This is a genomic window from Burkholderia cepacia ATCC 25416 (assembly GCF_001411495.1).
Classification (GTDB): Bacteria; Pseudomonadota; Gammaproteobacteria; order Burkholderiales; family Burkholderiaceae; genus Burkholderia; species Burkholderia cepacia.
In genome coordinates this window covers 228,101-285,204 of record NZ_CP012983.1, presented here as the reverse complement: position 1 = coordinate 285,204, position 57,104 = coordinate 228,101, and the positions used below count along the sequence as shown (strand labels likewise).

Here is a 57,104-nt window from a genome sequence, read left to right as displayed (position 1 = left end):
GATCACGGCATGCAGCATGGGATCTACCGGTGCCGCCAGGATCGGTGGCTGGCTTGTCGTCGTGACGTGTTGCATGGGAAACGGATGCGGATTCAACGGTTCGTCGGGAAAAGCGCTCGGCGGCGCAATATTACGAATCGTTACAAGAAACGATGAGGGGGGATGATCAGATTTGTGTGCTTTTGTCGCCCGACGTGAACATGCACCGGTCAGCCGGCGGCGGCAGATCGTGGGGCGCAACGCGTCGGACGGACGAGCGGCGACGCCGCGGTTGGGGATTGGCTTGGCTTGGCTTGGCTCGACGCGGCTCGACGCGGCTCGGCTCGGCTCGGCTCGGCTCGGCTCGGCTCGGCACCGGCACCGGCACCGGCACCGGCACCGGCACCGGCGCTTGAGGCTTGAGGCTTGAGGCTTGAGGCTTGAGGCTCGGCGCTCGCGGCTCACAGCTCACGGCTCGCCGACGGGATAGTGCGATGGAATGGATGAAGGTGGGACCGCGCGTCGGCGCCGTGTCGACAGCCCATCGTCATTCATGACGACGGGCAACCCTGACCGTCAACGAATGCAGCGGCCCCGCCGCGACAGGTACCCTTGCCGCCCTCGACAGCATAGAAACGCCCGATGGATTCGCCGGGCCATACGTTGGGGCCGAGCACGCGCCGGGTTCACATCATCGGCGATCGCGGATACGCCACCAACACCGCTTGTCGCGACGCGTACACAACGCAACGCATCGCGACAAACCGGCCGTGCTTGCAGCCACCGTGCGCCTCCCGACGCCCCCACGCGCGAGCATCCGCCTGCACGGCACGCGATGCCGTCGCGCACCGCAGAACACGGACGGCACACCACGCGCCCTATTGCGCAGCGATCCGACGACGGAAATGCTCGGTGCCGGCCACGATCTTGTCGAGCACCGCATCGAGTGCCCAGAATCGTTCACGCACGTCGTAGTCGATCGCACGGCAGCGGATCGACGCGAAGGTGCCGATCCGCTGGTGATAGAGCTTCGCGAGCGCCGGGTACCCGAGTGCCTCCGACACCGCCGAGACGACCAGGAACGTCGAAAGCTCGTCGGCCAGTTCGGGATGCGCATCCCCTTGCGTGCGCAACCACCGGTACAGATCCGGATGAAAGTTGGTGAACACGCCGTTGAAGCCGGCGGAACCCGCCTTCATCGCATCCCGCGCAATCGCGGCATTCGCGTTGAGGATCTTCAGCGGCGAGCCCTCGGCGAGCGCGACCCGCCGCTTCACCGTTTCCAGGTCGCAGCTCACGTCCTTGAGCATCACGAACCGGCCCGTGTCGATGCACGCGCGCAGTTCGTCATCCGACAGCAGCCGCCGGTAAGGCGCCGGACATTCGTACAGCCCGAGCGGCAGGTCCGACGGCAATCGCGCAAGCAGCCGGTGAAGGTGGTCGAGCAACGCGGCACTGCCCTGGCGCTGCGGATCGAGGCGGTTGGTCACGAGCACGACGCCCTGCGCGCCCGATTCGGCCGCCGCGCACAGCTCCGCGGCCTGCGCGTCGAGATCGTCGCTGATGTGCCCGGACGCGACGACGGGCACGCGCCCGGCCACCCGCTCGACCACGAAGCGCGCGAGCTCCGCGCGTTCGGCCAGACTCAGGAACTGCATCTCGCTCGATTGCGCGACCGCGAACAACGCATCCGCGCCGTGCGCGAGATACCACTCGATCAGCCGCTCGAGCCCTGCGTAGTCGATCGCGCCGGCATCGTCGAACGGCGTCAGCATCACCGGGACGATCCCTTCGATGGTCACGTTCGCTTGCTGCTGTTGCATCTGTTTCTCCTTGCTTCAGTGAATGCGGGGGGTAGGCTCACGCGGGCAACGGCCCGGGCGCGGCGTTCGCGGCCTGCTCGGGAATCGGCTTGCGCACCAGCAGCAGATAGGCGATCGCACCCGCGAACGCGATCGCCGCGGCGGTCAGCAGCGCCGGCACGAACGACCATTTCTGCGCAATGATGCCCGTCAGGATCGGCGCAAGCGCACCGCCGACGAAGCCGCCGAAATTCTGGATCGCGCCGAGCGACGCGACGCGGCTCGGCGGCGCGGCCGCCGTCGCGAGCGCCCACGAGCAGGCCGACGCCGCGTTCGCGAGAAAGATCACGACCGAGATGCAGGCGAGCGCCACCGTGTTGCTCTGCACGAGCGCGGCCGGGATCGTGAAGACGACCATCCCGAGCATCGCGACCACCACCGCATTGCGCCGGCTCACGACCGGCGAGCGGCTGCGGCGCGTGATCAGGTCCGACACCCAGCCGGCCACCAGCGAGCCGACGAACCCGCACAGGAACGGCACCGACGCGGCGAAGCCCGTCCGGATCAGGCTCATGTGGCGTTCCATCGTCAGGTAGCCCGGCAGCCAGGTCAGGTAGACCCAGTTCAGGTACACGGATCCGAAGTAACCGATCAGCATCCCCCAGGTCGTGCCGTGCGAGAACAGGCTGCGCCATTCGACGAACGTCAGTTTCGGTGTCGCGGCCACGCTTTGCGCGTCGGCATCGAGGTAGTTGCGCTCGGCGGCGGACAGTTGCGCGCGCACCGGATCGCGATACAGCGCGAACCAGACGACGGCGACGACGAGGCCGAGCGCCCCCGTCGCGATGAACGCCCAGCGCCAGTGGAACGACGCGACGAGGATCGACAGCAGCAACGGCGCGAGCGCGGTGCCGAGCGGCGACGCGGCGTTGAAGATCCCGGTCGGCGTGCCGCGCGCGCGCAGCGGAAACCAGTTGCTCACCACCCGCGCGGCCGACGGGAATTGCGGCGCCTCGCCGATGCCGAGCACGATGCGCGCGACGATGAACCAGCCGAAAGTCGACACGATGCCGCCCGCCGCCTGCGCGAACGACCAGACGATCAACCCGACGCCGAGCAGCCGGCGCGGCCCGATGCGGTCGACGAGCCCGCCGACCGGAAACTGGCACAGCGCATAGCTCCACGAGAAGGCCGACAGCAGCAGCCCCATCTGCGCGAGCGACAAGCCGAGATCGCCGCGGATCGCCGCGCTCGCGACGGCCAGCGTGCCGCGATCGAGGTAGTTGACGATGCCGCTCGCCATCAACAGCGCGAGCGCGATGCGTTGCCCGCGCCGGATACGCGGCGGTGCGGGCGGGACGGTCGGGGTTTCGTTCATTGCGGTTGTCTCCATGTCACTGGTATCGGCCGGTTCCGGCCTGTCCGTCTGATGCGGCATTCAGGGTTCGAGGCGCGCCACTTCCTCGCGCGTCGGAATCGAGGTCTGCGCGCCGTGGCGCGTCACGCTGATCGCGGCGGCGCGCTGGCCGAAGCCGATCGCGTCGTCCATCGACGCGCCGCCCGCGCGGGCGGCCGCGAATCCGCCGACGAACGTGTCGCCGGCCGCGGTCGTATCGACGGCGGCCACCGTCATCGCCCGCAAGCGGCCGTTACCGGCGCCGCCGCGCCAGCAGACGCCGCGCGCGCCGAGCGTCACCAGCACGTTGCCGACGCCCTTCGCGCACAGCGCATCGGCGGCGCGCACGGCCGATGCGTCATCGCCGACGGCGATGCCGGTCAGCGACTCGGCTTCGGTTTCGTTGACGACGAGGTAGTCGACCCGTGCCAGCAGCGCGTCGAACAGCGGCTGCGCGGGCGCGGGGTTGAGCAGCACCGGCGTGTGGTGCGCGGATGCACAGGCGATGGCGCGCGCGACGGCGGCAACCGGCACTTCGAGCTGGCACACGAGCAGCGCGGCCTCGGCGATCGCATCGCGCGCCGCGTCGATCCGGTCGGCGTCGAGGCGCGCATTCGCGCCGGGCACGACGACGATGCTGTTCGCGCCGCCCGCGTCGACCGTGATCGTGGCCACCCCGGTCGCCGTGCCGCCGATCCGGCCCAGGTGCGTCACGTCGATGCGTTCGGCCGCCAGCGCATCGTGCAGGCGCGCACCGAACGCGTCGTCGCCGACGCAGCCGATCATCGCGACCGACGCGCCCAGCCGCGCGGCCGCGACCGCCTGGTTCGCCCCCTTGCCGCCATGAACGGTCTGGAAATCCGTGCCGAGCAGCGTCTCGCCCGGCACCGGCAGGCGCGGCGCGCGCGTCACGAGGTCGATGTTCACGCTGCCGACGACGGCGATGCGCGGTGAAAGGATATCGCTCATTTTGCAATGTAACCGCTTACATTCGCGGCGGACAAAATGGCCGAATCGGCCGTCGTCGATGAAAATCTCACGATATGGATAGAATATGTGTCTGACATAATGCGGAAGCACGCCAAGATAGCGCTTACATTCTCACAGGGTCGAGCGGGAATGCAAGCGGCGCCACCACGAATCGAGGGTAAACAATGACGCATTTGACAACGCGGGGCGCCGTCACTGCCGCCCCGCCGGGAGCCGGCCGATGAGCACGCCTCCGTCCCGCGCCGGCGCGCCCCGGGCGCGCCGCGGCAGCGGCCGCTCGGTGCTCGGCGATGTCGCGAAGCTGGCCGGCGTATCGACCGCGACCGTCTCGCGTGTGTACAACGATCCCGGCAAGGTATCGGCCGACGTGCAGCAGCGCGTGCGCGACGCGGCGCGCGCGCTGAACTGGATTCCGAATGCGGCGGGCCGCGCGCTCGCGTCCACGCGCACCCACATCACGGGCGCGATCATTCCGACACTCGACGACCAGGTGTTCGCGTCGCAGGTCGCGGGCATGCAGACGGTCATGGCCGAGCACGGCATCACGCTGTTCCTCGGCTGCTCGAATTACGATCCCGCGCAGGCGCTGGCCCAGGTGCGCGCGATGCTGTCGCGCGGCGTGGAGGCCGTGTCGCTGGTCGGCGAAGCGTATCCGCCGGAACTGTTCGAACTCCTTGCGATGCACCGCGTGCCGTACGTCGTCACTTATGCGTATCGCGACGACAGCCCGCACTGCTGCATCGGCTTCGACAACCGCGCGGCATTCGCGCGGCTCACCACCCACCTGCTCGACCTCGGCCACCGCGATTTCGCGATCATCATGCAGCCGTCGGCCGACAACGACCGCGTGCAGGCCCGCCTGCGCGGCATTCACGACACGCTCGCCGCGCGCGGGCTCGCGGTACGCCCCGTCCATCAGCACGAGGGCGCGGCCACGATCGCCTTCGGGCGGGCGAGCCTGCGCGCGATCGCGAACAGCGATGCGGCGACGCGGCCGACAGCCGTGATCTGCGGGAACGACGCGCTCGCGCTGGGCGCGCTGCTCGAGGCGCAGGCGCTCGGCATCGACGTGCCCGCGCAATTGTCGATCACCGGGTTCGACGACGTCGCGCTCGCGCGCGAAATCCAGCCGCCGCTGACAACGATGTGGGTCGACACCGACGCGATCGGGCGCCAGGCCGCACAGGCCTTGCTCGACGCGCTCGAGAACGGCGCGACGGGGCCCGGTCATGCCGTCCTGCCCGAATTGCGTACGCGGGGATCGGCTGCGCCACCGGCGCACGCGCGCGCAGCGGGAAAGAAATGAAGCCGCACCGGGCGGCTTCGGCTGCCCGGCCCGCTCGTCACTGCATCACGTCGACCGGCAGTGTCTTGTCGAGATTGTCGTGCCACGCCTGGATCGTCTTCGGCACGGTTTTCTTCCACGCGGGCACGTTCGAGTAATAGCGCATCCGGACGTTGCTCTGCGCGTCGAACACGAGCAGCCCGATCCATAGATCATTGCCGCGGCGCATCACGATCGCGGCGTTCGTCGTCGCGATGCCGCGCACCCAGTACGACGTCACGTGCGCGTTCAGCCCGTCGAGATCCCTTGCTTCGGCGCCGTAATTGACGATGTCGACGAGCGTCTGGTAATCGGCACCGAGCAGCTTGTGCGCGGTCGCGTTCTGCTGCGCATTCGCGAGCACATCCAGGCTCACGAGATCCGCCGGCGGCTTCGCCTGCATCTGCGACGCCGTCACATAATCGCCCGAGTAGACGACGCCCGCACCGGCGCCGCATTCGCCGTCGGCGCCGTGCTGCGCGACCTGAACGCGTGCACCCTTGAGGCTGAAGTCGAGACGGCATTGATCGTGACTGAACGTGCCACTATTGCCGTGCAGTTCGATATCGCCACCAAGTTCGCCGGTATTCGCGCCGTTGTTGCCGCTCAGCTCGAAATGCAAACGTGGCGCCGTGCCGGTGAACGTCAGCACACCACCGAACGACGGATTACCACTGTCGAGATACCACGTCTGCTGCCAGCGATCGGCGGCCAGCGGCCTGCCGTTCAGGCTCGCGAGCCGTTCGCGGTAGCGGTCGCCGAGGCACAATTCGTCGGCGCCGCACCGGTCGCGCTGCTTGAGCCACTTCAGCTGCGCCGCCTTCAGCGCGGCCGTGTCGCCGCCTTTCGCGAGCGCCTGCTTCCACGCCGCCGCGAGGTCGCCGTCGAGCTTCGACAGCGCGGCATCCGCGCAGATCGTCTTCTCGGTTGACGAAGCGGCCTTCGCGCAGTCGAAGCCGGCCGCGTGCGCGGCGGCCGGCAACAGCGTCAGCAGCACGGCCGCCGCGACGGATCGCACGCGCATGTGCAATGCGCCGTCGGCGGAAATCGCGGTTTTCCCGCGAGCATTCGATCGGTTCTGGAGGATCATCGGCTTGGATCGTCGCTGGATCGCGAGCCTGTAGAAGCTACCTGCACGCGGTATTCGAGGTAAAAACGCCCGGCCCGGCATGGGGCGCATGCCGTTGCTCGCCGAAGCCTAACCCGAATGCGCGACGCCGATCAATCGACGTTCGATGTCGGCGCAACCGTCGCGGCGGCCTCGCCGCATTGCACGATGCCGCTCGCAATGCGGCTTCCATGGCGGCATCGACTGAAATGATCGATGCGCACGCAACGATCAGTCGAGCCCGCGGCTCGCGCGGCCCCCTTGCACAGGCCGCACAGCGTGATCGCGTTGTGGCGCCTGCCGGCCTTCCGGATCTGCGGGCCGACGCAATACGGCGGTCAGCCGTCGAACGGCACCAGCTCGTAACTCGTGCTCCGGCCGCCGGACGACGAGCGTTGCAGCACGCCGCGCTCGACGAGTTCAGTGATGTCACGCAGCGCCGTATCCTGCGAGCACTTCGCGAGCGCCGCCCACTTGGTGCTCGTCAACTTCCCCTCGAAGCCGTCGAGCAGGCGATTCATGACCTTCGCCTGACGCTCGTTCATCACGACGCCGGCACATCGTTGCCAGAAGCGCGCCTTGACCAGAACGGCGTCGAGCGTCGCATGCGCGTGATCGATGGCCCGGCCGAGCGCGGTCAGAAACCACGCGAGCCATTCCGTGACATCGAGCGAACCGCGCTGCGTACGCTCCAGCACGTCGTAATACGCGTTGCGCTCGCGCTGGATTTGCGCCGACAGGCTATAGAAGCGTTGCGGACTGCGGTCGGCACGCGCCAGGACCAGATCCCCGAGCGCACGCGCGATGCGGCCGTTGCCGTCGTCGAACGGATGGAGCGTGACGAACCACAGGTGGGCCAGGCCGGCCCGGATCAGCAGGGGCTCGACCGGCGCGGCATTGAGCCAGGCGAGAAAGCGCCCGGTTTCGTCGGCGAGGCGCGCGGCGGGCGGCGCCTCGAAATGCACGCGCTGCCGGCCGATCGGCCCGGACACGACCTGCATCGGCCCGGTCGCATCCGTGCGCCAGCCACCGACCGTGATCCGCGACATCCCCGAGTAGCCGGTCGGGAACAGTGCCGCATGCCACCCGAACAGACGGGCTTCGGTGACCGGCGCCGCCGCATGGGTGGTCGCGTCCAGCACCATGTCGACGACGCCCTCGACGTGGCGGTCGACCGGCGCCAGCGCGCCGATATCGACGCCGAGCCGACGCGCGATCGACGACCGCACCGATGCCACGTTCAGGCTTTCGCCCTCGATCGCGCTGGTCTTGACGACGTCCTCCGTCAGCGCGGCCAGGCTGGCCTCGTCGCGCAGCGCCAGGCCGACGTCCGCCAGCCGCCCGGCCAGCATGCCTTGCGCACGGCTGACGTCGGCGAGTGGCGTTGCCAGTGCAGGCAGGTCGAAGCGCCATGCGGGCCAGTCGGCCGACGCCCAGATGAAGGTGTAATCTCCGCTCATGATGCGGAGATTATCCCACCAATTCACCGCACGGTTCAATATTCTCTGCAAATCCTGCGGAGAATAAGGCCTCCATTCCCCGCAAACCGACCCGCTACCGCGCCCGACCCGCCCCGCCCTTCGCCGCGGGCGCGGCCTCCCCGAGCCGTTCCGCGAGAAACCCGATGAACGTGCGCAGCGTGACGAATCCCTCCCGATGCTGCGGGAACACGGCGTTGAGCGTGATCGGCGAAGGCGCATACGCGTCGAGCACCGGCACGAGCGCGCCGCTGTCGAGCGCCGCGCCGACGATGAAGTGCGGCAGCAGCGCGATGCCGAGCCCCGCGATCGCCGCGTCGCGCACCACTTCGCCGTTGTTCGCGACGAGCGGCCCCTGCACGTCGAACGTGCGCGCCGCGCCGTCGACGCGGAATTCCCAGCCGATGCGCCGCTCGCGCCCGTACAGCAGGCACGTGTGGCCGGCGAGATCCGCCGGCGTCTGCGGCGTGCCCTGCCGCTTCAGATAAGCGGGGCTCGCGCACGCGACCATCCGCCACGCGCCCAGCGGGCGGGCGATCAACGTCGAATCCTCGAGCGAGCCGATCCGCAGCACGAGATCGAAGCCCTCGCCGATCAGGTCGACGCGCCGGTCGGTCAGGTCGAGGTTCAGCCGCACGGCCGGGTGCGCGGACAGGAATTCGGCGATCAGCGGCGACACGTGCGTGATCCCGAACGACAGCGGCGCGCTGATTTTCAGCGACCCGTGCAACTCGGTGCTGCGCACCGACATCGCCTGCTCGGCGTCGGCGATTTCCGCGAGGATCCGCTGCGCGCGCGCATAGAACTCCTGCCCCGATTCGGTCACCGCGAGGTTGCGCGTGTTCCGGTGCAACAGCCGCACGCCGAGCGACGCCTCCAGCGCCATCGTGCGCCGGCTGACGAACTGCTTGGACAGCATCAGTTGATCGGCCGCCGCCGTGAAGCTGCCCGCATCGACCGTCGCGACGAAGATCCTCAGGTCGTTGATTTCCATATTGTCCACTCCATAGCGACAGTCATTATCTCTACAGCCATTTATTTGTCAAATCGATTGACCTAAGATTCACCTCAACGAACGGCCGGTCCCACTTCCGAGGTCCGGCGTCTTGAGGAACAAAAATCATGATCGAAATCCGTGCAGCAAACCAACGTGGCCGTGCGGAGCATGGCTGGCTCAGCTCCCGTCATTCGTTTTCGTTCGCGAACTACTACGATCCGAAGCAAGTCGGCTTCTCCGACCTGCTGGTGATCAACGACGATCGCGTCGCGCCGGGCCGCGGCTTCGGCACGCACCCGCACCGCGACATGGAGATCCTGTCGTACGTGCTCGACGGCGCGCTGGAACACAAGGACTCGATGGGCACCGGCTCGGTGATCGTGCCGGGCGACGTGCAGCTGATGAGCGCGGGCACGGGCGTGCGCCACAGCGAGTTCAACCACTCGCCGGAACTGCCGGTCCACTTCCTGCAGATCTGGGTGGGGCCGGCCGAGAAGGGTGCCGAGCCGCGCTATCAGCAGACGAATGTCACGGCAGACGACAAGCGCGGCAAGCTCGCCCTCGTCGTATCGCCGGACGGCGACGCCGGTTCGCTGAAGATCCGGCAGGACACGCGGATTTACGCGGGCTTGTTCGACGGCGCCGAACGCGCGACGCTGGAACTGGCGCCGGACCGCTTTGCGTACGTGCACGTGGCACGCGGCAGCGTGTCGGTCAACGGCGTGACGCTCGGCGAAGGCGACGGCGTGCGCATCCGCGACGAACAGACGCTGACGTTCGCCGACGGGAAGGATGCCGAAGTGCTGGTGTTCGACCTGCGTCCGGTCGAAGTAACGGCCGAGTGGGCATAAAGCCCGTTCGGGAAACCGGGCCCCGCTGAACGCGGGGCCCTTTTAATCGGAGATTCGCAACATGGCCAAGGTACTCGTTCTTTATTACTCGTCCTACGGGCACGTCGAAACGATGGCGCAGCACATCGCGGAAGGCGCGAAATCGGTGCCCGGCGTCGAGGTCACGCTCAAGCGCGTGCCGGAAACGATTCCCGTCGACCAGGCCCGGGCGATCGGCGTGAAGGTCGACCAGGCTGCGCCGGTCGCGACCGTGGACGAACTCCCCGGCTACGATGCGATCATCTTCGGCACGCCGACCCGTTTCGGCAACATGGCCGGCCAGATGCGCACGTTCCTCGACCAGACCGGCGGCCTGTGGATGAAGGGCGCGCTCGTCGGCAAGATCGGCAGCGTGTTCGCGTCGACCGGCACGCAGCACGGCGGCCAGGAAACGACGATCACGTCGTTCCACACGACGCTCCTGCACCACGGGATGGTGATCGTGGGCGTGCCGTATGCGTGCAGCGGCCTCGTCAACATGAACGAAATCACCGGCGGCACGCCGTACGGCGCCACCACGCTCGCGGGCGCGGACGGCAGCCGCCAGCCGAGCGCGAACGAGCTCGACATCGCGCGCTATCAAGGCAAGCACGTCGCGGAACTCGCCAGCAAGCTCGCGTCGTAACAGGCCGCCTTCGCGGCCCCGCACACGCGCACACGGCGCCGGTCGACCCGGCGCCGCGTGCGCTGTGCCCAGGCCCGGCCGTTGTTACTGGCCCGACGCCGGAGCGGCGGGCGCCGCCTTCGTCGCGGGCGCCTTCTGCGCGGCGTTCTGCGGGTAGTTGCTCTGGTCGTTGGTCAGCCGGTAGCCGCTGCCCGTGCCGATCGCCTTCAGGTCCGACGCGTGACGCGCCCGGGCGGCCTTGCGGGCCGCCTTCTTCTGCGCCTTGTCGATCTGCTTCTGCGTCGGCGCGGACGCCGGATCCTGCGCGTATGCCGCCGGCGCGGCTGCCAACAGCAGACCGAACGACGCCGTTACCGCCACTGCCACCGAAACCACGCGAGACTTCTTCATGGCCGGACCTCCTTGTCGATTGTTGATTGTGGATAGAACACCGGCGCGCACACGACCGCTTGCGACAACGGCGCCGATGCAACGTTAGCCGAACAGTATGTACTTGTCCTTGTGCGTTCCTGAATTCTCCCGATAACGGCAACGATACGTGGGCACCGCGTACGCCGTCGTTCCGGCGCGTCGCCCGCGCCATCAGGGAAACCGATAACCCGGCCTGGCCCGGCCGGCGCTCAGATCCAGCGCGACAGCACCGGCAGCAGGACCGGCACGACGAAGGCGGTGAGCACGCCGTTCAACCCCATCCCGAGCCCGGCGAACGCACCGGCCTCCTCGCTGACCTGGAACGCGCGCGCGGTGCCGATCCCGTGCGACGCGACGCCGAGCGCGAACCCGCGCACGGCCGGTTCGTCGACGCGCAGTGCGTTGAGGATCCCGCGCGCGCACACGGCCCCGAAGATCCCGGTCGAGATCACGAGCACGGCGGTGAGCGACGGAATCCCGCCGATTTCCGCCGCGACGGCCATCGCGATCGGCGTCGTCGCCGATTTCGGCGCGAGCGACGCGACCGTCTGGTGCGACGCCCCGAACAGCGCCGCGATGCCGACCGCCGACACGATCGCGGTCAGCGAGCCCGCGAGCAGGCCGACCAGCAGCGGCACCGCGGCGCGGCGCAGCTTCGACCACTGCCGGTACAGCGGTAGCGCGAGCGCGACGGTCGCGGGGCCGAGCAGGAAGTGGACGAACTGCGCGCCTTCGAAATACGTCGGGTACGGCGTGTGCGTGATCGTCAGCAGCACGACGATCAGCGCAACCGCGATCAGCACCGGGTTCGCGAGCGGGTTGAAGCGCGCCCGCGCATAGACGGCCTGCGCGAACAGATACGCGATCAGCGTGATGGTCAGGCCCAGCAGCGGGCTCGCGGCGAGATAGACCCAGATCGCGCCGAGTTTCGGGAAGGCCGTCATTGCGTGCCCTCCACCGCATCGCCCGCGCGCCGCTGGCGCCGCAGCAGTGCACGCGTCACGAGCGCCGTCACGGCGATCGCGAGCGTGGTGCTGACGGCCAGCGCGACGACGACCGCGAGCGCATCGCCGCGCACGCGGTCGGCCGACACCATGATGCCGACGCCGGCCGGCACGAACAGCAGCGACAGGTGGCGCAACAGCTCGAGCGCGGTCGGCTCGATCGTGTCGGCCACCTGCGGGCGCAGCATCACGAAGCCGAACAGCAGCAGCATGCCGATCACGGGGCCCGGCACCGGCAGGCCGAACAGGTAAGACACGCCTTCCCCGAGACACTGGAAGGTCAGCAAGACCGCGAACGCCTGCAGCATGAAACGCTTCTCCCGAACGGGGCCGCGCTGTCGTACGGCCGCGCGACCGATGGCCGGCGGCTTGCGGCGCCGGCGTGGACGATACGCGCGATCGTACCAACAATGCCCGCGGCGCGGGGCCTAGCGGGCGCCGGGGCCAACGATGCGGGTGGTCACGGGCACGCCGTGAAGCACCACGCGAAGCCGACGCTGCGGCGCGATTCGCGACGGAGCTCGTGCTGCCGAACCGGGACGAAAAATCGCGGGCGATCGGGGCGTGCGGGGCGTGCGGGTTGCAGGCCCGCACATTCGCCCGGTTCACGCGCCGCACGCAACAAAGGCGGGCATGCGCCCGCCTCGTCGTCATGCGCACTCGCGCTGCCCCGCCTCACGGGCAGCGCGAGTGCGAACCCGTCGCTTACTTCAGTCGCGTCGCGAGTTCATTCGCCATCGCCTTCGTCGCGGCCTTCGTCGGCGCGTCGCCGGCCAGCGCGTTCAGCAAACCGAAATCATGGATCGTGCCGTCGTAGCGCGTGGTCGTCGCATCGACGCCGGCCGCGTCGAGCTTGCGGCCGTACGCTTCGCCCTCGTCACGCAGCACGTCGAACTGCGCGACCTGGATCAGCGCGGGCGGCAGGCCCTTCAACTGCGCGGTGCTTGCGCGCAGCGGCGACGCGTAGATCTCGTTGCGTTGCGCTTCGTTCTTCGTATAGGCATCCCAGAACCACTTCATCATCGGCCGCGTCAGGAAGTGCCCTTGCTGATACGCGTTGTACGAACCCGTGTTGAAGTTGTGGTCCGTGACCGGCCACATCAGCCCCTGGAAGCGGATCGCGGGGCCACCCTTGTCCTTCGCCATCAGCGCCACCACGGCCGCCATGTTCCCGCCGACGCTGTTGCCGACCACCGCGAGGCGGCTGCCGTCGACGCCGATCTCCGCGCCGTGCGCGGCCACCCACTTCGTCGCCGCATACGCCTGGTTGATCGCGACCGGGTAATGCGCTTCCGGCGACGGCGTGTAGTTCACGAACACCGCGACGGCCCCCGATTGCACGACGAGATCGCGGACGAGGCGTTCATGCGTCGGAAAATCGCCGAGCACCCAGCCGCCGCCGTGGATGAACACGAACACCGGCAGCGTGCCCGTCGCACCTTGCGGACGAACGATCGTGACCGGTACGGACAGGCCGTCCTGTTCGATCGTGCGGTTCGACACGTCGATCCCCGACAGGTCGACCTTCGTGCCGTTCTGCGCGTCGACCAGCACCTGGCGCGCCTTCGCGGGGCTCAGCGTTTCGAGGCCCGGGCCCTTCTGGCCGTTCAGCGCGGCGAGGAAAGCGCTCGTCGCCGTATCGGGACGGACGGTATCGGCACCGGCGGCGAATGCGGTGGTCGAGGTGGACAGTACAGCGGCGACGGCGGCAGCGATCAGCAGCGGCTTGACGATCTTCATGATGGTGTTCCTTGGCTTCAGGCGGTAAATGACGATGGATGATTCGCAGTGCGACCGATCAGGCAAGCGTGAGCGTGACGTCGATGTTGCCGCGCGTCGCGTTCGAATACGGGCACACGAGGTGCGCACGGTCGATCAGCGTTTGCGCGATGTCGCGATCGAGGCCCGGCAGCGAGATCGTCAGTTCGACTTCGATGCCGAAGCCGTTCGGGATCGCGCCGATGCCGACGCTGCCTTCGATGGAAGCGTCCGTGGGCATCGCGATCTTGTCGCGGGCCGCGACGAACTTCATCGCGCCGATGAAGCACGCGCTGTAGCCGGCGGCGAACAGTTGCTCGGGGTTCGCGCCTGCGCCGCCCGCGCCGCCGAGCTCGCGCGGCGTGGTCAGTTTCAGGTCGAGGTTGCTCTCGGGCACCGTGGCACGGCCGTCACGGCCGCCGGTGGCTTTTGCATGGGCGCGGTACAGCACTTTTTCGATCGACATGACAGACTCCTTTTCAGCAAATGAATGAAACAGCCTTCGAACCGGGGATCGCGTGCCGACAGCCTTGCTGCCCGCATCGCGCCTGTTTATCTACTCATAGATAGATAAACATCCCCAAAAATGCAGATGGTCGAGCCATCTGCGCCAGAACTCTATCTACCCATAGATAGACAGTGAGATTCAATAAAAAGGCGGCGAACCGCCTCACTGCATGCGCGCTCCGTCAGGACCGCTTTTTCCAGACGGCCTCGACATCTTCGAGGCGCGCCCGCGTGTGAAACAGCCGGCTGGCCAGCACGCTGCCCTGGAACGCCGCGTACAACGTGCGCGCGGCCGTCTCGGGCTCGCCGCTGAACTGCAGCGTGCCTTCCCGCGCGCCCTGCTTCAACAATTCCGCCAGCCAGCTCTCGTTGGCCTTGAAGAACGCCTGCACCGCCTGCCGCACATTCTCCGGCAACGTTTCGATGTCGGCCGCGAGCATCCCGCACAGGCAGATCAGGTTGCCGTCGCCGAGCGTCCGGCCGAACATCTTCGTGTACAGGCTCAGCTTCACGTCGGCCGGCAACGCCGGATCGATCGCCCGCATGGCCGAGAGGACTTCGTCGCTATATGCCGCCACCGCTTCCAGCACGAGGTCGTCCTTCGACGGGAAGTAGTAGTGGATGCTCGACGTCTTCACGCCCACCAGGTCGGACAGGTCTCGATAGCTGAAGCCGTTGTAACCGCGCAGCATCATCAGCGTGGTCGCATGGTCGAGAATCTGTTCGCGGACGGTCGGTTTCGTTTCCATGGAGCGAACTTTATCTACTCATAGATAGACAGTCAAGAACTTTTTTAAGGGCGCAATGCGTAGCGCACCGAACGCCTTGTCCGCGCTCGCCGGCCAATGGCCGCGGGATGCCCGCATCCGGTTCGGTGCGGCGCATTGCACCCGAACCGGGCGGGCGTCAAACCGGATCCGCGATCCTCACTGCGGCTTCAACATCCGCCGAATGATCGTCCGCAACATCGCCCGATGCGCGCGCGGCTTGAACCCCGGTTCGAACACGACGCGCCCGACCGCGCCTTCCGCGAGCGCGAGCAACCACGTCGCGACAAGATCGGGCTTCAGGCTTGCGTCGATCTTCCCTTGCGCCACACCGCGCTTGATCAGCGCGACCATCCGCCCTTTCACCTGCGCCTCGTTCGCCGCGAACAGCGCGGCGACGTCCGGATTGCGCGTCGCCTCCGCCGCGGTCTCGACGCAGATGCGCGCATAGACGGGATCGCTCGACAGTTCCATCAACGTCAGTGCGATCTCCTCGATCGCGGCCAGCGCGTCGTCGGCGTCCGCGTACCGCGCGAACAGTTCGGCCATCTCGCGCTGGTCGTCCTGCGCGACTGCCTCGATGATCGCCGCCTTCGTCGGAAAATAGTGGAACAGGTTGCCGGGGCTCATGCCAGCCGCCTTGCAGATCGCGGCCGTGGACGTCGCATGAAAGCCGTCGCGCGCAAAACAGTCGATCGCGGCATCCAGGATCTGGCGCCGCTTCGCTTCCACTCTTTCAGGATCGATCTTTCTCAACAGGCACTCCGTACTCGACGATGACTCGAATCTTTATTAGACTGATTAATCGATCTATTATCGTGGCGACGTCCTGCAGGCGTCAAGGCAGCGTGCCCCCGCACATGCCGCCTGCGGCATCCGCTCACGCCACCGTACCGAGGGCCTCTTGAAACGAATCGTCATTGCCGGCATCGCGCTCGTCCTGTTCGTGCTCGTCGCGGCCGGTGCGCTCGTGCTGCGCGGCCTCGCCGACTTCGAGCTGAAGGGCGCGAACGTGTCGTCGCTCACGTTCCGCGCCAACGGCGCCGGCCTCGTCGGCACGCTCGCGCTGCCGGCCCATGCGCCCGGCGCGCCGATCGTACTGCTCGTGCACGGTGACGGGCCGCGCACCCGCTTCTCCGACGACGCGATGCTGCCGCTCGTCAACAGCCTGCTCGACGCCGGCATCGGCGTGTTCGCATGGGACAAGCAGGGCACCGGCCGCAGCGGCGGCGACTGGCTCGCGCAATCGATGCAGGATCGTGCGAACGAAACGATCGCCGCGATGGCGCGCGTGCGCGCCGTCGTCGGCCCCGCGCACAAGATCGGCCTGCTCGGCTTCTCGCAAGGCGGCTGGGTCGTGCCGCGCGTCGCGAATGCGGTGCGACCGGCGTTCTCGGTGATCGTCGGCGGCGCCGTCAGCTGGCGCCGGCAAGGCACCTACCTGACGCGGCAGCAGCTCCAGGCAACGGGTCTGCAGCCGGATCGAATCGATGCGACACTGGCCGCCGAGCGACGCGACAACGACGAAATCTTCGGCCGGACGGACGTACCCGCCGATCCGCAGCGGCGCCCCGACATCGAGCCGCGCCGCTTCGGCTTCATCGCACGCAACTACCTGGAGGATTCGTCGCAGGCGCTCGCGGCGATGCAGGGGCCCGTGCTGGCCGTGTGGGGCGCGCAGGACCGCAATGTCGATCCGGTCGACGAGGCGAATGCCTACACGCATGCCTTCGCGAACCGGCCCGACCGGCGCGTGATGGTCGTGCCCGGTGCGACGCATGGGTTGCTGCGCGCCGGCTGGTTCGACTACCAGCTCGAGTCCGACTGGCCGACGTGGAAGACATGGTTGTACATGGCGCTCGGCCGCCATGCGTATGCGCCGGGCACGCTCGCCCCGATCGAGGCGTGGATCCGGTCGCAGTGAACACGTGTGCAGTACCGCGGCGCAGCGAAGGCGCCGCACCTGAAACAGGCAATACGGCCGCGCCGGCAGGCGTGGCCGCATCAAGGAGAGGTTTCAATGTTTTCGTGGTTTGAACGGCGCCTGCCGACTTTCCCGCTCGAAGATCCCGTCACGCCGCCGAAGGGATTCTTCTCGTTCGTCTGGGCGTGCACGAAAGGCGCGCGCAGCTGGATCCTGCTGATCGCGCTCACGTCGGCCGCGCTGGCCGCGTACGAAGCCGCGCTGTTCGCGATGATGGGCCGCGTGGTCGACTGGCTCGCGTCCGCGACGCCGGCGGATTTCGGCGGCCGGCACTTCGGCACGCTCACCGCTTTCGCGGCAATCCTCGCCGGCAGCGCATTGCTGATCGCGCTGCATACGATGGTCAAGCACCAGGTGCTCGCGATCAACTTCCCGATGCGGCTGCGCTGGCTGTTTCACCGGCTGATGCTCGACCAGAGCCTGTCGTTCTACGCGAACGAATTCGCGGGCCGCGTGACGACCAAGATCATGCAGACCGCGCTCGCGGTGCGCGATGCGCTGTTCATGTCGGTCGACGTCGTGATCGGCGTCGCCGCGTACCTGATCGGCATCCTCGCGCTCGCGGCCAGCTTCGACTGGCGGCTGATGATCCCGCTCGCGCTGTGGGCGCTCGGCTACGGCGCGGCATGCGCGTTCTTCGTGCCGCGCCTGGGCGCCGTCGGCAGCCGCCAGGCCGATGCGCGCGCGCTGATGACGGGCCGCATCACCGACGCGTATTCGAACATCACGACCGTGAAGCTGTTCTCGCACACGCGGCGGGAAGCCGACCACGCGCGGCGCGCGATGGAAGCGTTCAAGGCGACCGGCGACGCGCAGATGCGCCTCGTCAGCGCGTTCGAGATCGTCAATCACCTGCTGTCGACGCTGCTGCTGGTCGGCTCGACCGGCCTCGCGCTGTATCTGTGGATGCACGGCGAGGCGAGCGCGGGCGTCGTCGCGGCGGTGATCGCGATGGCGCTGCGCCTGTCGAGTTATTCGCACTGGATCATGTGGGAAATGACCGAGCTGTTCGAGAACGTCGGCACGATCCAGGACGGCATCAATACGCTGACGAAGGTGCGCAGCGTGGTCGACGCGCCCGATGCGAAGCCGCTCGCGGTGCAGCGCGGCGGGATCGTGTTCGACAACGTGCAGTTCGCGCACGAGGACAACGACCGTGCCGTGTTCGACGGGTTGAACCTGACGATCCGGCCCGGCGAGCGGATCGGCCTGATCGGCCGCTCGGGTGCCGGCAAGTCGACGCTCGTGAACCTGCTGCTGCGCTTCTACGACGTGGGCGGCGGCACGATCCGGATCGACGGGCAGGACATCGCGCACGTCACGCAGGACAGCCTGCGCGGCGCGATCGGGATGGTCACGCAGGATACGTCGCTGCTGCACCGGACGATGCGCGAGAACATCCTGTACGGGCGCCCCGACGCCACCGAGCGCGAGATGCACGACGCGGCCGTGCGCGCGGAGGCGTCCGAATTCATCGACCGGCTGCGCGACCGCCACGGCCGCAGCGGCTACGACGTCGAGGTCGGCGAACGCGGCGTGAAACTGTCGGGCGGCCAGCGGCAGCGCGTCGCGATCGCGCGCGTGATGCTCAAGGACGCGCCGATCCTCGTGCTCGACGAAGCGACCAGCGCGCTCGATTCCGAGGTCGAAGTCGCGATCCAGCGCAGCCTCGACGGCCTGATGAGCGGCAAGACGGTGATCGCGATCGCGCACCGGCTGTCGACCATCGCGGCGATGGACCGGCTGATCGTGCTCGACGAAGGGCGCATCGTCGAGGAAGGCACGCACCAGCAACTGCTGCAGGCCGGCGGCATCTATGCTGCGCTGTGGGCGCACCAGAGCGGCGGGTTCCTCGGCGAAACGGCGGAGGTGGAGAAAGCGGAGCAGTAGGCGGGACCGCTGTGGCAACATGGCGCACGGCGATCGCCGGCCGGTTCGGCGACGGTCGCATTCCCGCCGGCGGGATGCCGGCCCCCGGCTTCCCGTCGCCCGACGCAGATCCAAGGAGCCCCGCATGACCACGCGACCGGATATCGCCACCGCGCTCGACGCGCCCGATTCGGTGCTCGAGGAAGACGAGCAGCGATTCTTGCAGCGGATTCGTCAGCACGGGTGGTTCCGCACGGAAGTGTTCGCGGAAGGGGACGCACCCGGGTTTTCTTTCACGACCGGGCTGTGGGTCAACCACGGTTTTCCGGAACTCATCGTGTTCTCGATGCCGGCGCGCATCGTCCATGACGTGCTGTGGGACATCTACCGGATGGTCGCAGCCGGCACGCCGCCGCCGGTCGGCGAGGTCACGGATTCCGTCTTCGGCAACGCGAACGCGCTGCTGATGCCGGTCGAGAAGACGCACTACGAAGCCCATCTCGGCTGGAACCGCTGGTTCTACGGCAACGACGCGTTCCCGTGCGTCCAGTTGCTGTGGCCCGACCGCGACGGGGTTTTCCCGTGGCAGCCGGAAGCGGACGACGCGTTGAACGCCGCGCAGCCGCGCCTGTTCGGCGCCGGCAACCAACACCACTGACCCGCGCGCAGGATCGCGCGCACAGTGAACGCCCTGCAGCCGTCGTCGCGATGCAGCGCGCGCGATGCACATGTGCGCATCGTTCATCCAGCGTATGACGCATAACGTCCCCATGCACCGCTCGCCGGCCGGTTGCGCGCGCATCCATCTCCGCGCCGCCTCATAACGATCCGACAATTTATTGGTTCCCTCGACGATGTGCTGTCCGTATCGTTCACCGACTCGTCAGACCAATCGACCAACGGGGAATCCAACAATGAAACCAGTCCGTTCATTCGCACTGCTCGCGCTGCCGGCCGCGCTCTTCGCCGCCGGCGCCCACGCGCAAAGCAGCGTCACGCTGTACGGCATCGCCGATGCGGGCATCGCCTATGTCCACAACGCGCAGAACGCGAACGGCAGCAACGCGTCGAGCCTCGTCAAGTTCAGCAGCGGCAACCTGTCGGGCAGCCGCTGGGGGCTGCGCGGCACCGAGGATCTCGGCGGCGGCCTGGCCGCGCTGTTCCAGCTCGAAAACGGCTTCAACATCGGCACGGGCGCACTCGGCCAGGGCGGACGCGAATTCGGCCGCAAGGCCGTCGTCGGCCTCGCAAGCAGCACGTACGGTACCGTCACGCTCGGCCGCCAGTACGATCCGGTCGTCGACCTCGTGCAGGGCCTCACGCAGGACAACTACTTCGGCGGCGTGTTCGCGACGCCGGGCGACCTCGACAACTACGACAACAGCCTGCGCGTCAGCAACTCGGTGAAATACACGAGCCCGCTGATCTCGGGTTTCCAGTTCGAGGGCCTGTACGGCTTCGGCGGCGTCGCGGGCGCCACCGGCAGCGGCCGCACGTACAGCTTCGGCGCAAGCTACGCGAACGGCCCGCTGTCGCTCGGCGCCGGCTTCTTCTACGCGAACGGCGGCTCCTCGGTCACGAACGGCGTGCGCACGTGGTCGAGCAGCTCGGACACGCTGTTCAACACCGTGATCAACCAGGGCTTCTCGAGCGCGAAGTCGATCCAGATCGTGCGTGTGGCCGGCCAGTACGTGGCCGGGCCCGCCACCTTCGGCCTCGCGTATTCGAATACGCAGTACGGCGCGGACACGCTGTCGGCGTTCAGCCAGAACGCGAAGTTCAACAACGGCTCCGCGTTCTTCAACTGGCAGTTCTCGCCGGCGCTGCGCGCGGGTGTCGGCTACAACTACACGTCGCTGACGGGCCCGTCTTCCGCGCACTACAACCAGGTCAACCTCGGCGCGGATTACGCGCTGTCGAAGCGCACCGACCTGTATGCGCTGTTCGGCTACCAGAAGGCGAGCGGCAACACGCTCAACGCGAACGGCGCGGTCGTGAAGGCCGCCGCGTCGGTCGGCTCGTACGGCGTGAACTCCGGCACCGATACGCAGGAACTCGCGATCGTCGGGATTCGCCACAAGTTCTGATCGCGTCGCCGCCAGGCGACGACAGCGACGGACGACAGCCGGCAGGCGCGCACCGCGGTGCGCGCCTGCGGCGTTTACACTGTCCGCGTTCAAGTTCCGCACGACACAAGGAGGCCGGCATGCTGACCGTATGGGGGCGCCGCAGTGCATTCAACGTCCAGAAGGTGATGTGGCTCGTCGACGAGCTCGCGCTCGCGCATCGGCACGTGCCGGCCGGCGGGCAGTTCGGCGTGCTCGACACGCCCGGTTTTCTCGCGATGAACCCGCACGGGCGCGTGCCCGTGATCGACGACGGCGGCACGGTCGTCTGGGAATCGCACAGCATCCTGCGTTACCTCGCCGCGCGTTACGGGCGCCCCAGCTTCTGGCACGACGATCCGGCCGAACAGTCGCGCGCCGACCGCTGGATGGACTGGTCGCAAACCACGCTGCAGCCGACGTTCCTGAACGGCGTGTTCCGGGGCTTCTACCGGACGCCGCCCGAGCAGCGCGACACGGCGCGCGTCGAGCAAAGCATCGCGCAGTGCGCGCAATACTTCCGGACGCTCGATGCGGTGCTGGCCGGGCAACCGTTTCTCGCGGGCGACACGCTCACGCTCGCCGACATCGCGGCCGGCACGCATCTGTATCGCTATTTCGAGCTCGACATCGCCCGGCCGGACCTGCCGCACGTGCAGGCGTGGTACGAACGGCTGAAAGCGCGGCCCGCGTATCGCACGCACGTGATGATTCCGTTCGACGACCTGCGCGGCAAGCTCGACTGAGCGGGCGCCGCGCCAACGGCGGGGCGGCTTGTTGGATGGTTGTAAGAACAACGGTGTAGGGTGCCGACCTGTACGCCCGCCGGATTCGCATGCGTCGTCGCGACCAGGATCGTCGCCAGGCGGGTCATGGCTGACCAACCACGCAGGCAACGTGATGAGCGCTCAGGACGTCCCGGTCGACTTCGCTTCTCGGCAGGACACGGCGGCAGCCGTCCATCGAAACGCCGGCCTCGACGCGTTGCGCGCGTGCCTGACGTTGCTGGTGGTCTTTCACCACTGCGCGATCACATACGGCGCGCTCGGCGGGTGGTACTACCACGAGGTGGCTGCCGGCCCGTCCGTGGAATCCGCACTGCTGACGCTCTTCTGCGCGATCAATCAGGCCTTTTTCATGGGCCTGTTCTTTTTCCTGGCCGGTTATTACACGTCGCCGTCCATCGATCGCAAGGGCGCCGCACGTTTCCTCGCCGACCGGTTCATCAGGCTCGGCCTGCCTCTGCTGGTGTACGGCTTCGTGATCGGCCCGGCAACGATCGCCCTGGCGCAATCGGGCGCAGGCCACCCGTTCGCGGATACGCTGGGCCGCCTGTGGCGGAAAGGCACGTTCGAGAACGGCCCGATGTGGTTCGCCGAGGCGCTGCTGATGTTCAGCGCAGCTGCAGCACTCTGGCACATCGCCTTCCGGCGCACCGTGGCGCGCGATACGAACCGCCCCGACCGGAACCCCTTTCCGTCCGACAGGACGTTGGCCGCCGCGGCGTTGCTCACGGGTATCGCGGCACTGGCGTTGCGGTCCCGATGGCCGGTAGGTATCAACGTATGGGGGCTGCAGCTCGGCTACTTCGCGAGCTACGTCGTGTTGTACGCAGCCGGGTGCCGGACCGCGCGCGTGCACTGGATCGAGCATCTGCCGGCACGGCAGGTCAGACTGTGGTGGCGCATCGCACTGCTGGCACTCCCTGTCCTGCCGGTCGCTTACCTGCTCGCCAAGCACGTTCCTGCATTGCGCGGCCACCCGCAGGAGGTGATCTACGCATTCTGGGAGCCGCTGGTCGCGTGGGGAACGAGCCTGTTTCTTGCCAGCCGTTTCCAGCGGCGCTTCGATCGACTGACGGGCGCATGGCAGTCGCTGTCCCGACGCGCGTACACGATCTACATCATCCATCCCCCGGTGCTGGTGGGTATCGCCCTCGTATGGCGAACCGTGCCGGTGTCGCCGTTCCTGAAATTCGCCGTGACCGGCGGTGTCGCTTGCGTCACGTGCTACCTGATTGCCGGCCTCCTGCTCCGGGTGCCGAGACTCGCGTCGATCCTGTAAGCGCACCCATGCCTGACGCAGCTGGAAGAAGGCGCACGATCGAGCCGGAAATGCGAGCCTAATGTCGCCGCATGCCCCCCGCCCCGTTCATGCCACCGAACGCATGCATCCCGCCGAATTCGCGATGCGCGCCGACCGGGAACGCGCCATGGCGAAAACCGGCACCGGTCGGCACGCCAAAGCGGCGATGTTCCATCCCGTTGACGTGAACGACCGGATCGAAATGGTGGAAATGGTGGAAGTGGTGGAAACGATCGATGAAGACGAAGCCCACGCCCGCGCCGATGAACAGCGGCGGCCCCCAGTACCCCAGGTCGGCATACGGGTAGTCCACCGACGGATACCATAAAACACTACCATCGGGACTCTGCACGAACTGCCATGTGCCGTCGTCCTGCAGGCATGCACGCCCCACGATTTGCTGGTCCGTGCCGTCGATGTTCGCTCGCGCGACGACTGCACGGCAGTTGGCCGTGTCGCCCGCCAGATCGTCGTACGTTTGCGCGAAGACCGCCGCGGAACAGCCGAGACAGACGATACCTATCCCGGATCGAAACAAGTTGCCCATGATCGGCTCCTGATTGCCCCCGACCGCTAGATCGCGGGCACCGTTGGCGGTGCCCGACACATCGAATCGCTCACGCACGATTCACCACGCGGCGGTAACGCGCCGCCGCTACGTACAGGGTCTCCTGCCGGCTAAACGATGCGGCGCGCGTGCTTATTCCAGGGGTCTGGTGCGATTGATCAACGCGGGAACCTTCGACAGTCGATGCCGCGGCTGGCGGCTGGCGGCTGGCGGCTGGCGCCGGCCTAGCGCCTCGCGAAGCGGTAGGCCGCCGCCGCGCTGATCCCGAATACCAGATGGGCCACCAGCGTGATCGCACCACGAACCGGAACGAACCACGGGAAGATCGCGGTGAAGGCGTACAGGTTGACGCCGTACAGGATGAGGCCGAACGCGCCGCCTGCGAGGAGCGCGGCCGCGAGCGACAGGGTGCGGATCGTTTTCACCAGCACCGCCGCATAGACCAGCGACAGCACCATATGCACGAGGGTCGCCACCGCCATGACCAGCGGATCGAAGCCGGCGGACGCGTCGAGCACGCGGCGCCCCATCACGATGGCGGCCGTGAGGCGTGCGTCGCGCAGCAGGTTCCCGATCGCATCATCGCCGGCGATCGGCCAGAGCAGCAGTTCGACGACAGTCGAGCCGACCGCCGCGGCGAATGCCGCCCAGAGAATCGGGACGACACTGGCGCGTTTCAATTGGCGCCCCCGGCGCAACCGGCCGAGGAATCGAAGCAGCGTGTGCCGCCCCCGCTCCGGCGCCGGTCGGGCAGCATGTGCCCGCGATGCCGAACCGGGCAGCCACGCCACATCACGACGCCCGTTCGCAATCCGTCCAGTAAGCGAACGGATCGCGATGTTTCGGATAGTTTTCGTCCAGCCATTTCAGCAACGTCGCCCGTGCGTTGTCCATGTCGGCTTTCAGCGACGAGGTCGTCAATTCATGCACTTCGACGGACTTCTCGCGATCGACCACGAAGCAGTTCCAGTCGGGGCCGTCGAGATCCGGATCGTCGGACGCCTTCGACGACTTGCCCCAGCCGAACCCCTTGCGTGCGTCGATGTAGTACCGCGGATGCACTTTCAGGTACGACATCTCGCCGCCCTGCAGGCTGCTCTCCGCGCGCAGCACGTCGTGCCCGTCGACGATCTGCGTGACTTCCGGAAGCCGGCGCGCTCGCCATCCGGCGGGCAGCGTCGCGATGGCCTTGACGCTGTCGTACATCCCCCAATCCAGCCCCCACGCTTCGGCCATGCGCTTCATGAATGCGTCCGCATTCGGATAACCGCGCAGCTGAATCCGGGTCGACAGCGTGACTTCGATCCCGCCGCGCACGCCCGTGCCGGCGGATGCCTCGTTTGCGTTCGCTTCGAACGGGTTGCCGGGACGCGACGCGCGCGTCTCGTCCGTGGGCGCCATGCCCGAAAACAGCTGGTCGAGCGCTGCACGCGCTTTCGACGATTTGTCCGGCCTGTTCATTGTTGACCTCGCTTGCACCCGCACGGATGCATACATTTTCGATTTTCGTTCATCTCTCCACCTCATCGTTTTTCGCGGACGCATTGTCGTCGATCCGGCGCTGCCGGCCTAGTGCCTCGAATCGCGCACCGCGTCCTTCGCAGCAGCCGGCCCGCCGTGGCGGGTCGCCACGACCATTTCCATTTCGATCAGGTGCCTGCCGCCACCGCCGCCCGCATCCGCTCCATCAACGCCAGCACCTCCGGCCGATTCTCCCCCTTCGCGTGCACGAAGTAATACCGGAGCACCGAATCGACCTCGAGGCGGCTCACGCGCACGAGTTCGCTGCGCTTGAGATAGGCGTCGGCAAGCGGTACGCGCGCCAGCGCCACCCCGAGCCCGGCCTCGGCCGCGGCCAGCACGAGGTTGTAATCCTCGAACCGGCGATCCTGCGCGCGCGGCTTGAACGGCACGCCCAGGGCATCGAACCACGTGCGCCAGCCGGTCACATCGGAATCGTGCAGCAACGGCATGTCGAGCAACGCGGCATCGCCGCGCCGGCGGCGCTCCGCAGCCAGTTGCGCGGCGAGCCGAGGATGCGCGACCGGATAGAGCCGCTCCGGCATGAACGCACGGGTTTCGAGCTGGCGCCAGTTGCCGCGCCCGTACCGGATCGACAGGTCCGCTTCGCCGCCGGCGATATCCACGTTGCGAAGATCGATGCCGAGTTCGATCTGCAACGCGGGTGCCTCGCTCTCGAGCGCATGCTGCCGCTCGAACAGCCACAGCTGCGCGAATGCCGGCACCACGCTCATCCTGACCAGTCGCGGCGCACGCGGCGAACGCCACTGATCGGCCGCACTGTCGATGATCGCGAACGCCTGTTCGATCCGGCCAACGAAGCGCTGCCCGTCCGGCGTCAGGCGCACGCCGCGCGCATGACGTTCGAACAACTTCAGGCCGAGCCAGTTTTCAACGGCGGCCACCCGCCGGCTGATCGCGCCGTGCGTCACGCCGGAGACGTCGGCGGCGGCCAGGAACGAACCCTCGCGCGCGACCGTGCACACCGTCTCCAGGCTCGCGAGCGGCGGCCGCGAACCCGGCGTCGGCGTCGGCGCCGCGGCGGGCAACGCCGCCGCGCGCTGTTTCGCGCGGGCTGCAGCGCCGACCGGCCGCCGGCTCGAGCTGTGAATCATCTTCATATCCGGATGCTGATCTGTGCGCTAGCTTAACATCTCGCGACGCCGCATCATCGCCGCATGAACACACTCTCCACACCGTCGTCGCGCGCTGCGCGGCAGCCGCTGGTCGCGGCCGGCGCGGTCGCCTTCACGATCGTTTCGTGGGCGTCCGCTTTCCCGTTCATCCGGATCGGCCTGCATGGCCTGACCCCGCTTCAGCTCGCGGCGGCACGCTTCGCCACCGCGGCCGTGCTGATCGTCGCGTGGCTGGTGGCGCGGCGGCCGCGCGTGCCGACCCGGAGCGATGCGCTGCGCTTCCTGCTGTGCGGCTTTCTCGGCATCGCGCTGTACAACGCGCTGCTCAATACCGGCGAGCAAACCGTGTCCGCCGGCGCGGCGAGCTTCATCGTGAACACCCTGCCGATCTTCACGGCCCTGCTGGCCGCCGTGTTTCTCGGCGAGCGCTTCAATCGCTGGGGCTGGCTCGGCTCGCTCGTCAGCCTCGCCGGCATCGCGGTGATCGCCCGCGGGCAGCCGGGCGGCCTCGTCCTCGGCGCGGGCAGCACGCTGATTCTCGGCGCGGCCCTGTGTTCGGCCAGCTATTTCGTGCTGCAGCGGCGGCTGATTCCGGTATACGGCGCGCTGGCCTGCACCGCTTACACGCTGCTGGCCGGCGCGCTGCTGCTCACGCCGTGGCTGCCCGGCGCGCTCGGGGCGCTGGAGAGCGGATCGCGCGACACGACGCTGGCCGTCCTGATGCTCGGCATCTTCCCGGCCGCGCTGGGTTACGCGACCTGGACCTTCGCACTCGGCTACTTCGGCGCGGCACGCGCCGCCAACTTCCTCTATCTGACGCCGGCGGTCGCGACGGCCCTGTCGATGGCGCTGACGGGCGAGCGGCCCGGGATCGAGACGGTGTGCGGCGGCCTGCTGGCGATCGCCGGCGTGATCTTCGTGGCGTTGCGCGGACGCGCTTAGGCGCAACGCCGCATCGGGCCGGCACAGTCGGCCCGACGATCCGCAAGCGAGCCGGTCGGATGAACCCCGACATCTGCAAAGCCGATCGGATGGCGCGGGCTATCGACTCGCGCCAGTTCGCCAGCGCCGCCGAGGCTTGACCGTTAGTTGCATCAATAGAGGCATCGATCCCGATGAAACCTGGCAGTTCAACCGGACGCGCAATCACAACCGTCCAAACTGTGCAGACAAATCGACCGAACAGTTCCGGATTGACCGCGCATCAGTGTCCATGGCTTCGCCCCGGCCGCCGGCCGAATAATGGATGCGGCCGTAAGGCCGTCGACAGCGAATCGCAATCCATCGCGTGCCGCGGCGCACGATTTCCGGCATCCGGCGCCTTCGGATTTCGGGCGCCGGCCTTGCCGCACCGGCCCCGTGACGCGATTCGCTGCAGCGCGCAAAATCGGCTTCATATATATTCATACGAATTGCGCGCTGTCAGGCCCCGGGCCGCTCATCCGGGCATCACGCCGACGGGCAGGACACGATGCAAGTGAAACCCATGACGGGTATGGAGACTCATCCGATCGCCCCGGCCTCACCGTCGGACGGTCGAGACGTCCAATAGAAAGATCATTCAAATCGGAGATGGCAGATGGAACGAAGCACTGTCGGCATGCGCTGCAAACCCCTGATCACCGTCGCACTGGCTGCCGCCGCATTCGCGGCCGCGTCGGGCGCGATGGCCGACCAGGTCGTCAAGATCGGCAGCGTCGAACCGACGACGGGTGGCATCTCGCACCTCGGCAAGGACAACGAGAACGGCGCGCGCCTCGCGGTCGAGGAAATCAACGCGAAGGGCCTGACGATCGGCGGCAAGAAGATCACGCTGCAACTCGATGCGCAGGATGACGCGGCCGACCCGCGCCAGGCCACGCAGGTTGCGCAGAAGCTCGTCGACGACAAGGTCGTCGCCGTGATCGGCCACCTGAACTCGGGCACGTCGATCCCGGCGTCGAAGATCTACAGCGACGCGGGCATCGTGCAGATCTCGCCGTCGGCCACGAACCCGACCTACACGCAGCAAGGCTTCAAGACGACGTACCGCGTGGTCGCGACCGACGCGCAGCAAGGCCCGGCGCTCGCGAGCTACGCGCAGGCGAAGGGCGTGAAAAGCGTCGCGGTGATCGACGATTCGACCGCATACGGCCAGGGCCTCGCGAACGAGTTCGAGAAGAAGGCGAAGGCGCTCGGCCTGAAGGTGCTGTCGCACGACGCGACCAACGACAAGGCCGTCGACTTCCGCGCGATCCTGACGAAGGTCAAGGGCGAGAACCCTGACGCGATCATGTACGGCGGCATGGACGCCACCGGCGGCCCGCTCGCGAAGCAGGCGAAGCAGCTCGGCCTGCGCGCGAAGATCCTGTCGGGCGACGGCGTGTGCACCGACTCGCTGGCCGAACTGGCCGGCCCGGCGGCCGACAACGTGCTGTGCTCGCAGGCGGGCGCCGCGCTCGAGAAGATGCCCGGCGGCGCGGACTTCCTCGCGAAGTACCAGAAGCGCTTCAACCAGGGCATCAAGTTCGATGCGCCGTTCGCGTATGACGCGGTCTACATCGCTGTGGACGCGATGAAGCGCGCGAACTCGACCGACCCGGCGAAGATCCTCGCGGCGATGCCGGCGACGAAGTACGACGGCGTGATCGGCACGACGACCTTCGATGCGAAGGGCGACCTGACGCACGGGATCATCTCGATCTACGGCTACAAGAGCGGCAAGAAGACCTTCCTCGACCAGGTGAAGATGTAACCCGCCGCGGCGCCGGCACGACGGGAACGCCACCCGTCGGCGCCGGCGCCGCGCGGGCCGATTTCTGATTCACGGAGACGAAGCATCATGTGCGCAATGGCGTATGCGGAATTCCAACAGGAGTTGAGGAAGGCACAGTTGACGGCGCGCGAGTTCGCCCGCCTGATCCGGATGAACGAAAGTTCGATCACGAACTATTCGAGCAAGGGCACCGTCCCGTCCCACCTCGCGGTCATCGCGAAACTGATCGGCACGCTGGCCGCGCACGAGATCGATTTCCGGCGCGTGATCCGGCAGATGCGGATCGAACCGAAACGGCCGCGCGGCGGCGGCGTATTTCCTGCGGCGGACAAGCCGCGTTCCAGAAAAACGGCGAAGGCCGACGCCTGAGCGCGGGCATGCGTCGACAGCGGCTCAACGCTTGCCGCTTGCCGCTTGCCGCTTGCCGCCGGAACGGAATTCGTCTCAAGGGCACCGCGCCATGCGACGCCCGATCATCCTCCCGCCGCCCGCACGTGATCGAGCAGCGCCTGCAACGGATGGCGCACCTGCTTCGAAGACATCCGCTTCACCTGGCTGCGGCATGAATAACCGGTCGCCAGCGCCTCGCCTTCCCCATCCGCCGCATCGACGTGCGCCGCCCACGACTGCGCGTAGATCGTCTTCGACGTCTCGAGATTGCGCGCTTCGTGCCCGTAGGTGCCCGACATCCCGCAGCACCCGGTTGCCTGCACCTGCAAACGCAGCCCGCGCCGTGCGAACACCTGTGCCCATTGCTTGCCGCTGTCGGGCGCATTGGTCTTCTCGGTGCAGTGCGGCAGCAACCGGTACGAACCGGCGACGCGCGGCACGGCGCCCGAGTCCGCTTCCGGCAGCGCCTGCAGCAGCCATTCCTGCGGCAGCGCCACCTTCGGCACATCGGCGAGCCCCGTCACCTTCAGGTATTCCTGCCGATACGTGAGCGTCATCGCCGGATCGAGGCCGACCAGCGCGACACCCGAGCGCGCCAGCGCCGCCAGCTGCCCGGCATTGCGGATCGCCGCCTTCTCGAACGCGCGCAAAAAACCTTGCACGTGCAGCGCCTTGCCGTTCGGCGCGAGCGGCGCGAGCCACACCTGAAAACCCGTGCGCGCCGCCAGCTCGATCAGCGTCGCCAGCTGCTCGGTATCGAAATAGCGCGTGAACGTGTCCTGCACGATGACGACGCTGCGTGCGCGCTGCGCGTCGCTCAGCGCGGCGAGCGCCTGCGGGTCGGCCGGCTTCACGCGCCATTCGCGGATCACGGCGGCGAGATCGAAGCGGCTCAGGAGCGGGCTGTCGACCATGCCGACGTGCCGCTCGAGCAGCGTGCGCACCCAGCCGGCGCGCATCAGCCCGTTGTACAGCGCGGGCACGCGCGCCATCCACGGCATCGTGAATTCGAGCGAGCCGATCAGGTAGTCGCGCACCGGCCGCAGGTAGCGCTGGTGATACAGCTCGAGAAACCGCGAGCGGAATTCGGGCACGTTGACCTTGACCGGGCACTGCCCGGCGCACGATTTGCACGCGAGGCAGCCGGCCATTGCGTCGTACACCTCGTGCGAGAAATCGGCCTCGCCGTTGCGCGCCGCGCGGCTGTTGCGCCAGCGCCCAGCCAGGCCGCGCAGGAACGGCTGCCGTGCGCGCGCCGCCGCGACGACGTCGACGCCGGCCTGCCCTTGCAGGCGCAGCCATTCGCGCATCAGCGACGCACGCCCCTTCGGCGACTGCACGCGTTCGCGCGTCGCCTTCCACGACGGGCACATCGCGTCGTCCGGATCGAAGTTGTAGCACGCGCCGTTGCCGTTGCAGTGCATCGCCGTGCCGTAGCTCTGCCACACGCGCTCGTCGATCTGCCGGTCGTGGTCGCCGCGCGTCGGCACTTCGTCGATCTTCAGCAGCCGCATCGTGTGATCCGGCGGCGTCGCGATCTTGCCCGGGTTGAACTGGTTGTACGGATCGAACGCGGCCTTCAGCTGCTGCAGCGACGGATACAGCTCGCCGAAGAACGCAGGTGCATATTCGGAGCGCACGCCCTTGCCGTGCTCGCCCCACAGCAGGCCGCCGTGGCGCTGCGTGAGTTCGGCCACCGCATCCGACACGGGCCGCACCAGCGCCGCCTGCTTCGGGTCCTTCATGTCGAGCGCCGGGCGCACGTGCAGCACGCCCGCGTCGACGTGGCCGAACATCCCGTACTGCAGCCCGTGACCGTCGAGCAGCGCGCGGAATTCGGCGATGTACGCGGCGAGGTTCTCGGGCGGCACCGCGGTGTCCTCGACGAACGGCTGCGGGCGCGCCTCGCCCTGCACGTTGCCGAGCAGGCCGACCGCGCGCTTGCGCATCGCATACACGCGCTTCACCGCGTCGTCGCCGGCCGCGAGCGTGTGGCCCAGGCGCTCCACGCCGGTATCGGTGCGCAGATGCTCGACGAACGCACGCACGCGTGCGTCGACGTCGTCCGCGTCGTCGCCGCTGAATTCGATCAGGTTGATGCCGAGCGTCGGACGCGCGTCGTCCTGCGGGAAATACTCGGCGACGCTGCTCCACACGAAGTCCTTCATCGCGAGCATCAGCACCTTCGAGTCGACCGTCTCGATCGACAGCGGCTCGTGCGCGAGCAGGGCGCGCGCGTCGCGCAGCGCATCCATGAAGCCCGCGTAGCGCACGTTGACCAGCACCGAATACTTCGGGATCGGCAGCACGTTGAGTTTCGCCTCGACGACGAAGCCGAGCGAACCTTCGGCGCCGCACAGCACGCTGTTCAGGTTGAAGCGGCCGTCGGGTTCGCGCAGGTGCGCGAGGTCGTAGCCGGTCAGGCAGCGGTTGAGCTTCGGAAACTTCGCTTCGATCAGCGCGGCCTTGTCGTCGCTGATGCGTCGCGCGGTGCGGTACACCTTGCCGATGCGGTCCTGCCGCGCACAGCGGCGCTCCAGTTCTTCGTCATCGAGTGCGTCGCTGTGCAGCCGCTCGCCGCCCATCAGCACGAAATCCAGTTCGAGCACGTGATCGCGCGTCTTGCCGTACGTGCAGCTGCCCTGCCCGCTCGCGTCGGTGTTGATCATCCCGCCGACGGTCGCGCGGTTCGACGTCGACAGTTCCGGCGCGAAAAACAGCCCGTGCGGCTTCAGCGCCGCATTGAGCTGATCCTTGACGACGCCCGCCTGCACGCGCACCCGGCGGCGCTCGACGTCGATTTCGAGGATCCGGTTCATGTTCCGCGACAGGTCGACGACCACGCCGTCGGTCAACGACTGCCCGTTGGTGCCCGTGCCGCCGCCGCGCGCGGCCACCGCGACGTCGCGATGCGCGGGCTCGGCGAGCAGCCGTGCCAGCAGCTGGACGTCGTCGGCATGCGCGGGGCAGATCACCGCTTGCGGCAGGCGCTGGTAGATCGAGTTGTCGGTGGCCTGCACCGTCCGGTTCGCATGGTCCGCGCGGATCTCCCCGGCGAATCCGGCGGCCCGCAGCGCGGCGAGAAAGTCACGGTACGCATTCGCGGGCGGGCTGGCGGGGCGGGGCAACGAGGCGATCGACATGGGGCAAAAGCGCAGTGTGGGTGGAGCCGGCCGGTTCGCGCGCTCCAAAACATGACTTTTTGGCAAGTTTCCGCGCGACCGGGAATTCCAGTATCTTTGGAATTTCCGTGAGAAACAAACGAATTCTCACCCGGCGAATATTGCATAAAACTCATGAATTACCGTCGCCTCACCCCGTCCATGTCGCTGCTGCTCGTGTTCGAGGCCGCCGCGCGGCATGAAAGCTACACGCGCGCGGCCGAGGAGCTGTCGCTGAGCCAGAGCGCGATCAGCCGGCAAGTCCAGACGCTCGAGGATCAACTCGGCGTGCCGCTGTTCCGGCGCGAGGGCCGCTCCGTGAAGCTGACCGAGGTCGGGCGCCGCTACTTCGCCGAGCTGAGCGGCGCACTGGGGCGCATCCGCGGTGCGACGCTGCAAGCGATGTCCCATCAGGCGGGCGCCGGCACGCTGCGGCTCGCCACCTTGCCGACGTTCGGCTCGAAATGGCTGTTGCCGCACCTGCACGACTTCTACACCGCGCATCCGGGCGTGACCGTGCACCTCCATTCGCGGATCGGCGCCATCGATTTCCTCAACGACGACCTCGATGCGGCCATCACCGTCGGCGCGGGCGACTGGCCTGGCCTGCACGCGCACCGGTTGTACAACGAGTTCCTGATCGCGATCGCGCCGCCGGACACCGGCAGCCGCCGCAAGGCCGACGCGCGTTCGCCGGCGTGGGCCGCGAAGCAGACGCTGCTCGGCGTGACGAGCAACCAGCAGGCATGGGCCGAGTGGTTTTCGCACTATCGGCTCGACCATCGGCAGATGCGCATCGGCCCGAGCTTCGAGCTGACGTCGCATCTGATCCAGGCCGTGCGGGCCGGGATGGGAATCGGGCTGGTGCCGAAGGTGCTGGTGGAAGACGAGCTGGGCCGCAACGAACTCGTGTCGATCGGCGACGCGATCACCAGCCAGCGCAGTTACTACCTCGTCTATCCGCCGGGGAACGAGACACTGCCGTCGCTCGTCGCGTTCCGCGAATGGCTGCTGAAGTCGTGCTGAAACACGGCCGCCGGCGGGCTGCCCGCGTTCAGGTACGCCATTCGCCGAGAATCTGCTCGGCCAGGTAGTCGCACGGCGGGCGCGCGGACTGCGCGCTGCGCGCGAGCACGACCTCGAGTTCGCCCAGCGGCGGCAGCCCGTGGCTTTCCGACAGCTGCACGAGATGATCGGGAATGCAGCAGCGCGCCAGCGGCGCGACCGCGAGCCCGGCCTCCACCATGCTGAGGAGGCCGAGGTGGCTCGGGCTCTCGTAGGACATCCGGTACGGGATCTTCCGCCGGTTCAGCGCCTTGACCGCCTGATCGCGCGCCATGCTGCCGCCGTGCGTGAAAAAGGCCACCGGCAGCGGCCGCTCCTCCCATACGTTGCGTTTCGGCGACCCGGCCCACACGAGCGGTTCGAGCCGGATCAGCTCGCCGGTCACGCCCTTGATCCGCGTGAGGCACGCGAGGTCGACCGTGTTGTCCTTCAGCATCGGCACGAGCGCGCTGCTCGGCTGGCCGATCACGCGCACTTCCACACGCGGGTGCATCGCGGCGAACTTGCCGAGCACCTGCGGCAGCAGCGACGAAATGTAGTCGTCGGGCACGCCGATCGTCACGCGGCCGCGAATCTCCGGGCGCACGACCGACGCCCAGGCCTCGTCGCGCATCGCCAGCATCCGGCGGCCGTATTCCGCAAGCATCGTGCCTTCGCCGGTCGGCGTCACGTTGCGCGTGTCGCGGATGAAGAGCGGCTTGCCGAGCGCATCTTCCAGCGCCTTGATCTGCATGCTCACCGCCGACGGCGACCGGTGCACGGCCTGCGCGCCCTGAGCGAACGATCCGGATTCGGCGACGGCCACCACCATCGCGAGCACATCGAGGTCGAGCTTTTTCATCGTATTCAGAAAAACTGATCAATCGATTCAGTTTATCCCGTTTTACTGTTCGCCTCCACGATCGGACAATGATTCCCGTCAGCACTCACTCGTTGCAGGAATCGTCAGACATGCATACGTCCGGATCGCTCTACGGGTTTCTCGTCATCGGCGGCATGCTCGCGGTCACGCCCGGGCCGAACATGGTCTACGTGATGTCGCGCTCGATCGCGCAGGGCCGCACGGCGGGGCTCATTTCACTCGGCGGCGTGATGATCGGGTACCTGTTCTACATGTTCGGCGCGGCGTTCGGCATCACGACGCTGTTCATGAGCGTGCCCTATGCGGGCAGCGGGCTGGCCGTGGTCGGTGCGGCATACCTGCTGTATCTGGCATGGCAGGCCGTCAGGCCCGGCGGCCGCTCGCCGTTCGAGGTGCGGGCGTTGCCCAGCGAGCGGCCGCTGCGGCTGCTCGCGATGGGCGCGACGACCAGCGTGCTGAACCCGAAGCTCGCGATGCTGTTCATTTCGTTGCTACCGCAGTTCATCGACTACCGGAACGGCAGCGTGCTCGGCCAGTCGCTGTTTCTCGGTTCGCTGCTGATCGCCGCATTCGCCTGCGCGAACGGGACGGTGGCGATCTGTTCCAGCAGCATCGCGAAGTTCCTGCACGGGCGCCCGACGCTGCTGCTCGCCCAGCGCTGGGCGATGGGGCTCATCCTCGGCGGGCTCGGCGTGCAGATGGTGGTCGACGCGTCGAGGATGGCAGGTGTGGCGTGATCCGCGAATCATACGATCGCGCGAATGCGTTCAGCGCAGTGACCGGAAGCTCGCACGCAGTTCTTCCGACAGCGCATTCGGCTGCTCCCAGGCCGCGAAATGCCCGCCACTGGGCAAACGGTTGTAGTGAATCAGTTTCGGATATGCGGCCTGCGCCCAGCGCTTCGGCGCGGCGTAAATTTCATCCGGAAACACGCTCACGGCCACCGGAATGGTCACATGCTTCGGCGCAAAGAATTCAAGCTTGCTCTCCCAGTACAGGCGCGCCGACGAGACGCCCGTGCGGGTCAGCCAGTAGAGCGTGACGTTGTCGAGCACGTCGTCGCGCGTCAGTCCCTCGGTATGGCCATCGAAAACGCGCTCGATGAGCGCGAGGCCGCTCGCGTCGTGGTCAAGCATCCATGCGGCGAGTCCGACCGGTGAATCCTCGATGCCGTACAGCGTCTGCGGGCGGTTCGCCATTTCCTGCGCATAGCCGAGGCCGTGCCTGTAGAAACGATCGAGCTGCTCGAACGCGTGCCGTTCGTCCGGCGGCAAACCGGCGGGCGCGGGCTCACCGGACTTGAGTGCCTTCGCGATATCGTCCGGCACCGTGGCCGGCATGTTCGTGTGAATCGCGACGAGCTCCGGCGGCGCGATCAGCGCCATCTGCTCGGTCACGGCATTACCCCAGTCGCCACCCTGCGCCACGTAACGCCGGTATCCGAGGCGGTTCATCAGGACGATCCACGCGCGCGCAATGCGCACGGGATCCCAGCCGGTCGCAGCGGGCTTGCCCGAGAACCCGTAGCCCGGCAACGATGGAATCACCACGTCGAACGCGTCCGATGCCGTGCCGCCATGGGCCGTCGGATCGGTCAGCGGCCCGATGATCTTCAGTTGCTCGATGATCGAGCCGGGCCATCCGTGCGTGACGATGACGGGCAACGCATCCGGATGTTTCGAGCGAACGTGGATGAAATGAACGTCGAGCCCGTCGATCCGGGTGACGAACTGCGGAAGTGCGTTCAGCGTCGCTTCGACCTTGCGCCAGTCGTAGTCGGTCGCCCAATAGCGCGCGAGTTTCTGCATCGTCTCGAGAGGCACGCCCTGCGATGCGTCGGCGACCGCTTCCCGTTCGGGCCAGCGCGTTGCGTTGATCCGCCGCCGCAGCTCGGCAAGTTGCACGTCCGGCGCATGCACCCGCAGCGGGCGCACGGCGGACGCGTCGCCGCCGGCCGGTCGGGCAACGCCCACGACGGCCCTGCTCGCTTCGGTTTCGGTTTCGGCAAACGTGAGGCGGCTCAACGAACCCGCCACCGCGGCGGTCGCGGCTACGCCCATGAAATGACGCCGCGACGGCGTCCGCAAAGAAGTATCAGTCGACATACACGCTCCTGTTGGTCGGACGAACGACATCTGCACTACTGATTACTGGTCACTCGCAAGAACTTCGCACCGGCACCGGGAACGGGCGCCAGTGCGCCCGCTTCACGCGAGATAGCCGGAAACGCCGTCCCAGAAGAGTTTCAGCGCGGTCACCGCCAGCAATCCGTAGCAGATCCGATAGATCAGGCGCTGGTCCAGCCTGCCGTGCAGCCGCCAGCCCAATACCACGCCGGCCGGAACGGCGAGCAGGCAGACCGCCATCAATGCCCAGACGTTCATGGTCGGCCGCACGATCAGCATCCAGGGCACCGCCTTGAGCGCGTTGCCCACGGTAAAGAAAAGACTCGTCGTTCCCGCGTACATCTCCTTGCCGAGACCGAGCGGCAGCAGGTACATCGCGAGCGGCGGCCCGCCCGAATGCGCGACCATCGTCGTGACGCCCGACGCGAGACCGGCGGTCACGGCCTTCGGTCGCGAACGCGGACGGACCGTCAGCTGCGCGCCGCCGGCCACCCACAGGCCGACGAATATCAGCGTGACCGCCGCCATCAGGAGTTCGATGGCCCGATGGTCGAGAAACCGAAATGCCAGATAGCCGCATCCGATACCCATCACCAGCCCGGGCAGCAGCAGAACGAGATCCGGCTTCGACCATGTCGAAGGCTTCCAGTACCGCAGCGCGAACAGATCCATCGCGATGAACAGCGGAGCAAGCAGACCGCCGGCGGTCACCGGGTCCATCACGAGCGACAGCAGCGGTATGCCGATGATCGCGAATCCACCGCCGAACGCGCCGCGCATGAACGCGATCACGAACACGCCCGCGAACGCGATCAGGATGGTGGTCAGCGTCAGTTGCAGCCCCACCGCGACCAGTGCGGCCGTCATGACCGACTCACCGACACGGAACGCCACACGGCAGGCTGCCGCGAGCCGGCCCGTAGCTGCGTCGCCGCCATGCGAGCGATCAGGGTTGAACGTGCTCCATGCATACTGCCTCTCCAATGGGTATGCCGGGGCGATGCAGTGCGCCGGTCAGGTGCACTGCCTGCAGCCCGAGTCGTACAAGCGTTGCAGCCCCGGTACAATCGACTCGACGAAATCAGAATGCACCGCCTCATATTTCAGTGCAATGAAAACATTGACCTCGGTGCAATAATCATTGTTATCGGTGCAATCCATGTCCAAATCCGAGTATCTGCAACTGGCCGACGCGATTGCCGCGCAAATCGCCGACGGCACACTGGCGCCCGGCGATCGCCTGCCTCCCCAGCGTCTTTTCGCCGACCAGCATGCAATCGCCGCATCGACGGCGGGCCGGGTCTACACGGAGCTCTTGCGACGCGGGCTGGTGGTAGGTGAAGTCGGCCGCGGCACCTTCGTGTCGGGCGAGACGCGGCGCGGGGCGGCGGCGCCCGGGGAGCCGCGTGGCGTACGGATCGATCTCGAGTTCAACTATCCGAGCGTCCCCGATCAAACGGCGTTGATTGCACGAAGCCTGAGCGGATTGCACCGACCGGCGGAACTCGATGCCGCGCTGCGCGAGGCCACCAGTATCGGCACCGCGGCCATCAGAAGCGTAGCCGCCGCCTATCTGTCGCAACCGGCATGGTCGCCGTCGCCGGACCAGCTCGTGTTTACCGGCAACGGGCGGCAAAGCATTGCCGCAGCCGTGGCCGCGGTCGTTCCGACAGGCGGACGCTGCGGCGTGGAAGCGCTGACCTACCCGTTCATCAAGGGCATCGCCGCCAAACTCGGCATCTCGCTGGTACCGCTGGCGATGGACGACGACGGCGTGCGTCCCGACGCAGTGCAAAAGGCGCACCGTGAAGCCAGGCTGTCGGCAATCTATATCCAGCCGGCCATCCAGAACCCGCTGGGCATGACGATGAGCACCGCGCGTCGCGCCGAACTGTTACGCGTGGTCGAAAAGCTCGACATTCCCGTCATCGAGGACAACGTGTACGGCTTCCTCGGCGACGAACCGCCACTGGCCGCGCTCGCTCCGGACGCCTGCATCGTGATTGACAGCCTGTCCAAGAAGGTCACGCCCGGCATGACCCTGGGATTCATCGTGCCGCCGCCGCGGCTACGCGAAAGCGTCATGGCATCGGTACGCTCGGGCGGGTGGACCGCCTCGGGATTCGCGTTCGCGGCCGCGCAGCGGTTGATGCGCGACGGCACCGTGGCCGAGCTCGCGCAACTCAAGCGCATCGATGCGAGCGAGCGCCAGGCGCTGGCAATCGATCGTCTCGCGGGTTTCGATATCCGGACCAACGGCAAGTGCTACCACCTGTGGCTGACCTTGCCGGCGCACTGGCGCTCACAGACGTTGGTCGCGGCCGCGGCCAGGCGCGACATCGGGCTGACGCCGTCGACCACGTTTGCCGTCTCGTCCGGCCATGCACCGAACGCGGTAAGGCTCGCACTGGCCGCGCCGACCATGGACCAGCTCGATGCCGGGCTGCGGACACTGACCGCGATACTGAACGGCCGCGAAGAAGATTTCGACTTGACCGAATAAGCACCGTCCAGCCGACCGGCGCGCCGAAGTCCGACGGCGCGCCCCGTCACTTCGTCAGCAACTCGGCCTCCAGCTCGCGCAACCGCTCCGGAAACCGGACGCGCAGCACCAGGAACCACCCGAGCCCGATCGCCAGCAGCGCGACGAACACATAAGGCAGCCACGCATACACGCCCTCCGGCACCGGATACACGCTGCCGGCCAGCGGAATCGCGAGCAGCACGACCGCAATGACGCTGATCGCCACATGCCGCGCGCGAAGCCGGCGCTGGCGGCGCAGATAGAGCGGCGCGCCGATCGCCACCAGCACGTATGCAAGCAGCCAGCCATACGTGGCAATCGAGCTGAGATAGCCATACGAATCGAGTAGCGCGGTGCCGCGCGCGGTGAATACCAGCGCGGTGACCAGCGCCAGCACCGCGATCAGCGCCACCGCGACGTGCGGCGTCGCATTGCGCTCGTGTGCGTGGCCCGTCGACGCATGCAGCACGCCCTGCCGCCCGAACGTATAGACGATCCGCGCCGCCGCATTGATCGACGAAAAGAACGCCGCGAAGAAGCTCAACGCCACGCCTGCGTCGATCAGCACGCCGACCCAGCCGGCGCCGAGCCGATGCGCGAGCACCGCGAGCGGGCCGTCGACCCGGTCGAGCGGCGGCGTCTGCCCGTGGAACGCGCTCACCATCCCGTACGCGCCGATCACGAACAGGATCGCCGGCCCGACGACGCTGATCAGCACCGCGCGCGGAATCGCGCGGAACGGGTCGCGCGCTTCCGCACCGAGCACGGTCGCACTCTCGAACCCCGTGAAGCTGAAGAACGCGAGCACCATCCCGAGCTGCAGCTGGGTCGGCTTCACGCCTTCGAGCGTCAGTTGCGCGCGATCGACCGGATGCCCGCCGAACGCGATCGTCCCGATCACGACGACGGCGATCAGCAGCAGCGTGGCGAGTTCGACGAACAGCGTGAAACGCGTGGACAGCCGGATGTCGCGAAACGCGATGTACCACGCGGCGAACGCGGTGACGACCGTGAGCCCGAGCACCGCGCCGAGCGGCGTCGCGCCGCCGAGCAGCCCGGTCTCGCGGCCAAGCACGAGAAACGTGTTGATCGTCCCCTGCAGGATGCCCGCGGCGGCCACCGCATAGGCAATCAGCAGCGACCAGCCGCAGATCGCGCCCCAGACCGGCCCGATGCCGGCCGACACGTATGCATACAGCGCCCCCGGCGACGCCGAATCGCGCGCGAACACCGAGATGCTCCACGACGCAAACAGCAGCGCGACGATCGCGAACAGGTACGCGAGCCACGTGCCGTTGCCGGCCGTCGCGAACACGGCGGGGATCAGTACGCCGATCCCGCCGGACACGCCGACGAGGCCGATCGACTGCGCAATCAGTTCGGGCAGGCTCAGGTAGTTGCGCCGCAGGCCGCCCGCCGGCGGTGCGGCATGCTGCGCGGGCAGTGCCTGCGCGGGGCTTGCTGGATGACTCATCGATTGACCTCGTCAGGAATGAAGCGGCGCCGCGTACGTGCCGTCCGCGGCGGTAGTGGTGAGGGTGAGGGTGGTGACGGCGGCCGACGCGAGCCGGTCAGTTCCAGGAGTGGCGCGCGGGCTTCACGCCGTTGAGGTAGTAGTTGCCGATCGCGTGATACTTCCAGCGCACCGGGTCGTGCAGCGTATGCACGCGCGCGTTGCGCCAGTGGCGGTCAAAGTTGTATTTCGCCAGCGTCGACTTGCTGCCGCCGAGCTCGAACAGCTTGCTCGCGGCAAGCAGCGCCACCTCGGTCGTCGCGATCTTCGCCTCGCCCACCGCGATCGCGGCCTGCGCAACCGTTTCCTCGCCCGGCTCGCGCTTCGCCGCGTCGACGAAGCGGCCCGAGCGCGCGAGCAGCGCTTCGGCCGCGTGCACGCGGTACGCGATGTCGCCGATCTGCGCGACCGTCAGCGGGTCCTCGCTCGCGCGCTCGACGCCGCTGTCGATCCACGGGCGCGCATGCTGCTGCACGAACGCGATCGTGTCCTGCAGCGCGGCGCGCGCGATCCCGAGGTCGATCGCCGCGGTCGTGATCTGCGCGAACGGTCCCGCGAAGGTCGGGCGATCGTACGAACGCTGCGTGTGGAAGATTTCGAACGGGCTCACGCGCACGTTCTCGACGATCACCGTGCCGCTCGCGGTCGTGCGCTGCCCGAAGCCGCTCCAGTCATCCACGACGGTCAGCCCCGGCGCACCCTGCCGCACGAAGGCGAGCACGGCCTGGTCCGACTCGTCGAGCGCGAGTACCGGAATCCAGTGCGCGAACAGCGTGCCGGTCGAATAGAACTTGCGGCCATTCAGCACGAACGCGTCGCCATCGCGATGCACGCGCGTCCGGATATCGAGCACGTTCTTGCCGCCGGCTTCGGAAAACGCGTTCCCGTAGCGTGTACCCTTCAGGACGAGATCGAAGAAGAAGCGCTTCTGCGCATCGCTGCCCTCGAGGCGGATATCCTCGATCAGGCAATAGTGGTTCTGCGGGATCTGGCCGAGCGACGGGTCCGCCTCGGAAACGATCGCGATCACTTCCGCGAGCGTCACGTTCGACACCTCCGCGCCGCCGTATTCGCGCGGCACGGTGATGCCCCACAGCCCGCTCGACGAGAACAGTTCGATCTCGTCGAACGGCAGCTTCCGGTCGCGGTCGCGCAGCGCGGCGTGCTCGGCCAGCCGTGCCGCGACCTGACGCGCGACGTCGAGTGCCTCGGCATCCGAGCCGATGACGGGAACGGGCGTGACGCCCGCTTGCGGTTGCACGTTTTCTTCGATGATTTCCGTAGACATGTCGATTCCGGCAAAGCTCATGAACCGGCCGGCGGCGCCGGGAAGCATCCGCCGACCTCCTGTTTCGATATCCGAAACGTCAAACCGGGTCGACCCGCGAGAACCGCCGGTGTCGCCCCTTCGATCGGCCGGTGCGCGGCAGGTGTACGTGCCCGCCGCGCACCGGCCCCCGCGTCACGCGGCAACCGCCTGCCGTTGAGCCTCGAGTTCGCGCACGAGCGGCAGCACGCGCTGGCCGAAGTACTCGACCTCCTCGATGAAATGCAGGAACCCCGCGAGCACGAGATCGACGCCGATCGCCTTCAGCGCGACGATCCGTTCGGCGATCTGCTGCGGCGTACCGATCAGGTTCGTGCGGAAGCCGTCGTTGTACTGCACGAGATCCTCGAACGTCGATTTCGCCCAGTTGCCCTCCCCCTCCGGCGAAGCCTTGCCGGCCTGCTTCACCGCATCGCCGAACGCGTGCACGGCCTCGACGTGCGCGTGCCGGATGATGTCGTCGAGCACCGCCTGCGCCTCTTCCTCCGTATCGCGCGCGATCACGAACGCGTTGACGCCGATGCGCACGCGATGGTTGTTCGCCGCCGCCTTCGCACGGATGTCGTCGATCTGCGCCTTCAGGTTCTCCGGCGTATTGCCGTTCGTGAAATACCAGTCCGACACGCTCGCCGCGTTGTCGCGCGCCGCGCGCGAGCTGCCGCCCTGGAAGATCTCCGGATGCGGCTTCTGCACCGGCTTCGGGCTCAGCGTGTAGTCGTTGAAGCGGTAGAAATCACCCTTGAACGTGAAGTTGTCCTGCGTCCAGATGCCTTTCAGCGCCTGGATGAATTCCTTCGAGCGCCGATAGCGTTCGTCGTGCTCGAGCCACGGCTCGCCGATCGCGGTGAATTCGCCCTTGAACCAGCCGCTCACGACGTTGATCGCGATGCGTCCGTTCGAGATGTGATCGATCGTCGCGAGCTGCTTCGCGACCACGGCCGGGTGCCACGGCCCCGGCAGGATCGCGGCGAGCACCTTGAGCTTCGTCGTCGCGTGCAGCAGCGCCTGGCTGAACGACACCGACTCGTGCTGGTATTCGGCGCCGTAGCCGGCCGTGAAGCGGATCTGGCTCAGCGCGTACTCGAAGCCGGCCGCCTCGGCCGTGCGTGCGAGCTGCTGGTTGTATTCGAGGCTCCAGTCGGTGCGTTGCTCGATCGTGCTGACGACGAGGCCGCCGCTGACGTTCGGCACCCAGTAGGCGAACTTGACGCCGTCGGCGGAAGAGTCGGAATGGCTCATGAGTGTGTCCTGGTCGGAAGGGAAAACGCTGGCGGCCTAGGCGGCCGCGACGGAAAGCGCATGCGGGCGCAGCTGCGGCACCGCGCGATCGACGGCGAGCGCGATGCGCGCACGCAGCGCCGGGCTCGCGATCTGGTACTGGTCGAAATCGCTTTCGGACGCATACACGCCGATCGGCAGCGTGCGTGCCTGGAAGAAGCTGAACAGCGGCCGGAGCTGATGGTCGATCACGAGCGCATGACGCTCGCTGCCGCCGGTGGCGGCGAGCAGCACGGGTACGTCGACCAGCGCCTCGTGATGCACAAGGTCGAACAGGTGCTTGAAGAGGCCCGTGTACGACGCGCGATACACGGGGCTCGCGACGACGAGCGCATCGGCCGTCTCGATCGCACGGATCTGCGCGTCGAGGTCGGCCGGCACCTGCGCGCGCGTCAGCGCGCCGGCCAGCCGGCTGCCGATCTCGCCGAGTTCGATCAGCCGCGTGTCGATCGTCAGCGCGGCGCCGAGTGCCGCGACGATCGCGTCGGTCAGCGCCAGCGTGCGCGACGGCCGCTGCAGGCCGCCCGATATCGCGACCACGTTGATTGCATTGCTCATCGGTTGCATTCCCATTGTCGAATCGGGTGCCGATGCACCCGCCACGTCATGGGTCAGCAAGGAGCGTGCCATTTCGACGACAGCGATGAAAAACGATCGTCTGCATGACGAAATGCATCGCGATCGACGGCCTGTCGTGGCGCGCCCGCCGATCGACACACGTTGATAAGCGTGCCAGCCACGGCATCACAACCATATTCCGCAGCACGATGAACTGGGGGAAACAGCGCTGCTGATGCACTGCTGCGTAATCAGCAGCGCGGTGCGCGGCGGACGCATTTTTCCGCTTCCGCACGGATTCCGGCAGGCGCGCGGCGTCCAGCGCAGCAATCCGGCATTGGTTATCAGAAATCGATGTTTCCCGCGTTGCGCAAAACGTTGAACACTCTGCTGATCACGCAGCACCCGGTCGGCAACGACCGATGCAGCCTGGCCGTTTTCGTGCAGCGACCCGACGCATTCATCGCCATGACATCCATTTCCGTATCGCCCCGCGCGGAAAGCCTGCGCGTCGTCGCGCCGTCCCGCGACGAACCGGCTCCTCCCGACGCGCTGCAAACCGCCGGACGCCTGGCGGCCGGCTTTGCACGAACTGCGGCCGAACGCGACCAGCAGGGCGGCACGCCGAAGGCCGAGCGCGACCAGTTGCGCGACAGCGGCCTCCTCGCGTTGAGCATCCCCGCCGCCTACGGCGGCCTCGGCGCAAGCTGGCGCACGACGTTCGACGCGGTTCGCGTGCTCGCGGCCGCCGACAGTTCGCTCGCGCACGTGTTCGGCTTCCATCACCTGATGCTCGCGACCGTGCGGCTGTTCGGCACGCCCGCGCAGTGGGAATCGTGGTTCGAGCGAACCGCGCGCCAGCAGTGGTTCTGGGGCAATGCGCTGAATCCGCTCGACGAACGCACGGTCAGCCGTTCGCGCGGCGCATGGCACGAGTTCAGCGGCCAGAAGAGCTTTTGTTCGGGGGCACTCGATTCGCAGATGCTGATCGCGTCCGCGCACGACGCGCAGACACGCGCGTTCCTGATCGCGGCCGTGCCGACGCAGCGCAGCGGCATCTCGATCGCCGACGACTGGAACAACATCGGCCAGCGCCAGACCGACAGCGGCACGGTCACGTTCGAGAAAGTGCGCGTCGAGGAACACGAACTGCTGACGGACCCCGGCCCGCTGTCGACGCCGTTCGCGTGCCTGCGCCCGCTCGTCGCGCAGCTCGTGCTGACGAACGTGTATCTCGGCATCGCCGAAGCCGCGTTCAGCGACGCGCGGCACTACACGCTGCACGAAGCGCGGCCGTGGCCCGGCGCGCAAGTCGCGAGCACCGGCGACGATCCGTACATCCTCGGCCAGTACGGCGAATTCTGGGTCGGGCTCGAAGCCGCGCGCGTGCTCGCCGACCGCGCGGCGGATCGCCTCGACGCCGCGTGGGCGCGCGATGAGGCGCTCACGCATGCGGAGCGCGGCGAGGTCGCGCTCGCCACGGCCGCGGCAAAGGTGTCGGCCACCCGCACCGGGCTCGATCTCTGCACGCGCATGTTCGACGTCGCCGGCGCGCGCGCGACGCATGGCGCGCTGCGGCTCGACCGGCACTGGCGCAACCTGCGCACCCATACGCTCCACGATCCGCTCGCGTACAAGATTCGCGAGATCGGCGAATGGGCGCTCAAGCGAACCTGGCCGACGCCGGGCTTCTACTCGTGAACCGCTCCCCTTCCGATGCGTGGCCCGACGCCGCGCCCGTCCTCACGCTGCCCGACCGGCCCGCGCTGGCGACGTCCATTCGCGCCCGCGCGCAGGTGTTCGTCGATCCGCGCTCGGTCGCGCTCCTCGAACGGATTCGCCTGGTCGCGCCGAGCGACGCGAACGTGCTGATCGTCGGCGAAACCGGCACCGGCAAGGAACTGATCGCGCGGCACGTGCACGGCCTCAGTCGCCGCAGCAACGGGCCGTTCGTCGCGGTGAACTGCGGTGCCTTCTCCGAGACGCTCGTCGAGAGCGAACTGTTCGGCCACGAGAAGGGCGCGTTTACGGGCGCGTTCAGCGCGAAGCCCGGCTGGTTCGAAGCCGCGAACGGCGGCACGCTGTTTCTCGACGAGATCGGCGACCTGCCGCTGTCGATGCAGGTCAAGCTGCTGCGCGTGCTGCAGGAGCGCGAGGTCGTGCGGCTCGGCTCGCGCACGGGCGTGCCGATCGACGTGCGCGTGGTTGCCGCGACCAACGTCGATCTGCAGCAGGCCGTCGCGCACGGGCAGTTTCGCGGCGACCTGTTCTATCGGCTCAACGTCGTGCAGCTCGCGGTGCCGACGTTGCGCGAGCGCCCCGGCGACATTCTGCCGCTCGCGCGCCACTTCTTCGACGACTACCGGAGCCGCCTCGGCTACGGGCCGCGCAGCATCGACCCGCGCGCCGAGCGCCGGCTCCAGGCATACGGCTGGCCTGGCAATATCCGCGAACTCGAGAACGTGATCCATCACGCGCTGCTCGTGAGCCGCCACGACGCACTGCAGGAGGCCGACCTGCATCTCGCGTCGCCCGACGCGACGGCCGCCGTGCATGCACCGGCGCAGGAACCCGACCCGGCAGCCGGCGCGCAGGCTGCACTCGAACGCGCGCTGCGTGCGCTGTTCGACGAGGATCACGGCAACCTGTTCGAGCGCATCGAGGACACCGTGATGCGCGTCGCGTTCGAATTCAGCCACCGCAACCAGATCCAGGCCGCACGGCTGCTCGGCATCAGCCGCAACGTGCTGCGCGCCAGGCTGATTCGCGCGAAGGAGATCGCGGCAATGAAGTAGCCGCGCATGGGAGCACGCCGCCGCCCCGCTCCGGCGCGTTTCGCGCCGCGATCCGTGCGGCAAGGTTCGAACCTGATGTATCGTGGCGCGAGGCGCGCGCCTCGTTCCCCTCCCGCATCCGGTCGTCCGTTGCATGACCGCCCGGGCCCGGCGACAGGGCGCACGCACGATCCTCCGCAACACGAAAGGCCGTCCGGCGCCCGTGCGGGCCCGGCCGTGCCTCGTTCACCCGTCCGGAACCCGTCGCCATGAAAAAGCTTGTCAACCGCCCGTCCGATGTCGTCCGAGAAATGCTGGAAGGCATCGCGCGGCAGTCGCCGCATGTCGCGATCCTCGGCGACGAGCACGTGCTCGTCCGCCAGCCGCTGCCCGAGCCGGCGCAGCGCCCCGTCGCCGTCCTCTCCGGCGGCGGCAGCGGCCACGAGCCCGCGCACGGCGGTTATGTCGGCGAAGGGATGCTGAGCGCGGCCGTCTGCGGCGAAGTGTTCACGTCGCCGTCCACCGACGCGGTGCTCGCCGCGATCCGTGCCAGCGCGGGCCCGAACGGCGCACTGCTGATCGTGAAGAACTACACGGGCGACCGGCTCAATTTCGGGCTCGCCGCCGAGCTGGCGCGCGCGGAAGGCATTCCGGTCGAGACGGTGATCGTCGCCGACGACGTCTCGCTGCGCGGCCGCGTCGAGCGCGGCCAGCGGCGCGGGATCGCCGGCACCGTGCTGATCCACAAGCTCGCCGGCGCGGCTGCCGCGCGCGGGCTGCCGCTCGCACGCGTCGCGGCCATCGCGCGCGACGCGGCGGCCGAGTTGGGCACGATGGGCGTCGCGCTCGACGGCTGCACGATCCCCGGCGCCGACAAGTCGGGCTTCAGCCTTGGCGATCACGAGATCGAACTCGGCCTCGGCATCCACGGCGAGAAAGGCGTCGAACGCCGCGCGCCGCTGCCGGCCGATGCGCTGGCCGACACGCTGCTGTCGAGCATCGTCGCCGATCTCGTGCTCGACCGCGGCGAACGCGTCGCGCTGTTCGTCAACGGCCTCGGCGCGACGCCGGACATGGAACTCGCCATCGTGCTGCGCGCCGCGCACGACAACCTGACGCGGCGCGGCATCGTCGTCTCACGCGCGTGGGCCGGCACGTTCCTGTCGGCATTGAACATGCCCGGCTGCTCGATTTCCGTGCTGCGGCTGAACGACGAACGCGCGGTGCTGCTCGACGCGCCGACGCAGGCGCGCGCATGGCCGGGCGGCGGCGCGGTGAATACGCAGATCCGCGTGGCCGAGGCCGCTGCGCAAGAAGCGCCGCTGCCGCCGCTCGATGCGACCGGCCGCGCGTGGGCGGCGCGCCTGCAACCGGCACTGCATGCGGTCGCGCAGACGCTGATCGATCATGAGCAGACGCTGACGGACCTCGATGCGGCCGCCGGCGACGGCGATCTCGGTGCGAGCATGCTGCGCGCCGCACAGGCGATCCTCGCGCTGCCGGAAACCGCATACGGCTCGCCGGCCGGCGTACTCGCGGCGCTCGGCGCCGCGTTGCGCCGCGCCATCGCGGGCAGCTCGGGGCCGTTCTATGCGACCGCGCTGCTGCGCGCATCCCGCCGGCTGGCCGATGTCGCCGAGCCGTCGGCACGCGACTGGGCCGCGGCGTTCCACGGCGCGGTGGACTCGATCAGCGAACTGGGCGGCGCGCACGCCGGCGACCGGACGATGCTCGATGCGCTGGTGCCGGCCGTCGCGGCATTCGAACGGGCGCTCGACAACGATCGCGATCACGCGGGCGCATGGGCGGCGGCGATCGAAGCCGCCGAGCAGGGTGCACAGGAAACCGCGCAGATGACGCCGCGCGCGGGGCGCGCGAGTTATCTCGGCGAGCGCGCGATCGGCACGCCGGATGGTGGTGCGGCGGCGGTGTCGTACTGGTTGCGCGCATTGCAGCCGCACGTGCGATAAGCGGTGGCGGCAGGCTGATGCGGGCCACCCGCATCAACCTGCCGCACGCGTCCCGGTTCGCCCCGGCAGCAGCGCGGCGCCGATTGCGGCCATGCCGAAACTCGCGAGCCAGCACCAGTAGCCGATTGCATCGAGATGAACCGGCTCGACCCCGCCGGCTTCATTGACGACGATCCGATGCTGCGTCAGGAAGCTCGACCCGAACAGCAGCGCGAGCACGGCCAGGGTGACCGCCTGCGTGCGCCGGCGCTTCGCGATCAGCCACCAGGCCGCGAACACGAGCGGGTTCGCGAGCCACGCGAAGATGCCGAAGAAAAGGCCCATCCAGCCGGTCAGCAGCACCTGCCAGCCGTCGGCCCAGGGATGCGGATCGGGTGCGCCCGTGCGGAACGGCGCGGTGAACATGGCGACCAGATAGAACACGACGCTGATCGCGAGCAGCACGGTCGTGGCGCGGCCCATCGGCGGTCGGACGGTCGCAGTGGCGGGGTTCGATGTGTTCATGGGCGTGCCGGGCGTCCGATGCGGGTCGTTCAGACGCCTTCCACCAGCACGGCGCGATAGCGCGCGCCCTTGAAACGATGCTGGACGACGTCCTGGTATTCGGGGCCGTGATACCACGCGTGCGCGGCTTCCTTCGACGGAAACTCGACGATCACGACACCTTCCGGGCCTTCGCCCTCCAGTGTTTCCTGCGGGCCATAGGCGGCGAGCACCTTGACCGGATGCCCGGCGAGCGTCGCGCCGACCTTGCTCTGGTAGACGTCGAGTTCGTGCTGGTCCTGCGTGCTTTCACGTGTAAACACAATGTAGGTGGCCAAGATACGTGCTCCTGATGCGATGCATGGAAGGTGGAAAGGCCGGCCGCGCGCCGCACCGTCGGGCAGGACGGCACGCGGCCAGCTCGCAGCTTACAGCGGTTTCGCGACGAGCGCCGGGGCCCGCCCGCATGCTCGCCCGAGCAGCTGCGGCGGGCACCACCGTTCGTCCGCGTACGGATCCTGCCGCGACGCGGACGAACCGAACGGCGCCCGTCACGCAACGGTCGCGGTGGCCTGCATCGTCAGCCAGCCGTCGCGACCCTTCGCCCACAGCTCGATCGTCTTGCCGTCGTCCGACGGCTTGCCGCACAGCGTAAACGGCTCCCCGTCGAACGTCGGGCGCACCGCGCGGAACGCAAAGCTCGCGAGCGCGGCATCGGGCCGTTCGCGCCGCACGAGATCGACGAGCAGCGTCGCGATCAGCGGGCCGTGCACGACGAGCCCCGGATAGCCTTCCTCCTGCGTCACGTAGCTGCGGTCGTAGTGGATGCGGTGGCCATTGAAGGTCAGCGCCGAATAGCGGAACAGCATCACCGCGTCGGCCATGACCGTGCGCGACCACGCCTCGCCTGCCGGCGCCGCGATCGGCTTCGGCGCGGGTGCGCCCGGCTGCGGCGCATCGCGATAGACGATGTCGTGCTCCTCCTCGACGCACGGCACGCCGTCGCACTCGATCCGGTGCTGCACCGTCACGAAGACGAGCCGGCCGCTGCGGCCCGTCTTGTCCTCGAGGTTCACGATCGTCGATTCGCGCATCGCGCGCCGTCCGGTGCGCAGCGGCGCATGGAACGTCAGGCGGCCGCCGGCCCACATGCGGCGCGGCAGCGGCACGGGCGGCAGGAAGGCGCCGCGCTTCGGGTGGCCGTCGGGGCCGAGTTCGGCCAGCGGCGCGACGGGCAGGAAATAGAGCCAGTGCCACATCGGCGGCACGACGTCGCCGGGCGACGGGCGGTCGAGCGTGGCGGCCAGCGCGTTCAGCGGGAACGCGGTGATGTCGTCGCCGAGCGTTTCGGTCTTGCCGAGCCACGCGTCGAGCGACGCCGGGGCGGACGGCTGCGAGGATGGGGTGGACACGTGCGGAATCTCCGGGAGGCTTGCAACGGCTTCAATATGCACGCCGCGCGCCGTTTCGCGAAGCCGGATTTCCCGAATCGCTTCCCGATTCCCGGCTTCGAACCCGCCTCCCCCGCCACGTGGCCGCGCCGGACGGTTTTCGTCTGACCATTCGATCGCGGTCGCCGTGCGCGGGCCGGGCCGACATCCTTGCGGCTTGACCACCGCCGGCACGCCGCCTAAATTGCTTCAGACGGGCCGGCCGCGACGTGTCATACGGGTGACAAAAACGATAGTTTGCTATCGAATTATTTTGCCCCTATCATCTCGCCCATGACCAATCTGCACGACCTCCGCCTCGCCGTCAGCAGCCTGCTCGTGCTGTCCGCGCGCAAGTGGCGCCGCACCAGTGACGGCGTGCTGAACGCGTACAACGTGTCCGAGGCCTGCGCGACACCGCTGCTGATCGCCGGGCGCCTCGGCGAAGGCGTGCGGCAAGGCACGCTCGCCGAACACGTCGGCATCGAAGGGCCGTCGCTCGTGCGCCTGCTCGACCAGCTGTGCGCGGCCGGCCTTGCGCGCCGCGACGAGGATCCGCACGATCGCCGCGCGAAGACGATCTCGCTGACGGCCGCCGGCCGCGCGGTCACCGCGAAGATGGAGGAAGACCTGCGCGTGCTGCGTGCGCAGGTGCTCAAGGGTGTCACGCGCGCCGATCTCGAAGCAACGCTGCGCGTGCTCGACGCATTCAATGCATCCGAATCGCCCCCACCCGCCGCGCGCGCATCCCGCACCGGCAACGCCACGTCATGACCTATCCGAGCCTTCGCGACTGGCTGTTCTCGGGCAAGACGTTCGCCGCGTCGATGCTGGCGCTGTACCTCGGCCTGTATTTCCAGTTGCCGCGCCCGTACTGGGCGATGGCGAGCGTCTACATCGTGTCGAACCCGTTCGTCGGCGCGACACGCTCGAAGGCGCTGTATCGCGCGCTCGGCACCGCGCTCGGCGCGGCTGCCGCGATCTTCTTCGTGCCGCCGTTCGTCGAGACGCCGCTGCTGTTCGCGATCATCGTCGCCACCTGGTGCGGCACGCTGCTCTACCTCGCGATCTCCGACCGCACCGCGCGCAGCTACGTGTTCATGCTCGCCGGCTATACGATGCCGCTCGTCGCGTTGCCGACCGTGACCGATCCGTCCACCGTGTTCGACGTCGCGATCGCGCGTACCGAGGAGATCGTGCTCGGCATCGTCTGCGCGAGCGTGGTCGGCAGCGCCATCTTCCCGAACCGGCTCGCGCCGACGCTGATCGAGCGCACCGATGCGTGGTTCAAGGACGCCGCGTTCTACGGCCGCGAGACGCTGTCCGGGCACCTTGCCGGCAAGGCGCTGTCCGCGTGCCGGCAACGGCTCGCGGCAACCATCACCGGCCTCGAATTCCTGCTGAGCCAGCTGAGCTACGACCATGCGCATCCGCGCATCCTCGCGCGTGCGCAGGCGCTCGCGGGCCGGATGCAGCTGTTCCTGCCGCTGATGTCGTCGCTCGCCGATCCGTTGATTGCGCTGATGCGCGACCTGCATATCCGGCCGGCCGGGCTGGACGACCTGCTTGCCGATGCCGCGAAATGGTTCGACGCACCGTTGCCGGCGGTCAAGGCCGGCAACGACGGCGACATGACCGACGACCCGGTCGCGGAGCGCCTGCGCGAACGCATTGCCGCGCTGCAGCCGGCCGACGACGCGCTCGCGAGCTGGGACGGCGCGCTGCTGTCGAACGCGCTGTGGCGGCTGCGCCAGGTCATCGACATCTGGCAGGACTGCCGCTCGCTGCGCGCGCTGATCGGCAACGAATCGGGCGTCTGGCAGCCGCGCTACCGGCACTGGCGGCTCGGCGGCACCGAGCGCTTCTTCGATCGCGGGATGATGCTGTTCTCGACGCTGACCGTCGCCGCCGCGATCGTGTTCGCGAGCTGGCTGTGGATCGCGTCCGGGTGGCACGACGGCGCCGCGGCCGTCACGCTCGTGGCCGTGTCGTGCAGCTTCTTCGCCGCGCTCGACGAGCCGGCGCCGCTGGTGTTCAAGTTCTTCCTCGCGACGACCGCGAGCGTGGTGTTCGCGGGCCTGTACCTGTTCGTCGTGCTGCCGCACGTGCACGATTTCGCGATGCTCGTCGTGATGTTCGCGGGCCCGTTCATCCTGATCGGCACGCTGCTGCCGCGCCCGCAGTTCAACATGGTGACGATGCTCGTCGCCGTGAACACGGCCACCTTCATCAGCATCCAGGGTGCGTACGACGCCGATTTCTTCGTGTTCCTGAACAGCAACCTCGCGGGCGTCGCCGGGCTGCTGTTCGCGTATGTGTGGACGCGTGCGACGCGGCCGTTCGGCGCCGAGCTCGCGGTGCGGCGCCTGCTGCGCTCGGGCTGGGAAGACGTCGCGCGCTCCGCGTCGACGCAGCCGCTCGACGACCAGCGCAACCACGCGTCACGGATGCTCGACCGCGTCACGCAGCTGCTGCCGCGTCTCGGCGCGTCCGACGATCACCGTCATCCGTCGATCGAAAGCTTCCGCGACCTGCGCATCGCACTGAATGCGCTCGACCTGCGTCGCTCGCGCCGCCGGCTGTCGGGCGACGTGCCCGACGCGATCGACCGCGTGCTGGCCGGCGTCACCGACCACTACGCACGCTGCGCGGCCGCGAACGCGCGCCAGCCGGCACCGCCCGCGCTGCTCGCGACCATCGACGACGCGTTGCAGCGCGTCGCGGGCCGCAACCTGCCGGGCGCCACGCCGGCGGAACACGACGCCGCGCCCGCTGCGTCGGCCACGCCCGCCACGCATCGCCGGCTGCGCGACACGCTGCACGCGCTCGTCGGCCTGCGCCTGTCGCTGTATCCGGCCGCGGCGGGGCAGCCGCCGCAGGCGCCCGACGGAGCACGCGCATGATCCCGCTTTCCCATCCGTCTTTCCGACCGCGACCATGATCGGCGAAATCGACATCTTCGGCGTATTCGTGCCGGCCCCGCTCGTGCTGATGCTGATCGCCTACCTGATCAACATCGTCGTGCGCGCCGTGCTCGAGCGCGTCGGCTTCTACCGCCTCGTCTGGCACCGTTCGATCTTCGACCTCGGCATCTACGTGTTCGTGTTTGCCGCCGTCGTGATCGTTTCCCACCATCTCGTGGCTAGCTAACCGTGAAAAAAACCTGGCTCTCGGCAGGGCAAATCCTGCTTACCCTGATCGTCGTCGTCGTGGCGGCCGTCGTGCTGTGGCGCATCGTCAACTACTACATGTTCTCGCCGTGGACCCGCGACGGTCACGTGCGCGCCGACGTGATCCAGGTCGCGCCGGACGTGGCGGGCCTCATCACGTCGGTGCAGGTCGCCGACAACCAGGAGGTCAAGCGCGGCCAGGTGCTGTTCGTGATCGACCAGGCCCGCTACACGCTCGCGGAACGCCTCGCCGAAGCCACGCTCGCCCAGCGCCGCGCGACGCTCGCCCAGGCGAAGCGCGAATACGCGCGCAACCTGCAGCTCGGCAACCTGGTCGCGAGCGAACAGGTCGAGGAAAGCCGCACGCGCGTCGAACAAGGTGAAGCCGCCGTCGCCGATGCGCAGGTGTCGCTCGACACCGCGAAGCTGAACCTCCAGCGCACGACGATCGTCAGTCCCGTAGACGGCTACCTGAACGACCGCGCGCCGCGCATCGGCGAATACGTACCGGCCGGCCGCGCGGTGCTGTCGATCGTCGACCGCAATTCGTTCCGCGTCGACGGCTACTTCGAGGAAACCAAGCTGCGCGGCATCCACATCGGCCAGCCGGTCGACATCATCGTGATGGGCGAACCGCATACGCTGCGCGGCCACGTGCAGAGCATCGTCGCCGCGATCGAGGATCGCGACCGCACGCAGGGTGCGAACCTGCTGCCGAACGTGAACCCGGCATTCAGCTGGGTGCGTCTCGCGCAACGCGTGCCGGTGCGCGTCGTGCTCGACGAAGTGCCCGACGATTTCCGCATGATCGCGGGCCGCACCGCGACCGTCTCGATGCGCGAAGCCGACACGCGCCGCAACGACAACGCGAAGCCGGCAGGCGCCGGCACGGCGTCGGCCGTCGCGCCGGGTTCGACGGCTTCCGCCACGGCCGCCAGCGCAACGGGAGCATCGCAATGAAGCGGCATGGACTGCGCCTCGCCGCGACGCTCGCACCGCTTGCGCTGGCACTCGGCGCGTGCAAGTCCGTCGGCCCCGATTACACGCTGCCGCAGCAGGCGTACGTGAATGCGCCGCTCGCGAACCACGCGCTCGACGACGCGAACGGCACGCTCGTGTCGCGCGACGCCGTGCCCGGCAACTGGTGGCAGCTCTACGACGATCCCGTGCTCAACGCGCTCGTGCGCGATGCACTGAAGTCGAACACCGACCTGCGCGTCGCCGCGGCCAACCTCGCGCGCTCGCGCGCGGCGCTGGAAGTCGCGAGCCAGCAGGGCGGCTTCTCGGGCGGCGCGGAAGCCGCCGTGCAGCGCGCGCAGGAATCGGCCGAGCAATACCTGCTCGAGAACAAGCTGCCGGTCGTCAACGAAGGCGCGGTCGGCATCAACGTGTCGTACGAGATCGACCTGTTCGGCAAGCTGCGGCGCGGCGTCGAAGCCGCGCGCGCGGACAGCGAGGCCGTCAGGGCCGCCGGCGATCTGGCGCGCATCACGGTCGTCGCCGACGTCGTGCGCGCGTACGTCGAATCGTGCTCGGCCGGCGACGAGCTGGCCATCGCGAAGCAGTCGCTCGCGCTGCAGAAGCAGCGCGTCGCGCTGTCGCAGCGGCTGCGCGATGCCGGGCGCGGCAACCAGACCGACGTGACGCGCGGCGTGACGCAGGTGCGCACCCTCGCCGCCGATATCCCGCGCTTCGAAGGCCGCCGCAAGGTCGCGCAATACCAGCTCGCCGCGCTGCTCGCGCGCTCGCCGGCCGACCTGCCGAAGGCCGTCGCCGAATGCGAGCGCCTGCCGAAGCTGCGCCAGCCGATTCCGATCGGCGACGGCGCCGCGTTGCTGCGCCGCCGCCCGGACGTGCGCGAAGCCGAGCGGCAACTCGCCGCCGCGACCGCGCGCATCGGGGTGGCAACCGCCGCGCTGTACCCGTCGATCAGCATCGGTGCGTCGGCCGGCTCGGTCGGTGTCGCCGCCGACCTGTTCTCGTCCAACACGAATCGCTGGTCGTTCGGCCCGCTGATCAGCTGGTCGTTCCCCGTCAACGGCCAGCGTGCGCGAGTACGCGAAGCCGAAGCCGCGACGGGCGGCGCGCTCGCGCACTTCGACGGCGTCGTGCTGAACGCGCTGCGCGAGACGCAGTCGAGCCTCGCGACCTACGCGGCCGACGTGCAGCGCACGGAAGCACTGCGCACGGCTTATGAATCGGCACGCAGTTCCGCCGACGAAACGCATCGTCTCTATGTGGCCGGCCGCGAGTCGTTCATCTCCGACCTCGACGCGACGCGCACGCTGACGAGCGTGCAGGCGCAGGTGGCGGCAGCCGAAGGCCAGGTCGCGGCCGACCAGGTGCGGCTCTTCCTCGCGCTCGGCGGCGGATGGGATGACGATGCGGCATCCGACGCGTCGAAACAGATATCAAAACAGACACCGAAGCCGGCACCCGCAAGCGGTGCGTCGGCGGCCTCGGCCGCCGTGACCGCAGCCGAGTAACCTGCCGGTGAAGAACTAGGAGCGCGTTTGACGCGCTATGCGCGCCGTCCGCTGATCATCTCGCCGGGTGACGCGCGCGCGGCCAGCCTGGGCTCTCCGGAAGCGTCCGACGCATGGCACCCCGGGCAGCCGTGCGACCGTGCGAAACCGGAATGCCGGGCATCGCAAACCCGAGCCGCATTGGGCCGGCATTGAAGGTAAACTCGTCCGCACTTTTCCGTCTCTTACTCGCCGCCCGCCGGGCGGTTCATTTTCCGGAGATCCATCATGCGAACCAGCGCCCGCAACCATTTCGCCGGCCAGGTCAGCGCCGTCAAGACCGGTGCCGTCAACGACGAAATCACGCTCCGGACGCAGGACGGCCTCGACATCGTCGCCGTGATCACCCATGGCAGCGCGGCTTCGCTGGGCCTCGCGGCCGGCTCGAAGGCGTTCGCACTCGTGAAGGCGTCTTCGGTCATCGTGATGGTCGACGTCGACAGCAGCAAGGTGTCGGCCCGCAACTGCGTCGCGGGCACCGTATCGTCGGTCACGAAAGGGGCGGTCAATTCGGAAGTCGTGGTCAAGGCCGCGGGCGGCGCCGAGATCGTCGCGATCGTCACCAACGACAGCGTCGATCGCCTCGGCCTCGCGAGCGGTACGGCTGCGTCCGCGATCTTCAAGGCATCGAGCGTGATCGTCGGCGTCGAGTGAACGCGTAACGATGGCGATGGCGATCTGTTTGGCATCGCGCATTCGTGCGGATCATGCGGATCGTACCGTGCGGCTGTCGCGCCGACGCCTACGATGACCGCCGCGTTCGATGACGCTCGACAACGGGCGCTGCAGTCGCTGCTGTCCGCAGCTGCAAACGCCGACACGCCCGACGCACGCCTGTTCGGCACGCTCGTTGCGGCACGCGCGCGCCGCAACGAACTCGGGCTGCTCG

54 protein-coding genes (2 of these 54 running past the window's edge) are annotated in these 57,104 nt (G+C 68.0%); 25 read left to right on the top strand and 29 right to left on the bottom strand.

Annotation, left to right across the window (positions count from 1 at the left end; all coding sequences use genetic code 11):
• From APZ15_RS33625 to rbsK, 4 genes are all read right to left on the bottom strand, one after another.
• Positions 1-75: the 5' end (the start) of a hypothetical protein gene (locus APZ15_RS33625; RefSeq protein ID WP_027792145.1), read on the bottom strand. Its footprint begins 573 nt before the window's first position; 75 of the gene's 648 nt are visible here — the first part of the coding sequence; the start codon lies at positions 73-75; its stop codon lies off the left edge, out of view.
• A 782-nt stretch (positions 76-857) separates the two neighbouring features.
• Positions 858-1,802, bottom strand: coding sequence for a dihydrodipicolinate synthase family protein (locus APZ15_RS33620; RefSeq protein ID WP_027792146.1), 945 nt, complete (start codon positions 1,800-1,802; stop codon positions 858-860).
• A gap of 37 nt (positions 1,803-1,839) precedes the next feature.
• The gene (locus APZ15_RS33615) at positions 1,840-3,159 is read right to left on the bottom strand and encodes an MFS transporter (RefSeq protein ID WP_027792147.1); all 1,320 of its coding nucleotides are present in this window, start codon (positions 3,157-3,159) and stop codon (positions 1,840-1,842) included.
• 60 nt (positions 3,160-3,219) lie between these two features.
• A complete protein-coding gene (rbsK, locus tag APZ15_RS33610) occupies positions 3,220-4,146 on the bottom strand; it encodes a ribokinase (RefSeq protein ID WP_027792148.1) in 927 nt (308 codons plus the stop codon).
• 241 nt (positions 4,147-4,387) lie between these two features.
• On the opposite strand from rbsK, the gene APZ15_RS33605 reads away from it, so the two are divergent.
• Positions 4,388-5,473: a LacI family DNA-binding transcriptional regulator gene (locus APZ15_RS33605; protein WP_027792149.1), complete on the top strand. Its 1,086-nt coding sequence runs from the start codon at positions 4,388-4,390 to the stop codon at positions 5,471-5,473.
• A 37-nt stretch (positions 5,474-5,510) separates the two neighbouring features.
• Here the strand turns inward: APZ15_RS33605 and APZ15_RS33600 are convergent, their stop codons facing one another.
• From APZ15_RS33600 to APZ15_RS33590, 3 genes are all read right to left on the bottom strand, one after another.
• Positions 5,511-6,515, bottom strand: coding sequence for a lysozyme inhibitor LprI family protein (locus APZ15_RS33600; RefSeq protein ID WP_027792150.1), 1,005 nt, complete (start codon positions 6,513-6,515; stop codon positions 5,511-5,513).
• Positions 6,516-6,937: 422 nt separating this feature from the next.
• Entirely contained in the window at positions 6,938-8,059 is a 1,122-nt protein-coding gene (locus APZ15_RS33595) for a Fic family protein (protein ID WP_201800283.1), read from the bottom strand.
• Positions 8,060-8,153: 94 nt separating this feature from the next.
• Positions 8,154-9,071: a LysR family transcriptional regulator gene (locus tag APZ15_RS33590; RefSeq protein ID WP_021160675.1), complete on the bottom strand. Its 918-nt coding sequence runs from the start codon at positions 9,069-9,071 to the stop codon at positions 8,154-8,156.
• A gap of 128 nt (positions 9,072-9,199) precedes the next feature.
• Here APZ15_RS33590 and APZ15_RS33585 point away from each other — a divergent pair, with 128 nt between their 5' ends.
• Positions 9,200-9,925 carry a pirin family protein gene (locus APZ15_RS33585; protein ID WP_027792152.1) on the top strand — a complete coding sequence of 242 codons (726 nt, stop codon included), beginning with the start codon at positions 9,200-9,202 and terminating at the stop codon, positions 9,923-9,925.
• Positions 9,926-9,986: 61 nt separating this feature from the next.
• Positions 9,987-10,589, top strand: coding sequence for an NAD(P)H:quinone oxidoreductase (gene wrbA, locus APZ15_RS33580; protein ID WP_027792153.1), 603 nt, complete (start codon positions 9,987-9,989; stop codon positions 10,587-10,589).
• An 84-nt stretch (positions 10,590-10,673) separates the two neighbouring features.
• On the opposite strand, the gene APZ15_RS33575 is transcribed toward wrbA, so the two are convergent.
• The 7 genes from APZ15_RS33575 to APZ15_RS33545 form a co-directional block, all read right to left on the bottom strand.
• A complete protein-coding gene (locus tag APZ15_RS33575; RefSeq protein WP_027792154.1) occupies positions 10,674-10,979 on the bottom strand; it encodes a hypothetical protein in 306 nt (101 codons plus the stop codon).
• A gap of 230 nt (positions 10,980-11,209) precedes the next feature.
• Positions 11,210-11,944, bottom strand: coding sequence for an LrgB family protein (locus APZ15_RS33570; protein ID WP_027792155.1), 735 nt, complete (start codon positions 11,942-11,944; stop codon positions 11,210-11,212).
• On the bottom strand, positions 11,941-12,312 hold the full coding sequence (locus APZ15_RS33565; RefSeq protein WP_027792156.1) for a CidA/LrgA family protein: 372 nt from the start codon (positions 12,310-12,312) through the stop codon (positions 11,941-11,943). Before APZ15_RS33565 ends, APZ15_RS33570 begins: the two co-directional genes overlap by 4 nt.
• A 397-nt stretch (positions 12,313-12,709) precedes the next feature.
• A complete protein-coding gene (locus APZ15_RS33560) occupies positions 12,710-13,744 on the bottom strand; it encodes an alpha/beta hydrolase (protein ID WP_027792157.1) in 1,035 nt (344 codons plus the stop codon).
• A 58-nt stretch (positions 13,745-13,802) separates the two neighbouring features.
• Entirely contained in the window at positions 13,803-14,228 is a 426-nt protein-coding gene (locus tag APZ15_RS33555) for an organic hydroperoxide resistance protein (protein ID WP_027792158.1), read from the bottom strand.
• Positions 14,229-14,451: 223 nt separating this feature from the next.
• Positions 14,452-15,018 (bottom strand): TetR/AcrR family transcriptional regulator, encoded by a 567-nt coding sequence (locus APZ15_RS33550; protein ID WP_027792159.1) that lies wholly within the window; start codon positions 15,016-15,018, stop codon positions 14,452-14,454.
• A gap of 177 nt (positions 15,019-15,195) precedes the next feature.
• On the bottom strand, positions 15,196-15,792 hold the full coding sequence (locus tag APZ15_RS33545) for a TetR/AcrR family transcriptional regulator (RefSeq protein ID WP_027792160.1): 597 nt from the start codon (positions 15,790-15,792) through the stop codon (positions 15,196-15,198).
• A gap of 148 nt (positions 15,793-15,940) precedes the next feature.
• Here APZ15_RS33545 and APZ15_RS33540 point away from each other — a divergent pair, with 148 nt between their 5' ends.
• The 6 genes from APZ15_RS33540 (at position 15,941) to APZ15_RS33515 (ending at position 23,058) form a co-directional block, all read left to right on the top strand.
• A complete protein-coding gene (locus APZ15_RS33540; RefSeq protein WP_027792161.1) occupies positions 15,941-16,960 on the top strand; it encodes an alpha/beta hydrolase family protein in 1,020 nt (339 codons plus the stop codon).
• 96 nt (positions 16,961-17,056) lie between these two features.
• Positions 17,057-18,910, top strand: coding sequence for an ABC transporter ATP-binding protein (locus tag APZ15_RS33535; RefSeq protein ID WP_027792162.1), 1,854 nt, complete (start codon positions 17,057-17,059; stop codon positions 18,908-18,910).
• Positions 18,911-19,034: 124 nt separating this feature from the next.
• Positions 19,035-19,547 carry a DUF4262 domain-containing protein gene (locus tag APZ15_RS33530; RefSeq protein ID WP_049097483.1) on the top strand — a complete coding sequence of 171 codons (513 nt, stop codon included), beginning with the start codon at positions 19,035-19,037 and terminating at the stop codon, positions 19,545-19,547.
• 256 nt (positions 19,548-19,803) lie between these two features.
• A complete protein-coding gene (locus APZ15_RS33525; RefSeq protein ID WP_027792164.1) occupies positions 19,804-20,976 on the top strand; it encodes a porin in 1,173 nt (390 codons plus the stop codon).
• Between the two features lie 119 nt (positions 20,977-21,095).
• Positions 21,096-21,740 carry a glutathione S-transferase family protein gene (locus APZ15_RS33520; RefSeq protein WP_027792165.1) on the top strand — a complete coding sequence of 215 codons (645 nt, stop codon included), beginning with the start codon at positions 21,096-21,098 and terminating at the stop codon, positions 21,738-21,740.
• Between the two features lie 154 nt (positions 21,741-21,894).
• Positions 21,895-23,058 (top strand): acyltransferase family protein, encoded by a 1,164-nt coding sequence (locus APZ15_RS33515; protein ID WP_034196200.1) that lies wholly within the window; start codon positions 21,895-21,897, stop codon positions 23,056-23,058.
• A 58-nt stretch (positions 23,059-23,116) separates the two neighbouring features.
• Here APZ15_RS33515 and APZ15_RS33510 read toward each other — a convergent pair whose 3' ends face one another.
• From APZ15_RS33510 to APZ15_RS33495, 4 genes are all read right to left on the bottom strand, one after another.
• Positions 23,117-23,626, bottom strand: coding sequence for a hypothetical protein (locus tag APZ15_RS33510; protein WP_027792167.1), 510 nt, complete (start codon positions 23,624-23,626; stop codon positions 23,117-23,119).
• 245 nt (positions 23,627-23,871) lie between these two features.
• On the bottom strand, positions 23,872-24,327 hold the full coding sequence (locus APZ15_RS33505; protein ID WP_027792168.1) for a hypothetical protein: 456 nt from the start codon (positions 24,325-24,327) through the stop codon (positions 23,872-23,874).
• Positions 24,328-24,439: 112 nt separating this feature from the next.
• Positions 24,440-25,108, bottom strand: a complete 669-nt coding sequence (locus APZ15_RS33500; RefSeq protein ID WP_027792169.1) for a hypothetical protein — start codon at positions 25,106-25,108, stop codon at positions 24,440-24,442.
• 188 nt (positions 25,109-25,296) lie between these two features.
• Positions 25,297-26,289, bottom strand: a complete 993-nt coding sequence (locus APZ15_RS33495) for a LysR substrate-binding domain-containing protein (RefSeq protein ID WP_027792170.1) — start codon at positions 26,287-26,289, stop codon at positions 25,297-25,299.
• A gap of 57 nt (positions 26,290-26,346) precedes the next feature.
• On the opposite strand from APZ15_RS33495, the gene APZ15_RS33490 reads away from it, so the two are divergent.
• The 3 genes from APZ15_RS33490 to APZ15_RS33480 all read left to right on the top strand — a co-directional run bounded on the left by APZ15_RS33490 (position 26,347) and on the right by APZ15_RS33480 (position 29,428).
• Positions 26,347-27,246 (top strand): DMT family transporter, encoded by a 900-nt coding sequence (locus tag APZ15_RS33490; protein WP_027792171.1) that lies wholly within the window; start codon positions 26,347-26,349, stop codon positions 27,244-27,246.
• A 637-nt stretch (positions 27,247-27,883) separates the two neighbouring features.
• Positions 27,884-29,038 (top strand): branched-chain amino acid ABC transporter substrate-binding protein, encoded by a 1,155-nt coding sequence (locus APZ15_RS33485; RefSeq protein WP_021160717.1) that lies wholly within the window; start codon positions 27,884-27,886, stop codon positions 29,036-29,038.
• Between the two features lie 87 nt (positions 29,039-29,125).
• A complete protein-coding gene (locus APZ15_RS33480) occupies positions 29,126-29,428 on the top strand; it encodes a hypothetical protein (RefSeq protein ID WP_027792172.1) in 303 nt (100 codons plus the stop codon).
• Positions 29,429-29,532: 104 nt separating this feature from the next.
• On the opposite strand, the gene ydiJ is transcribed toward APZ15_RS33480, so the two are convergent.
• Positions 29,533-32,592, bottom strand: coding sequence for a D-2-hydroxyglutarate dehydrogenase YdiJ (gene ydiJ, locus APZ15_RS33475; protein WP_027792173.1), 3,060 nt, complete (start codon positions 32,590-32,592; stop codon positions 29,533-29,535).
• A 153-nt stretch (positions 32,593-32,745) separates the two neighbouring features.
• Between ydiJ and APZ15_RS33470 the strand changes: the two genes are divergently transcribed.
• Positions 32,746-33,636, top strand: a complete 891-nt coding sequence (locus tag APZ15_RS33470) for a LysR substrate-binding domain-containing protein (protein WP_027792174.1) — start codon at positions 32,746-32,748, stop codon at positions 33,634-33,636.
• Positions 33,637-33,664: 28 nt separating this feature from the next.
• On the opposite strand, the gene APZ15_RS33465 is transcribed toward APZ15_RS33470, so the two are convergent.
• The gene (locus APZ15_RS33465) at positions 33,665-34,516 is read right to left on the bottom strand and encodes a LysR substrate-binding domain-containing protein (RefSeq protein ID WP_027792175.1); all 852 of its coding nucleotides are present in this window, start codon (positions 34,514-34,516) and stop codon (positions 33,665-33,667) included.
• A gap of 110 nt (positions 34,517-34,626) precedes the next feature.
• Here APZ15_RS33465 and APZ15_RS33460 point away from each other — a divergent pair, with 110 nt between their 5' ends.
• Positions 34,627-35,274: a LysE family translocator gene (locus APZ15_RS33460; RefSeq protein WP_021160723.1), complete on the top strand. Its 648-nt coding sequence runs from the start codon at positions 34,627-34,629 to the stop codon at positions 35,272-35,274.
• 30 nt (positions 35,275-35,304) lie between these two features.
• On the opposite strand, the gene APZ15_RS33455 is transcribed toward APZ15_RS33460, so the two are convergent.
• Complete coding sequence (locus APZ15_RS33455) at positions 35,305-36,642, bottom strand: epoxide hydrolase family protein (protein WP_027792176.1); 1,338 nt, start codon at positions 36,640-36,642, stop codon at positions 35,305-35,307.
• A gap of 102 nt (positions 36,643-36,744) precedes the next feature.
• A complete protein-coding gene (locus APZ15_RS33450; RefSeq protein ID WP_034196201.1) occupies positions 36,745-37,530 on the bottom strand; it encodes a sulfite exporter TauE/SafE family protein in 786 nt (261 codons plus the stop codon).
• 292 nt (positions 37,531-37,822) lie between these two features.
• Between APZ15_RS33450 and APZ15_RS33445 the strand changes: the two genes are divergently transcribed.
• Positions 37,823-39,166, top strand: a complete 1,344-nt coding sequence (locus APZ15_RS33445) for an aminotransferase-like domain-containing protein (protein WP_027792178.1) — start codon at positions 37,823-37,825, stop codon at positions 39,164-39,166.
• Positions 39,167-39,212: 46 nt separating this feature from the next.
• On the opposite strand, the gene APZ15_RS33440 is transcribed toward APZ15_RS33445, so the two are convergent.
• From APZ15_RS33440 to msuE, 4 genes are all read right to left on the bottom strand, one after another.
• Complete coding sequence (locus tag APZ15_RS33440) at positions 39,213-40,661, bottom strand: APC family permease (protein WP_080982082.1); 1,449 nt, start codon at positions 40,659-40,661, stop codon at positions 39,213-39,215.
• Between the two features lie 97 nt (positions 40,662-40,758).
• Positions 40,759-41,988, bottom strand: coding sequence for an SfnB family sulfur acquisition oxidoreductase (locus APZ15_RS33435; RefSeq protein ID WP_034196243.1), 1,230 nt, complete (start codon positions 41,986-41,988; stop codon positions 40,759-40,761).
• 174 nt (positions 41,989-42,162) lie between these two features.
• Complete coding sequence (gene sfnG / locus APZ15_RS33430) at positions 42,163-43,266, bottom strand: dimethylsulfone monooxygenase SfnG (RefSeq protein ID WP_027792181.1); 1,104 nt, start codon at positions 43,264-43,266, stop codon at positions 42,163-42,165.
• Between the two features lie 36 nt (positions 43,267-43,302).
• Positions 43,303-43,863: an FMN reductase gene (gene msuE / locus APZ15_RS33425; protein ID WP_027792182.1), complete on the bottom strand. Its 561-nt coding sequence runs from the start codon at positions 43,861-43,863 to the stop codon at positions 43,303-43,305.
• Positions 43,864-44,331: 468 nt separating this feature from the next.
• Here msuE and APZ15_RS33420 point away from each other — a divergent pair, with 468 nt between their 5' ends.
• From APZ15_RS33420 to APZ15_RS33410, 3 genes are all read left to right on the top strand, one after another.
• A complete protein-coding gene (locus APZ15_RS33420) occupies positions 44,332-45,564 on the top strand; it encodes an acyl-CoA dehydrogenase family protein (protein ID WP_027792183.1) in 1,233 nt (410 codons plus the stop codon).
• On the top strand, positions 45,519-46,658 hold the full coding sequence (locus APZ15_RS33415; RefSeq protein WP_051363322.1) for a sigma-54 interaction domain-containing protein: 1,140 nt from the start codon (positions 45,519-45,521) through the stop codon (positions 46,656-46,658). The genes APZ15_RS33420 and APZ15_RS33415 overlap by 46 nt, the downstream gene beginning before the upstream one ends.
• Positions 46,659-46,906: 248 nt before the next feature.
• On the top strand, positions 46,907-48,607 hold the full coding sequence (locus tag APZ15_RS33410) for a dihydroxyacetone kinase family protein (protein WP_027792185.1): 1,701 nt from the start codon (positions 46,907-46,909) through the stop codon (positions 48,605-48,607).
• Between the two features lie 33 nt (positions 48,608-48,640).
• Here the strand turns inward: APZ15_RS33410 and APZ15_RS33405 are convergent, their stop codons facing one another.
• From APZ15_RS33405 to APZ15_RS33395, 3 genes are all read right to left on the bottom strand, one after another.
• On the bottom strand, positions 48,641-49,111 hold the full coding sequence (locus tag APZ15_RS33405) for a hypothetical protein (RefSeq protein WP_138143341.1): 471 nt from the start codon (positions 49,109-49,111) through the stop codon (positions 48,641-48,643).
• A gap of 29 nt (positions 49,112-49,140) precedes the next feature.
• Complete coding sequence (locus APZ15_RS33400; protein WP_021160733.1) at positions 49,141-49,428, bottom strand: DUF1330 domain-containing protein; 288 nt, start codon at positions 49,426-49,428, stop codon at positions 49,141-49,143.
• A gap of 213 nt (positions 49,429-49,641) precedes the next feature.
• On the bottom strand, positions 49,642-50,502 hold the full coding sequence (locus APZ15_RS33395; RefSeq protein WP_027792187.1) for an HTD2 family dehydratase: 861 nt from the start codon (positions 50,500-50,502) through the stop codon (positions 49,642-49,644).
• A gap of 312 nt (positions 50,503-50,814) precedes the next feature.
• Here APZ15_RS33395 and APZ15_RS33390 point away from each other — a divergent pair, with 312 nt between their 5' ends.
• From APZ15_RS33390 to APZ15_RS33360, 7 genes are all read left to right on the top strand, one after another.
• A complete protein-coding gene (locus APZ15_RS33390) occupies positions 50,815-51,294 on the top strand; it encodes a MarR family winged helix-turn-helix transcriptional regulator (RefSeq protein WP_027792188.1) in 480 nt (159 codons plus the stop codon).
• Entirely contained in the window at positions 51,291-53,423 is a 2,133-nt protein-coding gene (locus APZ15_RS33385; protein WP_027792189.1) for an FUSC family protein, read from the top strand. Before APZ15_RS33390 ends, APZ15_RS33385 begins: the two co-directional genes overlap by 4 nt.
• Positions 53,424-53,457: 34 nt before the next feature.
• Positions 53,458-53,670 carry a DUF1656 domain-containing protein gene (locus tag APZ15_RS33380; RefSeq protein WP_027792190.1) on the top strand — a complete coding sequence of 71 codons (213 nt, stop codon included), beginning with the start codon at positions 53,458-53,460 and terminating at the stop codon, positions 53,668-53,670.
• Positions 53,671-53,672: 2 nt separating this feature from the next.
• Positions 53,673-54,650, top strand: coding sequence for an efflux RND transporter periplasmic adaptor subunit (locus APZ15_RS33375; RefSeq protein WP_027792191.1), 978 nt, complete (start codon positions 53,673-53,675; stop codon positions 54,648-54,650).
• Positions 54,647-56,176 carry an efflux transporter outer membrane subunit gene (locus APZ15_RS33370; protein WP_027792192.1) on the top strand — a complete coding sequence of 510 codons (1,530 nt, stop codon included), beginning with the start codon at positions 54,647-54,649 and terminating at the stop codon, positions 56,174-56,176. The genes APZ15_RS33375 and APZ15_RS33370 overlap by 4 nt, the downstream gene beginning before the upstream one ends.
• 267 nt (positions 56,177-56,443) lie before the next feature.
• The gene (locus APZ15_RS33365; RefSeq protein ID WP_027792193.1) at positions 56,444-56,869 is read left to right on the top strand and encodes a TOBE domain-containing protein; all 426 of its coding nucleotides are present in this window, start codon (positions 56,444-56,446) and stop codon (positions 56,867-56,869) included.
• Positions 56,870-56,962: 93 nt separating this feature from the next.
• Positions 56,963-57,104: the 5' portion of a nitrogen fixation protein NifQ gene (locus APZ15_RS33360; RefSeq protein WP_027792194.1), read on the top strand. The gene runs 449 nt beyond the window's last position; 142 of the gene's 591 nt are visible here — the first part of the coding sequence; its start codon is at positions 56,963-56,965; the stop codon falls past the right edge of the window.

Coding starts and splice junctions, on each gene's coding strand:
- APZ15_RS33620 (WP_027792146.1), bottom strand. CDS start 1,802: ATGCAACAGCAGCAAGCGAACGTGACCATCGAAGGGATCGTCCCGGTG.
- APZ15_RS33615 (WP_027792147.1), bottom strand. CDS start 3,159: ATGAACGAAACCCCGACCGTCCCGCCCGCACCGCCGCGTATCCGGCGC.
- rbsK (WP_027792148.1), bottom strand. CDS start 4,146: ATGAGCGATATCCTTTCACCGCGCATCGCCGTCGTCGGCAGCGTGAAC.
- APZ15_RS33605 (WP_027792149.1), top strand. CDS start 4,388: ATGAGCACGCCTCCGTCCCGCGCCGGCGCGCCCCGGGCGCGCCGCGGC.
- APZ15_RS33600 (WP_027792150.1), bottom strand. CDS start 6,515: ATGCGCGTGCGATCCGTCGCGGCGGCCGTGCTGCTGACGCTGTTGCCG.
- APZ15_RS33595 (WP_201800283.1), bottom strand. CDS start 8,059: ATGAGCGGAGATTACACCTTCATCTGGGCGTCGGCCGACTGGCCCGCA.
- APZ15_RS33590 (WP_021160675.1), bottom strand. CDS start 9,071: ATGGAAATCAACGACCTGAGGATCTTCGTCGCGACGGTCGATGCGGGC.
- APZ15_RS33585 (WP_027792152.1), top strand. CDS start 9,200: ATGATCGAAATCCGTGCAGCAAACCAACGTGGCCGTGCGGAGCATGGC.
- wrbA (WP_027792153.1), top strand. CDS start 9,987: ATGGCCAAGGTACTCGTTCTTTATTACTCGTCCTACGGGCACGTCGAA.
- APZ15_RS33575 (WP_027792154.1), bottom strand. CDS start 10,979: ATGAAGAAGTCTCGCGTGGTTTCGGTGGCAGTGGCGGTAACGGCGTCG.
- APZ15_RS33570 (WP_027792155.1), bottom strand. CDS start 11,944: ATGACGGCCTTCCCGAAACTCGGCGCGATCTGGGTCTATCTCGCCGCG.
- APZ15_RS33565 (WP_027792156.1), bottom strand. CDS start 12,312: ATGCTGCAGGCGTTCGCGGTCTTGCTGACCTTCCAGTGTCTCGGGGAA.
- APZ15_RS33560 (WP_027792157.1), bottom strand. CDS start 13,744: ATGAAGATCGTCAAGCCGCTGCTGATCGCTGCCGCCGTCGCCGCTGTA.
- APZ15_RS33555 (WP_027792158.1), bottom strand. CDS start 14,228: ATGTCGATCGAAAAAGTGCTGTACCGCGCCCATGCAAAAGCCACCGGC.
- APZ15_RS33550 (WP_027792159.1), bottom strand. CDS start 15,018: ATGGAAACGAAACCGACCGTCCGCGAACAGATTCTCGACCATGCGACC.
- APZ15_RS33535 (WP_027792162.1), top strand. CDS start 17,057: ATGTTTTCGTGGTTTGAACGGCGCCTGCCGACTTTCCCGCTCGAAGAT.
- APZ15_RS33530 (WP_049097483.1), top strand. CDS start 19,035: ATGACCACGCGACCGGATATCGCCACCGCGCTCGACGCGCCCGATTCG.
- APZ15_RS33525 (WP_027792164.1), top strand. CDS start 19,804: ATGAAACCAGTCCGTTCATTCGCACTGCTCGCGCTGCCGGCCGCGCTC.
- APZ15_RS33520 (WP_027792165.1), top strand. CDS start 21,096: ATGCTGACCGTATGGGGGCGCCGCAGTGCATTCAACGTCCAGAAGGTG.
- APZ15_RS33515 (WP_034196200.1), top strand. CDS start 21,895: ATGAGCGCTCAGGACGTCCCGGTCGACTTCGCTTCTCGGCAGGACACG.
- APZ15_RS33510 (WP_027792167.1), bottom strand. CDS start 23,626: ATGGGCAACTTGTTTCGATCCGGGATAGGTATCGTCTGTCTCGGCTGT.
- APZ15_RS33500 (WP_027792169.1), bottom strand. CDS start 25,108: ATGAACAGGCCGGACAAATCGTCGAAAGCGCGTGCAGCGCTCGACCAG.
- APZ15_RS33495 (WP_027792170.1), bottom strand. CDS start 26,289: ATGAAGATGATTCACAGCTCGAGCCGGCGGCCGGTCGGCGCTGCAGCC.
- APZ15_RS33490 (WP_027792171.1), top strand. CDS start 26,347: ATGAACACACTCTCCACACCGTCGTCGCGCGCTGCGCGGCAGCCGCTG.
- APZ15_RS33485 (WP_021160717.1), top strand. CDS start 27,884: ATGGAACGAAGCACTGTCGGCATGCGCTGCAAACCCCTGATCACCGTC.
- APZ15_RS33480 (WP_027792172.1), top strand. CDS start 29,126: ATGTGCGCAATGGCGTATGCGGAATTCCAACAGGAGTTGAGGAAGGCA.
- ydiJ (WP_027792173.1), bottom strand. CDS start 32,592: ATGTCGATCGCCTCGTTGCCCCGCCCCGCCAGCCCGCCCGCGAATGCG.
- APZ15_RS33470 (WP_027792174.1), top strand. CDS start 32,746: ATGAATTACCGTCGCCTCACCCCGTCCATGTCGCTGCTGCTCGTGTTC.
- APZ15_RS33465 (WP_027792175.1), bottom strand. CDS start 34,516: ATGAAAAAGCTCGACCTCGATGTGCTCGCGATGGTGGTGGCCGTCGCC.
- APZ15_RS33460 (WP_021160723.1), top strand. CDS start 34,627: ATGCATACGTCCGGATCGCTCTACGGGTTTCTCGTCATCGGCGGCATG.
- APZ15_RS33455 (WP_027792176.1), bottom strand. CDS start 36,642: ATGTCGACTGATACTTCTTTGCGGACGCCGTCGCGGCGTCATTTCATG.
- APZ15_RS33450 (WP_034196201.1), bottom strand. CDS start 37,530: ATGACGGCCGCACTGGTCGCGGTGGGGCTGCAACTGACGCTGACCACC.
- APZ15_RS33445 (WP_027792178.1), top strand. CDS start 37,823: ATGTCCAAATCCGAGTATCTGCAACTGGCCGACGCGATTGCCGCGCAA.
- APZ15_RS33440 (WP_080982082.1), bottom strand. CDS start 40,661: ATGAGTCATCCAGCAAGCCCCGCGCAGGCACTGCCCGCGCAGCATGCC.
- APZ15_RS33435 (WP_034196243.1), bottom strand. CDS start 41,988: ATGTCTACGGAAATCATCGAAGAAAACGTGCAACCGCAAGCGGGCGTC.
- sfnG (WP_027792181.1), bottom strand. CDS start 43,266: ATGAGCCATTCCGACTCTTCCGCCGACGGCGTCAAGTTCGCCTACTGG.
- msuE (WP_027792182.1), bottom strand. CDS start 43,863: ATGAGCAATGCAATCAACGTGGTCGCGATATCGGGCGGCCTGCAGCGG.
- APZ15_RS33420 (WP_027792183.1), top strand. CDS start 44,332: ATGACATCCATTTCCGTATCGCCCCGCGCGGAAAGCCTGCGCGTCGTC.
- APZ15_RS33415 (WP_051363322.1), top strand. CDS start 45,519: ATGGGCGCTCAAGCGAACCTGGCCGACGCCGGGCTTCTACTCGTGAAC.
- APZ15_RS33410 (WP_027792185.1), top strand. CDS start 46,907: ATGAAAAAGCTTGTCAACCGCCCGTCCGATGTCGTCCGAGAAATGCTG.
- APZ15_RS33405 (WP_138143341.1), bottom strand. CDS start 49,111: ATGAACACATCGAACCCCGCCACTGCGACCGTCCGACCGCCGATGGGC.
- APZ15_RS33390 (WP_027792188.1), top strand. CDS start 50,815: ATGACCAATCTGCACGACCTCCGCCTCGCCGTCAGCAGCCTGCTCGTG.
- APZ15_RS33385 (WP_027792189.1), top strand. CDS start 51,291: ATGACCTATCCGAGCCTTCGCGACTGGCTGTTCTCGGGCAAGACGTTC.
- APZ15_RS33380 (WP_027792190.1), top strand. CDS start 53,458: ATGATCGGCGAAATCGACATCTTCGGCGTATTCGTGCCGGCCCCGCTC.
- APZ15_RS33370 (WP_027792192.1), top strand. CDS start 54,647: ATGAAGCGGCATGGACTGCGCCTCGCCGCGACGCTCGCACCGCTTGCG.
- APZ15_RS33365 (WP_027792193.1), top strand. CDS start 56,444: ATGCGAACCAGCGCCCGCAACCATTTCGCCGGCCAGGTCAGCGCCGTC.